Genomic DNA, 55,076 nt, shown 5'->3' on the forward strand with positions numbered 1-55,076 from the left:
GTCCCCGCCGAGCCCGTGCCGCTGCGGCCCGCCGTCCGGCGCGGCCCCCCGGTGTCCGCGCCGGCCTGCTGAGCACCAGCCCCACCTCTCTCGCTGGTCCTCGGCCGGTCGTCCCGCCGCGCCCGCACGTCACGCCACGAGCACCAGGACGACACCTCCCATGAGCAAGAACCCCCAGACCAGCCCCAAGACCGCCCGCAAGGCCGCCGCCACCGAGCGGATGCGCGAGCAGCGCGAGCGCGCCGAGCGCGCCGCCCGGATCCGCCGCCGCACCGTGGTCGGCGCCGCCTCCGCCGTGGTGCTCGCGCTCGCCGCGGGCGTGGCCTTCGCCGTCGGCGGCTCCGGCGGCTCGGGCGACGGCCAGGCCGTCGGCGGCCCCCTGGTCGTCCCGGCCAACGCGAGCGGCCCGGACGGCACCGTGATCACGTACGGCAAGGCGGACGCCGCGCACACCCTGGAGGTCTACGAGGACTTCCGCTGCCCGTACTGCGAGCAGCTGGAGACCACCACCGGCCCGACCATCCAGCAGCTCGCCGACGCCGGCACGTACAAGATCGAGTACCACCTGGCGACCTTCCTCGACCAGGGCCTCGGCGGGAAGGGCTCGCGCACCGCGCTGGCCGCCGCCGGCGCGGCGCTGAACGAGGGCGTGGACAAGTTCAAGCAGTTCCACGACGTGCTGTACGCCAACCAGCCGGACGAGCGCAACGACGGCTTCGCCGACGTCAACCGCCTGCTCGACCTGGCCGGCCAGGTCCCGGGCCTGAAGACCGACGGCTTCGTCAAGGCCGTCCAGGACGGCACCTACCTGCCCTGGGCCAACCAGGTGAACAAGGCCTTCGACAAGAGCGGCGTCACCGGCACCCCGACCGTCCGCCTGAACGGCCAGAAGCTCGACGTCTTCGCCGGCGGCGCGCCGGTCTCCCCGGAGCGCTTCACCACCATGGTCAAGCAGGTGACCGGATGACCACCCGGACCGCTTCCTCCCCCGCCCCCTCACCCGGACGGCGGTACGGCGCCAGCCGGCCGTTCGCCCTGCTGCTGGTGATCGGCGGCGCGCTGGGGCTGTTCGCCTCGGCCGTCCTCACGCTGGACAAGCTCCGGCTGCTGGAGGACCCGTCGTACGTCCCGAACTGCAACATCAACCCGATCATCAGCTGCGGCTCGATCATGCGCAGCGACCAGGCGGAGGCCTTCGGCTTCCCCAACTCCCTGCTCGGCCTGGCCGGCTTCGCCGTCGTGATCGCGATCGGCGCCGGCCTGCTGGCGGGGGCCGCCTACCGCCGCTGGTTCTGGCTCGGCCTGCAGGCCGGGACCGTCTTCGGCATCGGCTTCGTCAGCTGGCTGATGTACCAGGCGCTCTACCGCATCGGCGCGCTCTGCCCCTACTGCATGGTGGTGTGGACGGCGATGATCCCGCTGTTCTGGTACACCACCCTCCACAACCTCCGCTCCGGCATCATCCCCCTCCCCCGCGCCCTGCGCCCGGCCCTGCGCGAGGCGGCCCGCTACCACTGGGTCGTCCCGGCCCTCTGGTACGCGGTGATCGCCCTGCTGATCCTCAACCGCTTCTGGTACTACTGGTCCACGCTGCTCTGATCCCCGTCCGCCCCCGGGCCCGACCGCGGCCCGGGGGCGGGGCGACTCCGGCGAGGTGGACATGCCCAAGATCGTCCTCTTCTGTTCCGTCTCCCTGGACGGCCACTTCGAGGGGGTGGACCGCGACATCTCCTGGTCCCGGGTCGACGAGGAGGTGCACCGCCACTTCAACGCGGAGCTGGACCGGCTGGGCGGTTTCGTCTCCGGCCGGGTCACCCACGAGCTGATGGCCGACTACTGGCCCACCGCCGAGAGCGATCCGGACGCCACCCCGGCGATGCTGGAGTTCGCCCGGATCTGGCGGGACAAGCCGAAGACCGTCTTCTCCCGGACCCTGCGGCGGGCCGACTGGAACACCACCGTGGTCTCCGAGGTCACCCCGGAGACCGTCGCCGCGCTCAAGGCCGGCGCGGCCGGCGACCTCTCGCTCAGCGGCGGCGAGCTGGCCGCGGCCTTCCGCGCGCTCGACCTGATCGACGAGTACCGGATCTACGTCCACCCGGTGCTGCTCGGCCGCGGCCGCCAGCTGTTCCCGGTCACCGACACACCGGCCGACCTGGAGCTGCTCGACACCCGCCGGTTCACCAACGGCGTGGTGCTGCTGCACTACGCCCGGGCGGCGCCGTCCGGCTCGAACGCGTAGGCGGCGACCTCGGCGAGCAGCTCGGCGCGCCGCTCCTCGTCCAGGAAGGAGGCGTGGAAGGAGTTGGCGGCGAGCAGCCGCAGGGTCTCCCGGTCCAGCTGGAGCGCCGCGGCGAGGGCGTCGTAGTTGTCACCGACGTAGCCGCCGAAGTAGGCCGGGTCGTCGGAGTTGACGGTGGCCAGCAGGCCGGCGGCCAGGATGGCGGGCAGCGGGTGGTCGGCGAGGGTGTCGACGCAGCGCAGCCGGACGTTGGAGAGCGGGCACAGGGTGAGCGGGATCCGCTCCCGGACCAGCCGCTCGACCAGCGCCGGGTCCTCCAGGCAGCGCAGCCCGTGGTCGATCCGCTCGACGCCGAGCACGTCCAGCGCCTCGGTGATGTACGCGGCCGGGCCCTCCTCGCCGGCGTGCGCAACCCGGTGCAGGCCGGCCTCGGCGGCGAGCCGGTAGACCTCGCGGAACTTGGCCGGCGGGTGGCCGACCTCGGCGGAGTCCAGCCCGACGCCGGTGATCCGGGTGCCGAAGTACGGGCGGGCGGCCTCGAAGGTCTCCAGCGCGGACTCGGCGGACTCGTCCCGCAGGAAGCACATGATCAGCCTGGTGCTGATGCCGTGCCGCTCCTCGCTTCGGTCCAGCGCCCGCCCGAGGCCGTCCACCACCACGGCCAGCGGCACGCCGCGCGCGGTGTGCGCCTGCGGGTCGAAGAAGATCTCCGCGTGCCGGACGCCCTGCCCGGCGGCCCGCGCCAGGTAGGCCTCGGCGAGGTCGGCGAAGTCCTGCTCGGTGCGCAGCACGGCCATCAGCGCGTAGTACAGGTCGAGGAAGGACTGCAGGTCGCTGAACGCGTAGGCGCGGCGCAGCTCCTCGGTGTCCGCGTAGGGCAGCGCGACGCCGTTGCGGGCGGCGAGCGCGAAGGCGAGCTCGGGCTCCAGCGTGCCTTCGATGTGCAGGTGCAGTTCGGCCTTGGGGAGGGGCATCGGTGCCTGTCCGGGGATCGCGGTACGGATACGAAGTGAAACGAAGTAGTCATCCTACGATTCCCCACCCCCGACCCCCCGGCCGGGCCCGGTGGGGAGGTCGCGCAGCGACCGGAGCGGCGGGGCGAACAGCGCGCCGCCGCAGAGCACCAGCAGGACGACCATGACCCACATCGTCGACCGGAGTCCGAGCACCTCCCCGAGCACGCCGCCCGCCACCGCGCCGAGCGGGATGGTGGCGTGGTTGGCGACCATCGAGGTGGCCACCACCCGGCCGAGCAGCGCGGGCGGGGCGTGGCGCTGCCGGAAGCTGCCGAGCACCACGTTGGCGAGCACCGCGCCGGCCACCATGACCACCGAGCCGACCGCGTACAGCGCCGTCCGGGCGCCCGGCCCGGTGAGCGGCAGCAGCAGGCCGAACGGGGTCGCGGTGAGCAGGGTCAGCCGGACGCCGCGCGCGGTGCCGAACCGCCGGGTGACCCGCCCGGCGAGCGCGGCGCCGAGCAGGCCGCCGAGCGCCCCGGTGGCGGCGAGCCAGCCGACCGCGGCGGGCGGCACGCCCACCTCGTCGAGCAGGAAGAGCACGGCGACGGCCTGGTAGCCGGCCAGGGCGAAATTGGCGGCCGCGCCGTAGCGGAGCAGCGGGCGCAGGTAGGGGTCGCGCCGGACGAAGGCCAGGCCCTCGCGGAGCTGCCGGCCCATCGGGGCCCGGTCCGGCGCCGGCGCCGGCCCGCGGTCGCCCCGGATCAGCAGGAGCGCGGCGGTGGCGACCAGGAAGCTCAGCGCGTCGGCGAGCAGGCCGGCGGCGGCGCCGAGGGTCTGGACGGTGAGGCCGGCCAGTCCGGGCCCGGCCACCTGGGCGGCCGAGGCGCTGCCCTGGAGCCGGGCGTTGCCCGCGGTCAGGTCCTCCGGCGGGAGCAGTTCCGGCAGGTAGGCCTGGTGGGCGGCGCCGAACAGGACGGCGGCGGTGCCGGCCAGCAGGGCGACCAGCAGCAGTTGGGCGAGGGTGAGCAGGCCGAGCGCGGCGGTCAGCGGGACCGAGGCGTAGAGCGCGGCCGAGGCGAGGTTGCAGCCGATCATGACGGTCCGCCGGGGCCATCGGCCGGCCCAGACGCCGGCCGGGAGGCCGAACAGCAGCCAGGGCAGCCAGCCGGCGGCGCTCAGCAGGCCGGCCGCGAGCGGTCCGGCGTCGAGGGTGACCACGGCGACCAGCGGCAGGGCGACCGAGGTGATGGCGGAGCCGAGCCGGCTGACGCTCTCGCCCGCCCAGAGCAGCCGGAAGTCGCGCCCGGCCAGCGGGCCGCGGCGCGGGCGGTCCTGCGGGCCGTCCCGTAACAGCGGGGGCGCCGTCACGGCTTGGCGGGGACGCTGTGGGCGAAGGCGAAGACGGACTCGCGCTCCCGGCCGTCCGCGGGGACCGGCCGGGCGGCCCAGCGGCCCAGCAGTTCGACCAGTTCGCCCGCGAGTTCGCGGGCCTCCTCGGGGGTGAGCCGCAGCCAGGTCTCGGTGGCGACGGCGCAGCCCTCCCGCCAGGGCTCCGGGTACTCCTCGCGGGCGGCGGGCCAGGAGCGGACCAGCGCGGCCTGGCGTTCCAGCTGGAGCGAGCCGGCCGCGTCGGCGACGGCCGCGGCGACCGGGTCGGCGGCGAAGTCGGCGCGCCGCCAGCGCGGGGTGCCGGCGGTCGGCCGCCACCAGCGTTCCCGCCGGTCGCGGGCCAGTTCGGGGGCCTCCTCGACGAGGTCGGCGCCGGCCAGCACCTTGAGGTGGTGGCTGACGTTGCCGACGGCCTGGCCGGTCCGCTCGGCGAGCAGGCCGACGGTGGCGGGCCCGTCCACCGCGAGGACGTCCAGCAGGCGGCGCCGGACGGGGTGGGTGAGGGCGGCCAGCACCCGGGAGTCGGAGATCTGCCGGACGTCGCCGGGCGGGGTGTCTGCTTGCTCGGTCATGCCGCGACCATACCTACAAGAGTTCTTGTGCAATAGCCCTTGCGCAAGAGTTCTTGTGAAGGAACGCGCGGGGGTGAGGGGGTGTAGGGGTCGGGTGGGGCGGGCAACGGGTAGTGGGGGGTCTTCCGTCGAGGAGGTAGAGGACATGCGGCACCCCGACGCCCCGCACCCCAGGCCCGAGGGCATCTCCCCGCACGCGCTGGGCAACGACACGCTGCTGCACGAGCTGGAGCAGCTGCACCGGACCAGGCACGAGACCTTCCTGTACGGGTCCGAGGACGCGCTGAAGCGGCACACGCTGCGGACCGGGCAGTTGGAGGCGGAGTACCTGCACCGCTTCCCCAACCGGCTGATCACGGCCGGCCGGACCAGGGCCGGGGCCCGCGCCCGGGAGGCCGCGGCCCGGGTGGAGTCACTGCCGGAGTAGCCGGAACGGGCGGACAAGGCGGGCAAGGCGGGCAAGGCGGGCAAGGCGTAGCAAGGCGGGCGGCCGGCGGGACACGCCGGGTGGCGGGGGTGGTGCGCGCGGCCCCGGTGGTGGGCCAGGGTGGAGCACCGACACTCCACCGAACGCACCCCTGGGAGCGCCCCCGATGCCCATCGCAAGCGTGAACCCCGCGACCGGCGAGACCCTGCAGACCTTCGAAGCCCTGGACGCGGCCGGCCTCGAACAGCGGCTGGCCCGCGCCGAGGAGACCTTCCGGACCTACCGCACCACCTCCTTCGCCGCCCGCGCCGCGCTGCTCCGCCGGGCCGCCGACCTGCTCGACGAGGACCGCGAGCCGATCGCCCGGATCATGACCGAGGAGATGGGCAAGCCGCTCACCGCCGCCCGGGCCGAGGCCGCCAAGTGCGCCAAGGCGATGCGCTGGTACGCCGAGAACGCCGAGGCGCTGCTCGCCGACGAGCACCCGGACCCGGCCGACGTGGCCGACGCCGGCGCCGCCCGCGCCTACGTCCGGTACCGGCCGATCGGCGCGGTGCTGGCGGTGATGCCGTGGAACTTCCCGTTCTGGCAGGTGGTGCGGTTCGCCGCGCCGGCGCTGATGGCGGGCAACGTCGGCCTGCTCAAGCACGCGTCCAACGTGCCGCGCACGGCGGTGGCGCTGGAGGAGCTGTTCCTCCGGGCCGGCTTCCCGGAGGGCTGCTTCCAGACCCTGCTGATCGGTTCGGGCGCGGTGGAGGGGGTGATCCGCGACCCCCGGGTGGCGGCGGTCACGCTCACCGGCAGCGAGCCGGCCGGGCGGGCGGTCGCGGCCACGGCGGCGGACGTGGTGAAGAAGGCGGTGCTGGAGCTGGGCGGCAGCGACCCGTTCGTGGTCCTGCCGAGCGCGGACCTGGACGCCGCCGTCGCCACCGCCGTCAAGGCCCGGGCGCAGAACAACGGCCAGTCCTGCATCGCCGCCAAGCGGTTCATCGTGCACACCGACGTCTACGACCGGTTCACCGCCGCGTTCACCGAGGCGATGCGGGCGCTGCGGGTCGGCGACCCGATGGACGAGGCCACCGAGATCGGCCCGCTGGCCAGCTGGCAGGGGCGGGACGAGCTGGCGGAGCTGGTCGAGGACGCGCGGGCGCACGGGGCCGGGGTGGAGTGCGGCGGACGGCGGCCGAAGGGGCTGGACGACGGGTGGTTCTACGAGCCGACCGTGCTGACCGGCATCACCCCGGCGATGCGGATCCACCAGGAGGAGACCTTCGGCCCGGTCGCCACCGTCTACCGGGCGGCCGGTCTGGACGAGGCGGTGGCGCTGGCCAACGACACCCCGTTCGGGCTCAGTTCCAACGTCTGGACCGAGGACCCGGCGGAGCAGGAGCGGTTCGTCCGGGACATCCAGGCGGGCGGGGTGTTCTTCAACGGCATGACGGCCTCGCACCCGGCGCTGCCGTTCGGCGGGGTCAAGCGCTCGGGCTTCGGGCGGGAGCTGTCCGGCCACGGGATCCGGGAGTTCTGCAACGTCACGACCGTCTGGGTAGCCTGACGGTCCCTGGGTGGCCTGACGATCCGGTGCGCCCCCGGCCGGGGCCGTGCGCCCCGGCCGGATCCGGCCAAGTTCCCCATCCGGGATCCGGACACCGGATTTGGCCCTGCTGCTCTGGTTTGTCACGTTATGGAGGAATTGTCGAGCACAGCGACCGTATCGACATGGACGCGTCAGTCCAAGAAATCCGTGCACGGATAAACCGGCCGGAATCATTCCACTAGTACTCCGAAAATCTGGACCTATTAATTCCAGGTGGCCGAACTTGGGCCCATTTCGGGAAACGGGGGGACGGCGGCGGCGAATCTCCGGATATGTTCTGTGTCGACCGGCCGGGGGGTCGGTCGACACGGGAAGGAAATGCGATGAAGCCCATCAAGCGCACCGCCGCCCTCACCGCCGCCACGGCCATCCTGGCCGGCGGCATGACCGTCCTCGCCGCCGGGCCCGCGAGCGCCGCCAGCGAGATCACCCTCCGGAACGTCGCCACCGGCTTCTGCCTGGACAGCAACACCAACGGGAACGTCTACACCCTGAGCTGCAACGGCGGCAGCTTCCAGCGCTGGTACGCCGCCGACGCGGGCGGCTCCTTCACCCTGAGGAACAAGGCCACCGGCTTCTGTCTCGACTCCAACACCAGCGGGAACGTCTACACCCTGGGCTGCAACGGGGGCTCGTTCCAGAAGTGGATCCACAGCGGCAGCACCTGGCGGAACGTCGCCACCGGCCTCTGCCTGGACAGCAACACCAACGGGAACGTCTACACCCTGGGCTGCAACGGGGGCTCGTTCCAGAAGTGGCAGTGATCGACCGTCAGGACGATTGCCCGATCGGGCAACAGGCGGACTGACGAACCGTCATCAAAGGGAAGCCCTCCCCGGTGCCTGAATCGCCGGGGAGGGCTTCTCCATGCTACGGTGCCCGGCCTGGGGCCGACACTCCCGGCGGCGTTCGCTCATGGCTGAACCTGCCCGCCACTTCGAACAGCCGACGAGAATCGGCTGCAAGACCACTCGACCCGGAACGACGGGGATGTTCAGTGACAATTAGTACACTCACATCAGCACTCCACCGCAGGGCGGAGGGTGACGAACCGTCGAACACGTTAGCCCCCGCCGATCGGCGGGTGCGGTTCATCCCGTGGGTGGTCGCTCTCGCGCTTTTCCTGGTTTACGCGTTCTTTACCGTCCGCCGCCATGAACTCCTGCTGACCAGCGGCTACGACCTCGGGATCTTCGAGCAGGGCGTCCGCGGTTACGCCGAGGGCCGCGGGCCGATCGTCGAACTCAAGGGACCCGGCTTCAATCTGCTGGGCGATCACTTCTCGCCCGCCCTCGCGCTGCTCGCGCCGTTCTACTGGCTCTGGCCGTCGGCGAAGGTGTTGCTGCTCGCCCAGTCCGCGCTGGTGGCCGTCGCCGCCGTGCCGATCAGCCGCTGGGCGCTGCGCACGCTCGGCCCGGCCGCCGCGCTGGTCACCGGACTCGGCTACGGCGCCTCCTGGGGGATCGCCTCGGCGCTCGGCTTCGACTTCCACGAGATCACCTTCGCGGTGCCGCTGATCGCCTTCTCGGTGACCGCGCTCGGCGAACGGCGCTGGGTCGCGGCCTTCGCCTGGGCCGCGCCGCTGGTCCTGGTCAAGGAGGACCTCGGCGTCACCGTCGCCGCCGTCGGCGCGTACATCCTCTGGCGCGGCGACCGCCGGATCGGCGCGGCCGCGATCGTCTTCGGCGTCGGCGCCTCCCTGCTCGAACTCCTGGTGCTGCTGCCCGCGATGAGCCCCGGCGGCAGCTTCGCGTACTGGGACAACCTGAGCGGCGGTTCGGGCGGCCGCAACCTGCTCACCCTGCCGCTCGACCTGGTCACCCCCGGGGAGAAGGTCCGCACCGTCCTGCTGCTGCTCGCCCCGACCATGCTGCTGGCCGCCCGGTCCCCGCTGATGATCGTCGCGCTGCCCACCCTCGGCTGGCGGCTGCTCTCCAACAACCCCGCCTACTGGGGCACCAATTACCACTACAGCGCCGTGCTGATGCCGATCGTGTTCGCCGGCCTCGTGGACGTGCTGGTGAAGGCCGGGGCGCGGCCCCGGGTGCTGCCGCGCTGGGCGACCAGGGCGGCGCTGCCGGTCAGCGCCGTCGTGACGGTCGCGCTGCTGCCCGGCTTCGCGTTCAGCCAGTTGTTCACCCCCGACCTCTGGCGGACCCCGGCCCGGGTCGAGGCCGCCCGGTCGGTGCTGGCGGCCGTCCCGGACGACGCCCGGGTCGCCGCCTCCAACCGGCTGGTGCCGCAACTGACCAACCGCTGCGAGGTCATCGTGTTCGGCTGGCCGCAGAACTGGTCGAGCGCGGAGTGGATCGTGGTCGACGAGGACCAGCCGATGGGCTGGCCGCTGCCGCCCGAGCGCGAGCGCGAGCAGGTCGCCGCCGCCAAGCGGGGCGGCTACCAGGTGGTCCGCAGCGACCACGGCATCACGCTGCTCCGGCGCGCCCCCGGCGACCCGCCGGCCCCCGCCGAGGCCGCACCGCCGGGCGGTGCCCCGGTCGGCAGCGGCGCCTCGGCCGCCACCGGCTGAGCCGCCACCTGCGGTGGGCCGGCCGGCCCCCGGCCATCCGCCGGCCCACGGCCGACCCACCGCAGGCCCATCGCTGAGCCGCCACAGGCCCACGGCAGGCCGACCGGCCGCCGAACACCGCCCCCGTCTCCGACCAGTCCAGGGATCCCGTGCCAGTCGAAACCGGGCTCAGCCCGTCCACCCGTGCGAACCGGCCGCTGCTGCCGCGCGTCACCCGCCCGTCCACGCCCGGCACCGGTCCGCTCTCCGGGCGCCGGACCGCCGTCCTGACGCTGCTCTGCCTGGCGGTCACCGCGGCCTGCGGCTTCCAGCAGTGGTCGGCGGTCCTGCTGGGCGGCTTCGACCTCGGCATCTTCCACCAGGGCGTGGCCGGCTACGCGCACTTCGGCCTGCCGATCTCCCCGGTCAAGAGCTACCACCACGAGTTCCCGCCGGGCTTCTCCCTGCTGGGCGACCACTTCTCCCCCGTCCTGGCCCTGCTCGCCCCGCTCTACTGGATCTGGGAGGACCCGCGCAGCCTCATCCTCGGTCAGGCGCTGCTGCTCGCCGCCGGGGTGCCGCTGATCCGCCGGATCGCCGTCCACTGCTTCCCCCGCCCGGACGGGGCCGAGGACGGCGCCGGGGAGACGGACGCGGACCCCGGGCACACCCGGACCGTCCGGCTGGTCGCCGACCTGGCCGGCCTGGTGTACGGCCTCGGCTGGCCGCTGCTCGCCACCGGCCGGGGCGGCTTCCACGAGGTGGCCTTCGCCGTCCCGCTCACCCTGCTGATGCTCGAACGCGGCCTCGCCCGCCGCTACGGCACCGCCGCCCTCGCCGCCGCCCTGCTCTGCGCGACCAAGGAGGACCTCGGCCTGCTGGTCGGCGTCTACGGCCTGGTGCTGCTCTGGCGCAACCGCCCGCGCGGCGGACGGGACGCTGAGCAGCAGGGTGACCGGCGCGGCCTCGCCTACGGCGCCGCTCTGCTCGTCGGCGGCCCGCTGGCCTCGGCGCTCGCCATCGTCTGGCTGATCCCGGCGATGGGCGGCCAGCCCGACTACTACTGGGTGTACGGCCCGATCGGCCCGGACGCCAAGGGCGCGCTGGCCAACCTGCTCGGCGACCCGCTGCTGCTGGTCCAGGTCGCCACCAACGCCACGGTCAAGCCGCTGCTGGTGCTCTGGCTGTTCGGCACCCTGTTCCTGCTGCCGCTGCGCTCCGCGACCACGCTCTGCCTGCTGCCGCTGCTCGCCGAGCGCGTCCTGTCCGACAACCCCAACCACTGGTCGATCGCCCACCACTACGACGCCTTCCTGTGGCCGGTGCTGCTCACCGCCACCCTGGAGGCGCTCGGCCGGCTGTACGCCCGGGGTGGGACCCGCCGGCGCACCGCGTACGGCCTGGGCACGGCCGTGGTGGCGGTCTCGCTGGTCAGCAGCCTGCTGCTGGGCGGGATCAGCCTGCTGACGCCGGCCTTCTGGCGGCCCTCGGCCAGCAACGCGGCCCTGGTCCGGGGGGCCGAGCGGATCCCGGACGGCGCGCTGGTGGAGGCCGACAACCAGGTGGTGCCCCGGCTGGTCGGGCGGACCGACGTCGTCCTGGTGGACGGCGTGCCGCGCGGCCGGGACTACGTGCTGATCCGCTCCGACACCCGGACCTTCCCGTTCCAGTCGGCGGCCGAGCAGGCCGAGCGGATCGAGCTGCTGCTCGCCCACGGCTACCGGCAGGTCTGGGCCGAGCACGGGGTGGTGCTGCTGCACCGCGAGGGCGACGAGCCGATCCCCGGCGCGCGGGTGCCGGACGACAACAGCAAGCCGGTGAAGGAGATCGTCCCCTCGGACGTCGGCCACAACCTGTTCAAGGGCTGAGCCGGTTCGACGGCCGGGTGCCCCCTCCACAGCCGGAGGGGGCACCCGGCCGTCCGTCGTACCGAGTCAGACGACTCAGGTGGCCATCCGGTGCCGGCCCCGGCCGGGCGTCATCCAGCGGGCGATCATCCCGACCAGGGCGAGCAGGGTCGCGCCCCAGATGACGCTGAAGACGATCAGCATCGGCAACCAGACCACCTGGGAGGCGACGGCGCCGAGGCCGAGCGAGAGGCCGACCATGAAGACCACGGCCGTCGGGGTGAGGCTCAGCAGGGCGTGCCAGGCCCGCTGCGGCCAGCTCGGGTGGGCCGGCGCGTCGGGGCCGGTGTCCTGGGCCTTGTAGGTGAGCAGGTCCATCGGGAATCGCCTCCGGGGGGGTTGGGGGGAGGTCACGAGGCCTTCCGGGGAGTGGCGGAGTTCCGGGTCGTCGTCTTCTTGGCTGTGGTGGTCTTCGCGGTGGTCTTCCTGGCGGTGCTCTTGGTGGCGGTGCTGCTCTTGGTGGCGGCGGTCTTCTTGGCGGCGGCGCGCTTGCGGGGTGCGGGCTTCTCCTCGGGCTCGGCCTCGGGCTCCTCCTCGGCCCCGGCGGGCTCCTCCTCGGCCCGGGACCGGCCCGGGTGGGCGTCCTTCGCCTGCCGCAGGCTGCTGCGCAGCGCCTCCATGAGGTCGATGACGTTGTCCGGCGCCTCCCCCGCCTCCTCCTCGTGCGGCACCTCGACGCCCTGCAGCCGGGCCTCGATCACCTGCTGGAGCGCCTGCTGGTAGTCGTCGTGCAGCTGGGTGAGGTCGAAGTCCTCGGAGAGCGTCGCCATCAGCGACCGCGCCATCTTCAGCTCCTGCGGCCGGACCGTGACCTCCCCCTCGGGCGCGATGCCGGCCGCCGGGCGGACCTCGTCCGGCCAGATGCAGGTCTGCAGGACGAGGGTGCCGTCGTGCACCCGCAGCACCGCCGGGGACTCCCGGGTGCGCAGCGCGATCTTGGTGACGGCGATCTGCCCGGACTCGACGAGCGCGTCGCGCAGCAGCGCGTACGGCTTGGCGGCGGCCTGGTCGGCGACGCCGACGTAGTACGCCTTGGAGAACATCAGCGGGTCGATCTCGGTCGCGTCCACGAAGGCCAGCACGTCGATGATCTTCTTGCTGGGCAGCGGGAGGTCGGCGAGGTCCTCGTCGCTGAGGGTGACGGTCCGGCCGTCCGGCGACTCGTAGCCCTTGGCGATCTCCGCGTACGGGACCTCCTTCTCCTCCCGTTCGCAGTACCGCTTCATCCGCACCCGGCCGCCGTCCTTGGCGTGCACCTGGTGCAGCGGGACGTCGTGCTCCTGGGTGGCGGAGTACAGGTGGACGGGGATGGAGACCAGGCCGAAGCTGATCGTCCCCTTCCAGGTGGTCTGCATGGGGTCGCTCCTTCCCGGAGCCGTCCCGGCGGTCCGTCCCGCTGACCGGTTCGTCACGCTGACCGGGGCCGTCGCGCCCCGGAGATTCCCACTCTGCCCGGATTCGCCCCGATCGGCCACAGGATGCCCGGCCGGGGCGGATGCGGGCTCCCCTGGGGGCGGGCTCAGGCCTGCGGCGAGGCGAGCGTGACGATGGTGATGTCGGACGGCGCGCCCACCCGGACCGGCGGCCCCCACGCGCCGGCGCCGCGGGTCACGTAGAGCTGGGTGTCGCCGTACCGCTCCAGCCCGGCGACCGTCGGGTTGGCCAGTTCCGCCAGGTAGTTGCCCGGCCAGAGCTGGCCGCCGTGGGTGTGCCCGGAGAGCTGGAGGTCGACGCCGTGCCGGACCGCGTCGTGGATGGTGACCGGCTGGTGCGAGAGCAGGACGGCGGTGCGGGCCGGGTCGCGGTCGCCGAGCGCCTTGCCGAAGTCCGGCCCGTCGCCCTCGGTGCGCCCGGCGATGTCGTTGATCCCGGCCAGGTCGAAGCCGCCCAGCTCGACCCGGGCGTTCTGCAGCGGGTGGACGCCCAGTTCGCGGACGAAGTCCACCCAGGGCGCGGCGCCGGAGAAGTACTCGTGGTTGCCGGTGACGAAGAACGCCCCGTCGCGGGCCCGCAGCTGCGCCAACGGTTCGGCGTCCCGGCCGAGTTCGGGCACCGTGCCGTCGACCAGGTCGCCGACGATGGCGATCAGGTCGGGCCGGGCGCCGTTGATGGTGTCCACGATCCGCTGGGTGTGGGCGCGGCCCAGGATCGGGCCGAGGTGGATGTCGCTGACCACGGCGATCCGGTAGCCGTGGGCCCGGGCGGGCAGCTTGGCGAGCGGCACGGTCACCTGCTTGAGCCGGGGGCCGCGCAGCACGCCGTACGCGCCGGTGCCGACCACGGCGGCCGCCGTGCCGGAGGCGCCGAGGGCGACCGCCCGGGCGACGAACAGCCGGCGTTCGGGCGAGGGCGCGGCCCCGGCATGGGCTGACGCTCCGTCAACCTCCGGCTGGGGAGCCGAACCTCCGGAAACCGACTCCTCCGGAACCACCTCCGGCGCGCTCCGAGGCTTCGGCCGGCGCAGCAGCAGCGGTCGGACGACCTCGCCGACGGCGAGCGCGAGCAGTAGGTACAGCAGCACGGCCAGCCAGAGGAACCCCGGCCAGGCGAACCAGCGCTCGACGGCCATCGGGAACGCCCGCCCGCCGACCACCGCGCCCACGGACAGCAGCGGCAGCACGACGGCGAGCACCGTACCGGTCCGGCGCCAGCGGCCGCCCGGCGCCGAGACGTCGCGCACCAGGCGCCGCCAGAGGTACCAGTGGGCCAGGGCCAGCACGGCGAGGACCAGGAGCACGCCGAACACCACGAGGACGATCATCACGCGGACAGTATGAACGGCCCCCTGACAAACCCCGCGCGAGGGGCCCGACCCGCTGACCCTGAGTCAGATTTGAGCTTTCCACGACATCTTCACACCGGCCCTGACCTGGCCTTTTGCGTTCGCTCAGCGAACATTTGCCGAGGCCTTGTTCCGATACTCGGAGGTAGAAGTTAGGTTGCACCGCAATGCGCGGATCCGTCCCCCACCCTCAGGCGTTTCGAGCCGAGGGTCAGGCCGCGCCGGAAAGGCAAAGGGCACCCTCGATATGAGTGCGGAACCCACCACCACGGTCGTACCGCCGCAGGCCGGCACGTCCGCGAGCAACCACTCCCTCGGGCATGGCCACGGTGGCGACGGCCACCTCAAGGCCGGGCTCAAGAACCGCCACCTGTCGATGATCGCCATCGGCGGTGTGATCGGCGCGGGCCTGTTCGTCGGCTCCGGCGCGGGCATCGCCGCCACCGGCCCCGGCATCCTGCTCTCGTACGCGCTGGCCGGTGTGCTGGTCGTGCTGGTCATGCGGATGCTCGGCGAGATGGCCGCGGCCGACCCGCAGAGCGGCTCCTTCTCCGCGTACGCCGACCGGGCCCTGGGCCGCTGGGCCGGGTTCAGCATCGGCTGGCTGTACTGGTTCTTCTGGGTCGTGGTGCTGGCCGTCGAGGCCACCGCCGGCGCCAAGATCCTCAACAACTGGATGCCGGGCGTGCCCCAGTGGGCGTTCGCACTGATCGTGATGGCCGTGCTGACCGCGACCAACCTGGGCTCGGTCGCCTCCTACGGCGAGTTCGAGTTCTGGTTCGCGGGCATCAAGGTGGTGGCGATCGCCGCCTTCCTGGTGGTCGGCACGCTCGCCGTGTTCGGCGTGCTGCCCGGCACCCACGCGGTCGGCGCCACCAACCTGACCGGCCACGGCGGCTTCCTGCCGCACGGCGTGGGGGCGGTCTTCACGGGCATGCTCACCGTCGTCTTCGCCTTCATGGGCAGCGAGATCGTCACCCTGGCCGCCGGCGAGTCGGAGGACCCGGAGAAGGCGGTCAGCAAGGCGACCAACAGCGTGATCTGGCGGATCGGGGTCTTCTACCTCGGCTCGATCCTGCTCGTCGTGACCCTGCTCCCGTGGGACTCGGCCGCCGTCAAGGGCAGCCCGTACGTCGCGGTGCTGGAGCACGTGGGCATCCCGGGCGCCGGCCGGGTGATGGACGTGATCGTGCTGACCGCCGTCCTCTCCTGCCTGAACTCGGGCATGTACACCGCCTCCCGGATGGCCTTCTCCCTCGGCCAGCGCGGTGACGCGCCCAAGGCCTTCGCCACGGTGACCAAGCGCGGCGTGCCGCGGGTGGCGATCCTGTCCTCGGTGGTGTTCGGCTTCGTCGCCGTCTTCTTCAACTACACCTCGCCCGACACCGTCTTCTCCTTCCTGCTGAACTCGTCGGGCGCGGTGGCGCTCTTCGTGTGGCTCGTGATCTGCTTCTCCCAGCTCCGGATGCGCCGGATCATCGAGCGCGAGATGCCGGAGCGACTGACCGTCCGGATGTGGCTGTACCCGTACCTCACCTGGGCCGCGATCGGCATGATCGGGTTCGTGATGGCGTACATGTTCACCGACGCCGACGGTCGGAAGCAGATGTACCTGTCGCTGGTCGCCGCGGCGATCGTGCTGGCGGCGTCGGCCGTGGTGGGCCGTCGGCGGCGGGCCGCGGAGGTGGCGCCGGCATCCTGAGCCGGAGCGAACCGCCCGCGGTGCCGGGCCCGGGAGCCGTTGCGGAGGCTCCCGGGCCCGGCGCTTTCGCGTTCCGGGCCCGTTCTCACGTTCCGGGCCCGTTGTCGTCGGCGTCCGGCGTCCTTCGGTTCCGTTCCGTGACCGGGCGGACATGACCCGCCGACACCTCAGCCCCTACCCTTTCCCCTCATGCGAGATCTTGCAGCGGGGATGGGGTACCTGGCCAAGGGCCAGAAATGGGTGGGGCGGCACGGCCGCTGGTGGGCGTTCGGGATGATCCCGGCGCTGATCACCCTGGCCGGTTACGTGGTGGCGCTGTTCTTCCTCGGCGGGTGGGCCGGGGACCTCGCCGACTGGGCGACCCCGTTCGCCGACGACTGGTCCTCCCCGTGGCAGGGCCTGCTGCGCGGCACGCTCGCCGCGCTGGTCTTCGTCGGCGGGCTGCTGCTCTCCGTCCTCACCTTCACGGCGGTCACGCTGCTGGTGGGCCAGCCGTTCTACGAGGAGCTCTGCGAGAAGGTCGACGAGAGCGAGGGCGGCGCGCCGGCCCCGTCCGACGTGCCGCTCTGGCGGGAGCTGGTGGTGTCGGCCCGGGACAGCCTGTTCGTCCTGGTCCGGGCGGGCGGCTTCGGCGTGCTGCTGTTCGCGGCCGGGTTCATCCCGGTCCTCGGGCAGACCGTGGTGCCGGTGCTGGGCTTCCTGGTGTCCGGCTTCTTCCTCACCCTGGAGCTGACCTCGGTCGCCCTGCAGCGGCGCGGGGTGCCGCAGCGCGAGCGGCTGCGGCTGCTGCGCGGGCGGCTCGGGCTCTCCTTCGGCTTCGGCGTGCCGCTGGTGCTGGCGTTCCTGGTCCCGCTGGTGACGGTGCTCGCCATGCCGGGCGCGGTGGCCGGCGCCACGCTGCTGGCCCGCGACCTGGTGCCGGTCGAGGAGCGGCCGGACGGGGACGGGTCCGAGGAGGACGGGCCTGCGGAGGGCGGGCCTGCGGAGGGCGAGGGCGAGGCCGTCCCGGACCTGCCGGAGTACGGGGCGCAGCGGCCCGTCCCGGGGAACCCGTACGCCGCCGGACCGGCCGCGGACAACCCGTATGCGAGCACCCCGGTGGCCGACAACCCGTACCGGAACGGCTGACCCCGCCTTCGCGGTGACCGGGCGCTCACCCTGCGTCGAGCCCTGCCCCGGTCGGATGTGAGGCCCCACACACGGGTTTACCGATCTACTGCCGCCGATAGTGGACGGTCGCGCGCGGGTCCGCCGCCGCGGGCCCGGGAGCGGCCGCCCGGCGGACCGCGGCAGCGGCGGGGCGTCCGCGCCCGGCCGCAACAACGCAGGCGGCGGGCCGGTTCGGGCCGTTCGTTCGTCGACGATCGCCCGGATCCGCCCCGCACTTCATCAAAACGGACAAATCACCACGAAGCGCCCGGCAGTGGCCGGGCGCTTCGCCGTTCCGGCCCCCGTCGCCACTACCGGCCGTAGTACCCGGCGGCTTTGCCGCCGGTGTCGGGCTCTGCCAAGAATGGCCCGTCGCCAGGCAGCGCGGACCGGTCCCCCGCCGCGCACCCCGCCCGCCCTCGCACCCCGCAGGCCGCTCCCCGAGCAGGCCCGTGCGGCGCGCGGCGCCCGTGCCACCACCCCACCCGGGAACCGGCACGCCCCGACGGCCACCGAGGCCCTGACGGCACCCCGACCGAAAAGGATCGTCCGCTCCATGCAGCTCAGCCATGCCCGCCGCAACTCGCTGATCACCGGTATCGCCACCCTCGTGGTGGCGAGCGCGGCCACCGCCGCCCTCGCCATCCCGGAGAGCGGCACCGCCGTCGCCGAGGCCCCCGCCGCCGCGGTGGTCGCCGACGTCACGACGGACCCGGCGCAGGCGCAGGCCGATGCTGCTGCCGCTGCCGCCCAGGCTCAGGCTCAGGCTCAGGCCGACGCCGCCGTGGCCGCGCAGGCCGAGGCCGACGCGACCGCGGCCGCCCAGGCGCAGGCCCAGGCCGAGGCGCAGGCCCAGGCGGACGCCAAGGCGAAGGCCGACGCCCAGGCCGCCGCCTCCCGCTCGCAGGAGCGCTCCGCGCTGAACAGCAAGCCGGTCTACTCCGGCAGCCCGCGCGAGATCGCCGCCCAGATCGTCCCGGCCGGCCAGCTCCAGTGCTTCAACAACATCGTGTCCCGCGAGAGCAGCTGGAACGTCACCGCCACCAACCCGTCCTCCGGCGCCTACGGCCTGGTCCAGGCCCTGCCCGGCTCCAAGATGGCCTCCGCCGGCTCCGACTGGCGCACCAACCCGGTCACCCAGATCAAGTGGGGCCTCGACTACATGAACTCCCGCTACGGCAGCCCGTGCGGCGCCTGGGCGTTCTGGCAGTCCCACCACTGGTACTAAACCGGCACCCCCCGCCACGCCCCGAGCCCGCAGGCCCACGCCTGCGGGCTCGCCGCGTACGGCGGGAGTCGGCATGGCCGGTGTGGCCGGTGTGGCCGGAAATCCGGTGGTACCGGGCGGCGGTGGGACGGGAGAGTGGGGTGCATGGATCATGTGACGCTCTCGGACGGCGTCGTCACCCTCACCCCCTTCCGGGCGGGTGACGCCGACGCCCACCTCGCGGGCGAGGACGAGCAGTTGGTGCGCTGGCTGGCCGGCAAGCCGAGCACCCGGGCGTCCGTCGAGGAGTACATCCGGCGGTGCACCGCGCAGTGGGCGTACCGCGGGCCCTCGCGGGTCTTCGGGATCCGCACCGGGCCGGAGCCGGTCCTGGCCGGCACCATCGACCTGCGGTTCGTGATGCCGTGCCTCGCCCCCGGCCAGGTCAACATCGCCTACGGCCTCTACCCGGCCTGGCGCGGCCACGGCCTGGTCACCCGGGCCGTCCGGCTGGTCTGCCGGTACGCGGCGGAGGAGGGCGCGGCCCAGGGCGTGATCCGGGTCCACCCGGAGAACCTCGCCTCCGCCGCCGTCGCCCGGCGGACCGGTTTCCGCTACGCCGGGCCGCTGACCGAGCCGAGCGGCGAGCGGCTCGACTGGTACGTCCGCGACCTCGTGGCGGGCCCGGCGACCGGTCCTGACGTGGACGCGCCCGGAGCAGTCGGTGAAGGTTTGGCGCACGCCCGTACGATTTGACGGGTATTGCTCGGTTTACGGACCGTCAGGACTTTGCCACCGTCCGCAGGCGCTCCTACGCTCCGGCAACATGCCCTCACCCCTGATCAGCGTCGTAATCCCCGCCTACGACCAGCAGAAACAGCTCGCGGACTGCCTGGACTCGCTGCTCGCCCAGTCCTTCCGCGGCTTCGAGGTGCTGGTGGTCGTCGACCGTTCCCCGGACGCCCCGGTCCAGCTCGCCGAGCGGTACGCGGCCCGCCACCCCCAGGTCACCGTGCTGCACCTGGACGCGGCCGTCGGCGTCGGCGTCGCCCGCGACGCGGGCGCGGCCCGGGCCCAGGGCGCGTACCTGCTGTTCCTGGACGCCGACCACCTGCTCGCCCGCGACGCCCTGCGGACCTTCGCCGACCACCTCGACCGCACCGGGCCGGTGGACGTGCTGCTGTTCGGGCACACCCGCGAGCACGCCGGCCGGGAGTGGCCGGGCGGCGCCGAGGCGCTGCTGGCCGCGGCCGGCCCTGAGGTCTTCGGCCCGCTGGACCACCCGGAGCTGCTGGGCGCCCCCGCGCTGATCTGGGACCGGCTGCTGCGCCGCGAGCACTGGGTGCGGCAGGGCCTGGCCTTCCCCGACGGCCGGTACGAGGAGGTCCCGACCGTCCACCGGGCGATGCTGACCGCCGAGCGGATCGCCGTGCTGCCGCGCGCCTGCGTGCAGCTGCGCCGCCGGGAGACCGTCCACCCGACCGGCTCGCCGGGCAGCAGCAGCTTCGACATCTTCGACCAGTACGAGCGGAGCTTCGCTCTGCTCGACGAACTCTCGGCGACGGCGGGCCCCGCCCTGGACGCCGTCCGCGAGGCCCTCTTCACCCGGATGATCCGGCACTACCTGTTCGTCTTCGACCTGGCGGGCTGCGTCACCCGCGCCGAGCGCCCGCAGTTCTTCCACCGGGCCGCCGAACACCACCGCCGCTTCCAGCCCCCCGGCCACCGCCGCCCGGGCGGCCGCGAGGGCGTCAAGTTCTCCCTCCTGGCCGGCGGCGCCTACCCGGCCTTCGAGGTCGCCAAGCTCTCCCAGATCGCCCGCACCACCCTCACCGGCCGCCGCTGAGACCGACCACCGCTCGCCCTCGGCCGCCCGTCACCCCGACGGGTAGCCGAGGGCCTCGACGGCCGGCCGCAGCCGGTCGAGCGTCACCTCGGGGTTGAGCGCGGCCACCACCCCTGGCGTCAGCGGCCGCAGCGCGTGGATGTGGCGGACCGCGTCGAGGTCCACCGGGCGCCCGTGGTAGTCCTCGGCCCAGTCCCGGTAGGCCTCCGCCGTGCCCTCGACCAGGAGGCCGAAGAGGTGGCCCGCGCCGTCCGGATCGTCGCCGTGCCCCTCGTCGAACTCGACCTCCCCGGTCCGCCACCGGTCGTCGCCGGCCTCCCGCCACAGGCAGACGGTCACCTCCGGCACGTCGTCCCCGTCGGCGGACAGCTCCTCGACGCACGCCCGGAAAGCCTCCGGCACGGCGTCGAGCACCCCCGGCCAGACCGTGCCGTCCCCCGCGTACGGGCTCAGCGGCGACTCGTGGTCGAAGCCGTGGACGAACGCGCCCGCCGCCGAGAAGACGATCCCGTAGGAGTCGCCGGCGCCGTTGTCCATCCACGCCCGCTCCCGCCCCGGCGACGGCCGGCCGGCGAAGCCGTGGCGCCGGTAAGGATCGTCGGGCGCGAGGACCGCCTCCAGCGTGGCCAGCGCGCGGCACCGGTCACGCAGGACGGGGACGGCCGGCAGCCGGCGGGCGATGTCGTGGACGCTCATGGCGGCATTCCACCAGATCACTCCGACAGCTCCGGCGGCGCGGGTCAGGTGTGGGCGGTGCCGCCGGTGGTGGCCAGGGTGGTGGCGATGCGGTGGTTGGTTTCGGTGCGGAGGGCGTCGGGGAGGGGCGGGAGGACGTTCATCCAGAGGGAGAGGGTGGAGCCGAGCAGCTGGCGCTGGCCCTCGGGGCGGGCGATCAGCCAGAAGTGGAGGTGGGCGGCGCCGTCACCCCAGCGGTTGACGTGGACCCGGCCGATGCCGCCGAGGGCGAGGATCGCCGCCTCGACCCGCTGGAGCATCGGGCCGAGTTCGGCGGCCCGGGCGGGCGGGAGGTCGAGCAGGTCGTGGTGGGCGCGCGGCTGGAGCAGCAGGACGGCGGGCAGGCCGTTGGGCACGTCGTAGGTGCACAGCCGCCAGTGCTCGTCGGTCCAGAGGAACTCGTCGTCGGGGCGGGCGCACTGGGTGCAGTCGGCCGCTCCGGCCGCTCCGTCGCGGGGCGGCTCGGGCAGTTCGGGGGCCTCCAGGGACCGGACCCGCAGCTCGCCCTCGTACGGGAAGATCGGCCAGGAGTGCGGGCCGTCCGCGGGGAGCGGCAGGGTCTCACCGATCGGCAGGTGGGCGCGGAAGCGGTGGCCGGGGTCTTCGCGGTCGATGATCATGTCAGGCGAGGGTGCCAGACAGCCGGGCACGAGCGCCACCCCTTAACGGCACAGCGGCGGGCGCGGTGGGATGATCGGCGGAGCCGCCCCCGCCGCCCGTCACCGCCCGGGAGGACCCCGCCGTGAGCCGCCCCGACACCCCGCCCGGAACCGCCCTGGCCCGCGAACTGTCCGCCGTGCTGCGCGGCGAGGTCCGGTTCGGCGCCGCCGAGCGGACCGTCTACAGCCACGACGCCTCCAACTACCGCCACCTGCCGCTCGGCGTGGTCAAGCCCGCCGACCTGGACGACGTGCGCACCGCGCTCGCGCTCTGCCGCCGCCACCGCGTGCCGGTGGTGCCGCGCGGGGCCGGCACCAGCATCGGCGGGCAGGCGATCGGCCCGGGCGCGGTGGTCCTGGACTTCCGGCGCCACCTCGGCGCCGTCCTCGACGTCGACCCGGAGCGCCGCACCGCGCGGGTCGAACCCGGCACGGTGCTGGACGACCTGCAGCGCGCCGCCCGCCCGTTCGGGCTGCGGTTCGGGCCGGACCCGTCCACGCACAGCCGGTGCACCCTGGGCGGCATGATCGGCAACGACTCCTGCGGCCCGCACTCGGTGGCCTGGGGCCGGACCGCCGACCACGTCGAGTCGCTGGACCTGCTGCTCGCCGACGGCACCGAACTGACCGTCGGCGGCCCGCTCACCGCCGCCGAACGCGCCGCCCTCCGCACGCTCCCCGGCCGGGTCGGCCAACTCCACCACCGGCTCCAGGAGTTCACCGACCGCAACCTGGCCGTCATCCGCCGGGGCATGCCCGAACTGCCGCGCCGCACCTCCGGCTACCCGCTGGACGCCCTGCTGCCCGAACGCGGCCACCAGCTGGCCCGGGCGCTCACCGGCACCGAGGGCAGCTGCGCGCTGCTGCTCGGCGCCACCGTCCGGCTGGTCGAGGACCCGCCCGCCCGGGCCCTGGTGGTGGCCGGCTACCCGGACGAGACGGCCGCCGCCGACGCCGTGCCCGCGCTGCTGCCGCTGGGCCCGCTCACCGTCGAGGGCATGGCCGCCGACCTGATCGCCGCGCTGCTCGCCGCCGGCCCGCGTCCGCCCGCCCTCGACCGGCTCCCCGACGGCGCCTGCTGGCTCTTCCTGGAGACCGGCGGCCCGACCCCCGCCGCCGCCCTGGACGCCGCCCGCCGGCTCGCCGACGCGGTACGGCGCGAGCGCACCGCGACCGTCGCCCTGGTCACCGACCCGGCCGAGCAGCGCCAGCTCTGGGGCATCCGGGAGGCGGGCGCCGGGATCGTCACCCGCAGGCCGGACGGCGGCGAGGCCTGGCCCGGGTGGGAGGACTCGGCCGTGCCGCCCGAGCGGCTCGGCGACTACCTGCGCGACCTGCGGGCGCTGCTGCGCCGCAACGGCCTGCGCGGCGTCCCGTACGGGCACTTCGGCGAGGGCTGCGTCCACCTACGGATCGACTTCCCGCTCACCGAGCCCCAAGGGGTGCTGGTCTTCCGGGAGTTCATGGAGCAGGTGGCCGATCTGGTGGTCTCGTACGGGGGTTCGCTCTCCGGCGAGCACGGCGACGGGCAGGCCCGGGCCGAGCTGCTGCCGCGGATGTACCCGCCCGAGATCATCGACCTGTTCGGCGAGTTCAAGCGGATCTGGGACCCGGAGAACCTGCTCAACCCCGGCGCCCTGGTCGACCCGCGCCCGCTCGACGCCGACCTGCGGTTCGGCGGCCCGCAGCGCGCGCTGCCGCTCGCCCTGCCGTACGAGCGGGACGACGGCAGCCTCGCCAAGGCGGTGCACCGCTGCGTCGGCGTCGCCAAGTGCGTCGACCCCACCACCGGTGTGATGTGCCCGAGTTACATGGCCACCGGCGAGGAACGGCACTCCACCCGCGGCCGGGCCCGGCTGCTCGCCGAGATGCTGCGCGGCGAAGCGATCCCGGACGGCTGGCGGTCGGCCGAGGTCCGCGAGGCGCTCGACCTCTGCCTGGGCTGCAAGGGCTGCGCGAGCGACTGCCCCGTGCACGTCGACATGGCCACCTACCGGACCGAGTTCCTCCACCAGCACTACCGGCACCGGCCGCGGCCCGCCGCGCACTACGCGCTGGGCCGGCTGCCGCTCTGGCTGCGCGGCACGGAACTGGCCGGCGGCCTGGCCCCGGGCCTGGTCCCCGCCCTGGTCAACACGATCGCCCGGTCACCGGCCGCCGGCGCGCTCAAGCGGCTCGCCGGGGTGGACCCGCGACGGGTGCTCCCCGTCCTGCCGCCGGAGCCGTTCACCCGCTGGTACCGGCGGCACCGCGCCGCCCACCCCGCCCCGGCCGGCGCCCGGCCCGTCCTGCTCTGGCCGGACACCTTCGCCAACCACCTCCAGCCGGAGGTGCTGCGCGCCGCCGTCGAGGTGCTGGAGCACCTGGGCTTCGACCCGCGTCTGCCGGCCGGCCCGGTCTGCTGCGGCCTCACCTGGTACTCCACCGGCCAACTCCCCGCCGCCCGACGGGTGATGCGGCGCAGCCTGGCCGCGCTCGCCGCCACCGGGCTGCCGGCCGGCACGCCGGTCGTCGGGCTGGACCCGAGCTGCACCGCCACCCTGCGCGAGGACGTTCCACGGCTGCTCGGCGCCGAGGGCCGCCCGGTGGCCGAACGGACCCGCACCTTCGCCGAGTTCATCGACGAGTACGCGCCGGACGCGCCGCTGCCGCGCCTCCCGGTCAGCGCCGTCACCCAGACCCACTGCCACCAGCACGCCGTCCTCGGCAGCGCGGCGGACCGCCGGGTGGAGCGCCGGATGGTCGTCGACAACCGCGTGTTGGACTCGGGCTGCTGCGGCCTGGCGGGCAACTTCGGCTTCGAGCGCGGGCACTTCGAGGTGTCGGTGGCGATCGCCGAACGCGTCCTGCTCCCCGAGGTCCGGGCCGCCGGGCCGGACACCGTGATCCTCGCGGACGGCTTCAGCTGCCGCACCCAGATCGCCCAACTCGGCGAGGGCCGCCGGGCGCTGCACCTGGCGGAGCTGATGCAGCGGGCGCTGCACGCGCAGGGCCCGGACGGCCGCGCGGCAGACCGCGCGGCAGACCGCTCGGAAGACCACTCCGCCGACCGCGCGGACGGCTGACAGGGCGGGGTCCGGCCGCCACAATGGCGGGATGACGATCAGCACCGCCGAGGCGGACAAGATCCTGGCCGACAACTTCGCGCCCTGGGTGCAGGCGCTCGGCCTGTCGGTGGCCGACACCGGCGAACGGCACGCCGTGCTCCGGCTGCCCTGGTCGGACCAGCTGGCCCGGGAGGGCGGCGCGCTCTCCGGCCAGGCGCTGATGGCCGCCGCCGACACGGCGAGCGTGATCGCGGTGTCGGCGGCCCGGGGCGGCTTCGGGCCGATGACCACCGTCCAGCAGTCCACCAGCTTCCAGCGCGCGGTGACCGGGCGGGACGTCCTGGTCCACGCCCGGATCACCAAGCTGGGCCGGCGGATCGCCTTCCTCGACATCACCCTCACCGCCGAGGGCGAGGAGGAGCCGGCCGCCCACGCGACCACCGTCTACGCGCTCGGTTGAGCCCGCCGCCGCGCCACCGGCCCGAACCGATCAGACGCCCTGCGGCGTCTCCAGCACCTCCTTCGAGCGCGGCGGGTCCTCGGCGCAGACCGCTGTCACGAACTCCGCCAGCCGCGCCTGCGGCATGCCGCGGGCGATGTCCGCCTCGCTGATCATGCCGACCAGCTCGTGCTCCGGGTGGTTGATCACCGGCAGCCGGCGCACCCGGTACTGCTCCATCACCCGCAGCACCTGTTCGACGTCCTCGTCCGCCTCCACCGTCATCGGCCGGCCCTGGGCCAGCTCGCCCGCCGTCACCGTCTCCGGATCCAGGCCCTCGGCGACGCACTTGAGCACGATGTCGCGGTCGGTGACGATGCCCAGCAGCTTCTGCCGCTCACCGCAGATGGGCAGCGCCCCGACGCCGCGTTCCTTCATGATCCGGGCCGCGCTGGCGAGCGTCTCGTGCTCGCGCACGCACTCGGCGCCCCGGTGCATGATGTCGCCCGCACTGGTCATGATCGGCCTCCTGACCTGGCTGCCACTCCCACACGTCCATCCTGGTCCGGCCCCGGGACCCCCGCCACCGGGCCCGCTACGCCGGCCCCGCCTCCGGTCCGCCGCGCTCCGGCGGGACCGGCGGCGGGTCTCTTGGTGGATCCGCCGGCGGGTGGTCCAACAGCTCCTCCAGCGGCGGGAGTTCGAGCTGTTCCACGCCGCGCACCTGGGGCGGCTCCGGTTCCGACTCCGGCTCCGGAGCGGCCTGCTCCGGGGCGGGCCGCTTCAGCTCCTGCCGCTGGACGTCGGCCGCGCTGTCCAGGAACCGCAGCAGCTCCACCGGGAACGGCAGCACCAGCGTCGAGTTCTTCTCCGCCGCCACCTCCACCACCGTCTGCAGCAACCGCAGTTGGAGCGCCGCCGGGGTCGAGCTCATCACCGCGGCCGCCTCCGACAGCCGCGCCGACGCCTGGTACTCGCCGTCCGCCGTGATGATCCGCGCCCGCCGCTCCCGCTCGGCCTCCGCCTGCCGGGACATCGAGCGCTTCATCGACTCCGGCAGGGCGACGTCCTTGATCTCCACCCGGTCGATCTGGATGCCCCAGCCGAGCGCCGGGCTGTCGATCATCAACTCCAGGCCCTGGTTGATCGGTTCGCGGTTGGCCAGCAGGTCGTCCAGTTCGCTCTTGCCGATGATCGACCGCAGCGAGGTCTGCGCGACCTGGGAGATCGCGAAGTTGTAGTCCTGCACGTTGACGATCGCCTTCACCGGGTCCTCCACCCGGAAGTACACCACCGCGTCCACCCGGACGGTCACGTTGTCCCGGGTGATGCCCTCCTGCGCCGGGATCGGCAGCGTCACGATCTGCACGTTCACCCTGCGCAGCCGGTCCGCCACCGGCACCAGCGCCACCAGTCCGGGCTCCCGGACCTGCTCGCGCACCTTGCCGAACCGGAACACCACACCCCGCTGGAACTGCTGCACTACCCGCAGACTCAGGGCCGCCCAGGCCGCCCCGAGCGCGGCCAGCCCTCCGATGGCCCCCAGCACCGCATCGACGATCATCGCGGCCTCCTCGCGGGCTCCGCGCGGCACCGACCCGCACGCCGGTTCACGGGCGGGTTCGCACGCCGGATCGCGCACTGGTTCGCGCGCTGGTTTCATGCGCCCGGTTTCGCGCACCGGCGGGTTCCGGCCGCCGGAACGGCTGATTCCACGCTACGCCTGCCCGGCAGCCGCCGGGACGAACCCGATCCGGCCCCCGGACCGCCCTAGGATCGGCCCATGCCGTCCCCCGACGCCGACCCCGCGACCGACCCGGAGCACCCGCGCCACCCCGCCGAGGCGGCCGCCCGCGCGACCGGCCTCGCCACCCTGGACCGCGTCGTCACCGGCTGCCGCGCCTGCCCCCGCCTGGTCGACTGGCGCGAGGAGACCGCCCGCACCAAACGCCGCGCCTACCAGGACTGGGACTACTGGGCCCGCCCCATCCCCGGCTTCGGCCCACCCGACGCGCCGCTGCTGCTGGTCGGCCTCGCCCCCGCCGCGCACGGCGCCAACCGGACCGGCCGGATCTTCACCGGCGACCCCTCCGGCGACCTCCTCTACGCCGCGCTCCACCGCCTCGGCCTGGCCAACCGCGCCGAGTCCGTCCGACACGGCGACGGCCTGGAACTGCGCGGCGTCCGGATCACCGACCCGGTCCGCTGCGCCCCGCCCGACAACAAGCCCAGCACCGCCGAACGCGACACCTGCCGCCCCTGGATCACCCGCGAGCTCGAACTGCTCCGCCCCACCGTGCGCGCCGTCGTGGCCCTCGGCGGCTTCGCCTGGCAGGCCCTGCTGCCGGCGCTCGACACCGCCGGCTGGGCCCTCCCCCGGCCCCGACCGGCGTTCGGCCACGGCGCCCACGTCACGCTGCCGGCGCGGGACGGCGGCCCGCCGCTCGACCTGTTCGGCTGCTACCACGTCAGCCCGCGCAACACCAACACCGGACGGCTCACCACCGCCATGCTCCGCGACCTGCTGAGGACGGCCGCCCGCACCGCCGGCCTCGACCCGACCGAGGAGCCGGGCGAGGAGGGGACCGGGACGCCGACCGGGGCATCGGGGGCGCTCAGCTGAAGCGGGCCAGTTCCTCGCGGGCCGCCCGGGCCCACACCTCCGGCAGGGCCAGCCGGGCCCGTTCCGCCGCCGCCAGTTCCTGCCCGTACAGCACGCCGTAACCGAACGGCTCGGCCGAGGCGCCCGCCTGGTCGCGCAGCGCGGTCGCCGCCACCACCGCGTCCTGGTGTTCGCCCAGCACCTCTTGGACGGCCTTCATCCGCTCGACGTAGCGCTCCGCGGCCCGACCGGCCACCGGCACCGCCGTCTCCCCCGCGTACCGGGCCCGCTTGGCGGCCTTCCGCGCCTCGTGCAGCGCTTGATCCCGGGCCTCGGCCCGGCCCTCCCCCTCGTCGTCCGCCAGTGCCGCCCGCACCCGCTCCGCCGTCCGCCGCTGCTCCCGGGCGGCCACCCGGGCCAGCTCCGGACCGGCCGCCCGGCCCGCCCGGCCGCGCAGCGGCGGGTCCGCCAGCAGCGCCGCCAGCCCGTCGGCCAAGGCCTTCCGGCGCGGACTGTCCACGGCGGCGACCACCTCCGGCCACACCCGCCGGTACTCGGTCCGCCCCCAGCGCTCCAGCTCCGCCGCGACCCGCTCCGGCCCGCACTCCGCCGGCAGCTCCCGGGCCCGCGCCGCCAGCCGTTCGCGCAGCACCTCCCGGTCCCGGGCCCGTCCCAACGCCGCCGCCAGCCAGCGGAGTTCGGCGACCAGCTCATCGGTGGCCGCCGGTGCGAGCAGCCGCCGGTACGTGCGGAAGGCGCTGCGCAGCCGACGACAGGCGACCCGCATCCGGTGCACCGCGTCCGGCTCGTCGGCCCGCACGGCGGCGTCCAACCCGGCCAGCACCTCGGCCTGCGCCCGGACCCGCCCGAGCACCACCTCACCCACGGTGACCGTACGTCCGGCCATCCGCCCTCACCCCTTCCTGGGGGCCTCCCGGAGGGTCATGACCTCCGGACACGCCTCCCAGGCTAATCCGGCGACCCCGCCCCCGGCAGAGCGCCTTCAGGCCACCGACGGCCGTCGCGGCGGAGCGCCTCACCGCCCGGCGCAATCGACTCGCGGTCGGCTGCGAGGCCCGGTCGGGCCGGAAGGCCGGGTCAGCGCGGTACACGACCCCGCCGGGGGTGGGGATCCGGTTCCACGCCACCGACGGCGGTCGGCCGGGCGGTGGGGTGTGGTGCCCCACCGCCCGGCACGATCAACTCTCAGTCGGCTGCCGGGCCCGCGAGACCGGCTCAACGAGGCACACGGGCCCACCCCGGGCAACCCAGCCCTGCGCCGCCACCGACAGCGGCCGGCCGGGCGGTGAGGCGGAGTGCCCCACCGCCCGGCGCGATCAGCTCTCGAATGGCTGCCGGGCCCGCGAGACCGGCTCAACGAGGTAGACGGGCCCAACTCGGGCGACCCGACTCTCCGGCCGCCACCGACGGCGGTCGGCCGGGCGATGGGGGTGCCACCGCCCGGCGCGATCAGCTCGCGGTCGGCTGCGGGGTCCAGCGGGGCCGGAACCCCGGGTCGGAGGAGTACACGGGCACGCCGATGCTGGGCAGCCGGTGCTCCTGCGCGATCACGAACCCGCGGGCGTCACCGGCGGCTGTCCTCTCGACGGCCTGCTGCCGGGGTTCGGCTTCGGCTTCGGCCTCGGCGACCTCGACGGCCTCCTGGATCTCCACAAGCTCCTCGGCCACCCCGGCCGCCCCGGCCGCCGGCTCCTCCGGAGCGAGCGGCAGCAGCCGGCGCAGGCGTTGGCGCCAGCCCATGACCGGTTCCGGTATCGAGCTCATGCCTGCCTCCCTCCAGCCGCTTGTCTCCTCGTGTATAGCGGATCGAACGACCTTGCACCACAGGTTTGTTCGGCACCGCCGAAGCCGCCCCCGAGGCGAACGAACGACCACCGCGGGACAAACGCCGTCCCGATCCCGCCACAACCCCCGACGCACCCTCGTGCCCGGCATAAGCGTCATGACATACTCCGGAGCGTGACGACTTCCACCCACGCGACGAGGGCCCTGCGGGCCGCGGTGTTCACCGCGCTCGCCGTGCCGTTGTCCGCGCTGGGCCAGGTGGTCATCACGGGTCGTCCGCTGCCGTTCACGCTGGTGGCGGTGGCGACCGTGGTCGTCTTCCTGGTCGCCTCCGCGCTGTCCGGTGCGGAGCGGCGGCTGGTGCACATCGCGGCCGTGATGGTTCCGGTCGAGCTGCTGCTCAACACGACGTTCAACCTGGGCCAGTCCACCTGTGGACCGGTCCTCGGCGGCGACCTCCCCGCCCGCGGCGTGAACCTCCTGGTCTGTGGCGGCGGTTCGGTGGACGGCTCGTCGTTGCTCTACGGCCAGCTGGGGCACTCCGGGCGACTGGCGCCCGCCGCCACCCAGTTGCTGCTCCTGCTGGTGCACCTGGTGATCGCGCTGGCCGCCGCCGCCTGGCTGCGGCTCGGCGACGCCGCGCTGTCGGGCCTGCTGCGGGCGCTTCGCGCGCTGCGCCAGGCGGTCGCGGCCCCGCTGCGGGCGCTGGTCCTGCTGCTGGTCCCGGCGCCGGCCCGCCCGGTGCTGCGGATGCCGCTGCCGGTCTCGGACCGCCGCCGGCCGCGCCGCGAGGACGTGGTGCTGAGCCCGGCGCCCCGCCGCGGCCCGCCCGTGTTCGCGCCTGCCTGCTGACGAGACCCCCGACCGCCTCTCACGAGGACGGCCTCTCAGGAGACCTCCCGGGTCCTCGCGCGGGCGGCGCACGACTCCGCCGTTCCGAATCCCCGCCCCCTCCGGCCCGCCGGCAGCGCTGTCGCGCGCCCGCGCCGGGCCGAGGAGTGGCAACCCCCGCGCGCCCCGCGGCGCGCCCCCACCACGGAGTTGACCGAGCATGGCTCACCCCAACCAGAAGCCCTCCCGCAAGCAGGCCCAGAAGATCAGCGCCCGCGAGCGCATCCAGGAGGCCCAGCGCCAGGAGAAGCAGGCCGCCAAGCGCCGGCAGCGGATCGTCGTCGGTGTCTCGATCGTCGCCGTGCTCGCCCTGGCGGGCGGCACCGCGCTGGCGATCAACACGGCCGGCAACGACAAGTCCTCGTCCACCGAGGCCGTCGAGCCGACCGCGATGGTCGTCCCGGCCAACACCTCCGGCCCGGACGGCACGGTGATCACCTACGGCAAGGCGGACGCCCCGCACACCCTCCAGGTGTTCGAGGACTTCCGCTGCCCGGTCTGCAGGACCTTCGAGACCACCAACGGCGACACCGTCAAAAAGCTGGTGGACGAGGGCACGGTCAAGGTCGAGTACCACCTGGCCGCGTTCCTGGACAAGAACCTCGGCGGCAAGGGCTCGCGGACCGCGCTGGCCGCGATCGGCGCCGCCGCCAACGAGGGCCTCGACAAGTTCAAGGCCTACCACGACGTGCTGTACGCCAACCAGCCGGACGAGCGCGAGGACGGCTTCGGCGACGTCAACCAGCTGCTCTCGCTGGCCGACAAGGTGCCGGGGCTGAAGACCGACGCCTTCGTGAAGGCGGTCACCGACCGGACGTACGCGCCGTGGGCGAAGAAGGTGGCGGACGCCTTCAACGACAGCGGCGTGACGGGCACCCCGACCGTGAAGCTGGACGGCAAGACGATCACGCTGTTCAGCGGGAACAAGGCGGTCACGCCGGAGCAGTTCACCGCGCAGGTGAAGCAGGCCGCGGGCTTGCAGTGAGCACCACCGGCCCGGCCGATCTCCCGGCCGGGCCGGCCCCCTTCCTCAGCCACCGGAGTGCTCTGTCATGACCGCACCGACCGCTCTGCCCAGCTCCGCAAGCTCCGCCGGTTCCTCCCGTTCCACCAGCCCCGACCCGGCCGCCCCGGGCCCGGTACTGATCGGCGCGGGCCGGGTGTACTCCTGGTTCCTCTTCCTCGCCGGACTGATCGGGCTGGCCGCCTCGGCCGTCCTGACCTTCGACAAGCTCCGCATCCTGGAGGACCCCTCCTACATCCCCAGCTGCAACATCAACCCGGTGATCAGCTGCGGTTCGGTGATGCGCACCGAGCAGGCGGAGGTGTTCGGCTTCCCGAACCCGCTGCTCGGCCTGGCCGCGTTCGGCGCGCTCGCCGCGATCGGCGCCGGGCTGCTGGCCGGGGCCGCGTACCGGCGCTGGTTCTGGCTCGGCCTCCAGGTCGGGACGGTGTTCGGGGTCGGCTTCACGCACTGGCTGATCGACCAGGCGCTGTACGAGATCGGCGCGCTCTGCCCGTACTGCATGGTGGTGTGGGCGACGGTGGTCCCGCTGTTCTGGTACACGACGCTGCACAACCTGCGCTCCGGGGTGATCCCGGTCGGGCCGCGGGCCGCCGTGGTGGTGCGGGAGGCGGCGCGCTACCACTGGGCGCTGCCGGTGCTCTGGGCGGCGGTCATCGCCCTGCTGATCCTCAACCGGTTCTGGTCCTACTGGTCGACGCTGCTCTGACCCCCGCGCGGTCACCGGACGCCACTCGCGCGGGCCAACACCCCGCGCGGGCGGGCGCCGCGGCTCGGAGGATGAAGGCGGCCACGGCCGTCCCCGGCGGTGGCCGGACCTCCCGAGGAGTTGAGGACCATGGGCACGCAAGGCCCCACGTTCAACATCAGCAGTGACGATCTCGCCCTGGACGAAGAGGGCAAGGTCAGCATCGCGAACCCGGAGCTCGCCCAGTCGGTCGCGAGCATCCTGGCCTTCACACCGAACCCGACGCACACCTCCGGGACCGTCAACAACTGCGCCGGCGGCAACTGCGCGGCCGGCTGCGGCAAGCCGAAGTGACCGCGACCACCGCCGAGCCGTCGCCGTTCGACCAGGAGTTCGCCGACTCCGTCCGGCCCGACCGGCTCCAGCTCATCCTGCTGCCGACCGAGCAGTGCAACTTCCGCTGCACGTACTGCTACGAGGACTTCGAGATCGGACGGATGGCCCCCGAGGTCGTCGCCGGCGTGAAGAACCTCATCGACCGGCGCGCCGCCGGACTGCGGCACCTCCAGGTGTCGTGGTTCGGCGGGGAGCCGATGCTGGCCCGCGCGATCGTCGAGGAGGTGGCCGAGCACGTCCGGCAAGCGCAGCGGCGCCACCCGGAGCTCGCCTACGGCAGCGACATGACGACCAACGGCTATCTGCTGGACGGCCGGACCGCCGAGCGCCTCTCCGGCCTGGGCGTCCGGTCCTACCAGGTGTCGCTGGACGGCCCGGACGCCTTCCACGACCGGACCCGGGTGCGGGCCGACGGCCGGGGCACCTTCGAGCAGATCTGGCGCAACCTGGTCGAGATCCGCGAGGGCTCGGCGGACCTGCGGATGATGCTGCGGGTGCACCTCACCCCGGAGAACCTGCCGGCGATGCCCGGGTTCCTGACCCGGGTCCGGGACACCTTCCTCGACGACCCCCGGTTCCGGGTCTTCCTGAAGCGGGTGGTGCGGCTCGGCGGGCCCAACGACGCGACGATGGAGGTCATCGGCCGCGACGAGCGGCAGATCGACGAGCTGCGGGCGCTGCTGACCGAAGGCGGTGGCCCGGAGCGGCTGTTCACCGCCGAGCAGGTCTGCTACGCCGCCAAGGCGAACTCGCTGCTGGTGCGCGCGGACGGCCGGCTCGGCAAGTGCACGGTGGCGCTGTCGGACGCGGCCAACGACATCGGCCGGCTGCGGCCGGACGGTTCGCTGGAGGTCGACAACCCGAAGCTGCGGCCCTGGCTCCAGGGCTGGGCGGAGCGCGATCCGGAGCTGAACGGCTGCCCGTACTCGGCGTTCACCAGCACCCGGGCGCCGGGGCGTACGCAGGCCGCCGCGCTGCCGCTGCTGCAGATCGCCGCCCGCCCGCCGGTGCCGGCGCCCGCGGGCTGAGCCACCGCCGCTCCCGCCGCCCTCCCACCGCCGCTCCCCCGCCCCTCCCGCCGGGCCGTCAGCCGAAGACGGCCCGGCGGAAGGCGTTGCGCAGGTCGGTGAGCGGTTGGAAGTCCCGGTCGTAGTGGACCTTGTTGGTGAGCAGCAGCGCCCAGCGGCCCTGCCGGCGGGAGACCCAGACGCCCGTCCCGGTGAAGCCGTAGTGGACGAAGGTGCCCTCGGCCGGGTCGGTGCCGGCGGCGCAGAGCCAGGAGAGGCCACGGGCCGGCTCCAGCCCGCCGGTCTGCTCCCGCAGCGACTCGGTGAGCCAGGGGTCGTCCCAGGGCGCTCCGGGCGGCGGGGCGAGCAGCGCGGTGAGGAAGCGTTCCAGGTCGTGGGCGGTGGAGAAGGCGCCGGCGTTGCCGGAGACCCCGCCGAGCAGCCGGGCGGACGGGTCGTGCACGACGCCGCGGAGTATGACGCCGAGGCCCTCCTCGTACTCGGTGGGGGCGGTGCGGTCGGCGAGTTCCGGGCCGAGCGGCCCGTAGCGGGTGTCGGTCATGCCGAGCGGCCGCCAGGTCTGCCGGGCGGCGAGTTCGTCGAGCGGCGCGCCGGCCAGCGACTCGACCAGGAGGCCGAGCAGGACGGCGGCCCGGTCGGTGTACTCGACCGCGCTGCCGGGCGGGCGGTGCAGCGGGGCGGCGAGCAGTCCGGCCCGGATCGCCGCCGGGTCGCGGCCGTAGAGCTCGGCGAACCGGGTGCGCAGCGGCAGGCCGGCGGTGTGGGTGAGGAGTTGACGGGCCGTGACGGCGCCGACCGGGTGTCCGGCGGCGGGCGGCCAGTACGCGCCGAGCGGCCGGTCGAGCGGCAGCCGGCCGTCCCGCCGGAGCACGCCGACGCACGGCCAGAGCGCGATGACCTTGGTGACGCTGGCCAGGTCGAAGACCGTGTCGTGGTCGGCCTCCCGCGCGGCGTGGGCGCCTCGGCCGAGCACCCCGGTCCGGCCCCGGCCGCGGACGCCGCCCGCGTCGCCGACCGACCAGACGCCGCCGGTCCCCACGGTGCGCAGGCCGGTGGCCACCAGCCGTTCCAGGGGCCCGCCGGGGGCGGCGAGTTCGGGCAGCGGGGCGACCCGCGTCGGTCCGGTCATGAACCCTGCCCCCGTCCGTCCGCCGACGACCCCGCCGGCGCTCCCCGTCGAACCCCCGGGGAGCCTACCCGGCGGGGCGGCGGTCAGACGGCGGACGCGCCGCCGAACTCAGCGCCGCCGAACTCGGCGCCGCCGAACTCCTTGCCGAGGCAGATGCTCTGCTCGTGCTCGCGGTAGAGGCCGAACTTCTCGACCGCCGAGTAGCCCTCGGAGGCGTACAGCGCGATCGCCTCGGGCTGCTCGGTGCCGGTCTCCAGGATGAACCGGGTGCGGCCGGCCTCGGCGGCGGTCCGCTCCAGGCGGCGCAGCACCGCGCGGGCCAGGCCGCGGCCGCGCGCCTCGGGGCGGACGAACATCCGCTTCAGCTCGGCGTCGCCGTCGCGCAGCCCGAACGGGCCGGCCTGCTTGGCGCGCCAGCCGCCGCAGGCGACCGGCGCGCCGTCGAGGTAGGCGATCAGGAAGAGGCCGGCCGGCGGCTCGAAGTGGTCGGGGTGCAGCTCGGTGAGGTCGGCCTCGCCGTAGCGGCGGACGTACTCCTGCTGCACCTCGGCCGTGAGGAGCCGGGCGTCGGGGTGGCCGAAGCCGGTGATCCGGAACTCGACGCGGTCTTCCGAGGTGCGGTCGCCCGGGGCGTCCTGCCGGACGCCGCCGCCGGTCGTGGTGCTCTCCATGGTCGTCAAGCCTACGGCCCCCGCTCAGCCGGCCGTCGGGCGGGCCTCGAACCGGGTGACCAGCGCGTCCTTGCCGAACATCCGGGCGGTGTCGACGGCCGACGGCGTCCCGGCGGCCGGGTCGGCGCCGCCGGCGAGCAGGGCGTCGATGACGTCCTCGCTGCCCTTGAAGACGGCGCCGGCCAGCGGGGTCTGGCCGCGGTCGTTGGCCCGGTTCGGGTCGGCGCCGCGCTCCAGCAGGGCGGTGACGGCGGCGGCGTGGCCGTGGTAGGCGGCGAGCATCAGCAGGGTGTCGCCGCGGTCGTTGGTGAGCTCGGCCGGGGCGCCGGCGTCGACGGCGCCGGCGAGGGTGACGGTGTCACCGGCCCGGGCGGCGTCGAACAGGGCGCCGGCCAGGGCGATCAGCTCGGCGTCGGGGGTGTCGGTCATCTGTCGGCCTTCCTCTGGGTCTCACGACACGCGAACGGGATGGTTGCGCGTCCATTCGAGCGAACTTCCCGGCACCCCCGGAAACTTCCCGATCGGCGGACGGGAATGGCTCGCACGCCGAATCCAGGCGGCCCACCGCCGTCGGCGGGACGGTTCGCCCACCGCCGTCCGGGTCACGGCCCGGGTCCGGCCGGGAAAACCACCCATTTGCGCCGTTCCATCATCTATTACTTTTTGTCACGATGATGGCACTTTCTGTGACACTGTCCCCGCCCCCTCCCCGAGGAGCAGAACGTGATCCTCTCGATTTCCGGCATCGTCCTGTTCGGCACCATCGCATTCCTCTTCTTCCGCAGGGACGGGCTCAAGGTCTCCCATGCCATCGTCTGCGCCCTGCTCGGTTTCTACATCGCCGGTTCCTCGATCGCACCGAGCATCACCGCGGGCGGCGCCAGCCTCGCCAGCCTGCTCGGCGGCCTCAGGTTCTAGCGCCTGCTCCTCCCCCGTCACGGGCCCGGGCGCGGATCCCACCGCCCCGGGCCCCCGTCGTTCCCGCAGACCCCCGACCGTCCCACTCGCCCGGGAGCCAGGAATGCCGCTCAACCGCCACCACCTCAGCAAGGGCCGCGAGCTCGCCCGCACGGCCGGCGACCACGCCTCCGACATGTTCGCGCCGCTCACCGTCATCGGCCGCGGGCTGCGCCACCACGTCGGCTGGGCCAAGGGCCGCTGGCAGGCCACCCCCAAGGAGCGGCGCGGGCCGACGCTCTTCCTGGGCGCCGCGATGCTGCTCGGGATCTACCTGCTGCCGCACGGCCTGCTGTTCGCCCTGATCGCCCTGATGGCCAGCGCCGCCTGGGCCGGCCGGGCCCCCAAGGCCCCGCCCGCCCCGCCCGAGCCGGACGTCGCCGAGGTCAAGCTGCCCGCCCTGTACGCGGCGCTCACCCCGTACCTGGCCGGACCGGAGGACCTCAACCCGCTCTACCACCACGAGGGCAGCTACAAGAACGTCTTCGGCGGCTGGGAGTTCGACGCCGAGGGCCGGCTCGCCCGGCTGGAGCTGGCCTACCCGGCCTACTTCACCGACACCGAGCCGGCCGCCCGGGCCCGGGTCGAGCAGGTCGTCCAGGGCAAGGCCGGCCGCTCCCGGGAGTACCGCTTCGACTGGGACGAGGAGTCCAACAAGCTGCGGATCGCCGCCCTGGCGCCGCTGCCCACCGACATCGCCGCCCAGCGCTTCGTGACCGCGCCCGGCGAGATCGTGCTCGGCTTCACCGACGAGGACGGCAGCAACCGCACCATCCCGGTGCAGCAGGGCGGCGCCGTCACCCAGCAGCCGCCGGTGGTCTGGCGCACCGGGCCGCGCTCGGCCGAGCCGCACCTGCTGGCGCTGGGCACCGCCGGCTACGGCACCTCCAGCCTGATCCGCTCGATCGCGCTCCAGGCGCTGCCCTTCGCCGACCTGGTGGTGGTCGACGGCGCCGGCACCGGCGAGCACGCCTGCCTGGTGAACCGGCCCGGCGTGCACACCGTCGAGACCAGCCTGCACGGCGCGCTGGCCGCGCTGCAGTGGGCCGCCCAGGAGACCGAGCGCCGGCTCACCGCGCTGAACGCCGCCCGGCACGCCGGCGTCGCCCCACCGGAGGACGTCACCCGGCCGCTGTGGCTGCTGCTCGACCACCCGACCGAGCTGAGCGAGCTGGCCCACGCCGAAGGCCGGCCGGACCCGCAGGACCTGCTGGAGCTGCCGCTGCGGCACGGCCGGGCCGCCCGGGTCACCGTGGTCGTCGCCGACGACATCGAGGCCCGCGACCGGATCACCCCGAGCGTCCGGGCCACCACCCGGGCCCGGGTGGTGCTCGGCCCGACCGGCCCGGAGGAGGGCCACGCCGCGCTCGGCACGCCGCTGGACATCGTGCCCGCCGCTCTCGCCCCGACCGGCCGCGGCTACGCCCGGATCGGCACCGGCACCCCGGTCCGGCTCCAGGTGCCGGCCACCGTCGACCCGCTCGACGAGGAGGCGCCGGCCGCGCTGCGGGACGCGGTGATCGCCCTGCTGCCGCACCGCGACACCCGGACCGAGGCGGCCGCGCCCGCCGCCGTCCCGCCGCGTCCGGACCTCCCGCCGGCCGTCCCGGTGGAGCTCGACCCCGACCCGCGCGCCGGGGTGGACCTCGCGAAGGGTCCGGGCGCGCTACGCTTCCGCCCGCTCGCCTGAGCCGGCGGGCAGCGGGTTCGGGAGGGGCGGCGCGGGCCGTCGAATCCCGTCCGGGTACGCTCGTCCGGGAAAGGCCGACCGATCACCAGATGTGAAATAGGTGACACCTGGGGTGATATCACCGGCCAGATGTGACAAATCGGGCGCTGGTGGGTACAAACAGGGGCGGCACGACAGACGACGCATGTCCCGGGACGGGAATCTTCGTCGGAAGCCGAGCGTTGACCGAACGACGAAGAACAGCGACCACTAGTCCTGTGGGCCATAAGCCCGGGAGGCACGATTCATGAGCGAGCGAGCTCTCCGCGGCACGCGACTCGGGGCCACTAGCTACGAGACCGACCGTGGTATCGATCTGGCCCCGCGCCAGACCGTCGAGTACGCATGTCAGAACGGACACCGATTCGAGGTTCCTTTCTCGGTCGAGGCCGAGATTCCCTCTGCTTGGGAATGCCGCTTCTGCGGCCAGGAAGCGATGCTCCTCGACGGTGACGAGCCGGAGGAGAAGAAGACCAAGCCGACGCGTACCCATTGGGACATGCTGATGGAGCGCCGGACGCGCGAGGAGTTGGAGGAGGTGCTGGCCGAGCGGCTGGCCGTGCTCCGCTCCGGTGGGATGAACCTCGCGGTGCACCCGCGGGACACCCGCAAGAGCGCCTGACCCACCCCGCTCCCGCCACCCGGCGGGGGCACGCGAAAAGGGACCCTGGTCACCAGGGTCCCTTTCGCGTTGCCCGGATCGAGCCGGATCGAGTGGGGCCCGGGCGCGCGAGGCGCCCGAGCCGGGGGGCTCAGCCGTTCAGCGGCGGGCGGTAGCGGGTGTCCGGGCCCTGCGGTCCGGCCGGACCGGCGCCCGGCTCGACCACCTCGCCCTGGATCACCTTGCCGTCCGGGCGGTGGATGCGCAGCTGCTCCTGGAGCCGCATCGCGTCCGCGAACGGGTCGGCGCCGACGGGGGTGGCGGAGCGCAGCGCCTTGTCGGCGACCTTGCGCCCGGCCGCCCGCCAGAGCGCCCGGGTCGGCGGGAACAGCAGGGTCAGCGCCAGGACGTCCGACAGGAAGCCGGGCACGATCAGCAGCAGGCCGGCCAGCACGGTGAGGCTGGTGCCGGTCTGCGGCTGCTGGGACTGCGGGTCCCGGCTCTGCTCGATCGCCGCCGACAGGGCCTTCAGGCCCGCCCGCTTGATCAGCGAGCCGCCGATCACCGCGCCGGCGATCAGCAGCAGCACCACGGTCAGGCCGCCCAGCCACGAGCCCACCTGGACCAGCAGCCAGATCTCCAGCACCAGCCAGGCGGTGATCAGCAACGGCAACACGCGCCGGAGCCTCGAACGCGGCGCCGGACGGGCAGGGGTAGCTTGCTGGGTCACGGTACGAATCCACTCCACGCGGTGCTCTGCGCGCCGCACGGGAGGTCCGGGCCGGCTACGGCACCACCTGGTCCAACGATCCGCCCCCGGCCGGTGTTCCGAACAGGGGCGACCCGCTGGCAAGGGACACGACCTAGGCGGCCCGGCGGCGCCGCACGGTGAGGGCGATCGCTCCCGCGCAGGCGAGCAGGCCGGCCAGGGCGAGCGTCCACTCGGGGACGGCGCCCAGGCGGTCGGCGACGGTGGTGCCGTCGCGCAGCGGGACGGTGGCCGACAGCTCGGCGGCGGTCAGCTCCTCGGTGCGCTGCACCACCGAACCGTCCGGGGCGATCACCGCGCTGATGCCGCTGGTCGCGGCGATCAGCACCGCGCGGCCGTGCTCGACGGCGCGCAGCCGGCTCATCGCGAGCTGCTGCTCGGGCTGGCCGGTCTTGGCGTAGGTGGCGTTGTTGGTCTGCACGACGAGGATCCGGGCGCCCTGGTCGACGGTGTCGCGGACGATCTCGTCGTAGGCGACCTCGAAGCAGATGACGTCCCCGATCCGGGCCGGGCCGAGCTGCATGACGCCGTTGTGGTCGCCGGGGTAGAAGTCGCGGGCGACCCGCTGGAGCCGGGTGATCACCTTGGACAGCTGGTCGCGGAAGGGCACGTACTCGCCGAACGGCACCGGGTGCTGCTTGGTGTAGGAGGCGCCGGGACCGGTCTTCGGGTCCCAGACGATGCCCTCGTTCTGGACGTGCTGCTCGTCCGGGCCGTCGACCAGGGTGCCGACCAGGGTGGGCACGCCGATCGTCCGGACCGCCTGGTCGATCCGCTGGAAGGCGAGCGGGTCGCTGAACGGGTCGAGGTCGGAGGAGTTCTCCGGCCAGATCACGATGTCCGGCTTCTCGGCCCGGCCGGCCTTGATGTCGGCGGCGAGCTTCTCGGTGGCGGCGGCGTGGTTGTTGAGGACCATCATCGGGCGGCCGAGGAAGTCCATGCCGGGGTTGGGCACGTTGCCCTGGATGATCGCGACCTTGACGGTGTCGGCGGGCGCGGTCGGCACCGGCACCAGGTAGCCGGCGAGCAGCGCGGCGACCGCGCCGAGCCCGGCCGCGGCGGCCTGCGCCGGGCGGCGGGCGGCGCCGCGGCCGGTGGCCCGGACGGCGGCCCAGGCCAGCAGGGTGCCGGAGAGCGCGACGGCGAAGGTCACCAGCGGGGCGCCGCCGAGCGCGGCCAGCGGGGTGTACGGGGTGGCGGTGTTGGCGAAGGCGAGCCGGCCCCAGGGGAAGCCGCCGAGCGGCAGCCGGTCGCGGGCCCACTCCTGGGTGATCCACAGGCAGGCGCCCCAGAGCGGCCAGCCGGGCAGCCGGGAGGTGAGGGCGAGGCCGGCGCCGAGGGCGGCCAGGAAGAGCGCCTCGACGATCGACAGGCCGATCGTGGCGTCCCAGCCGATCACCCGCAGCCAGCTGAGCAGCATCAGGAAGAACGGCAGGCCGAAGGCGAAGCCGGTCCAGGCGCCCTGCCGGACGGTGCGGCCGCGGGTGAGCAGCGACAGCGCGGCGACGCCGAGCAGCGAGAGCGGCCACAGGTCGAAGGGCGGGAAGGCCAGGGCGAGCAGCAGTCCGGCGAGGGCGGCCAGCCCGGTGCGCGGCAGACCGGCCCGGACCCTGGCGAGGGCCCGGGCGGTCCGGCCCGGGCCCGCTGCCTCGTCGGGGGTCTGGGGCGCGGTCCCGGACCGCTCCTGGGTGACGGGCATGGCCACCGTCGCACCATCTCTCTCGACGCCGTCTCGCGGGGGTAGCTGGACGGCTGTTCGGACGCTGTCCGAAGAAGGTACCCCGTCCGGACACCGAACCGTGAGGTGAGGGTCGTTTCGGGCAGCGGTCCGGCAGCGGTTCAGCGCGGAGCGTAGCGGACCTCGCGCAGCGGCCAGTCGGCGAGCCAGGCGGAGACGGCGCGGTGCAGCGGGGCGTCCAGGCCGGCGCGGTCGGCGCGGACCCAGGAGCTGACCTTGGCGACGGCCTGCTCGGTGCGGTCGGGACAGACATAGACGCAGCCGATGACGGCGTCGCCGGGGAGCTCGCGGACGGTGTAGGTGAAGCCGCGGCGGGCCTCGAAGTCGGCGGCGTGCCGGCGCAGGTCGGCGAGGTTGCGGTCGAGGGTCATGCCGTCGACCGGGGGCCAGTGGCCGTGCTCGAAGCCGGGGGTGGCGCGGATGTGCTCGATGCTGCCGCTCCAGGCGGCGTGGTCGGCCTCGTTGTGCTGCTCGCCGAGGGGCTCCAGGCGGAACCCCTCGGCGGTCAGCGTGCGGGGGACGGTGAAGTCGGCGGGGACGAACGGCTGATCGGTCATGGGACCAACCTAGGACGCGCCCGCCGCCCCGATCATCCGGATTAGCCGGCGTCCGCCCGGTACACGGTGCGGCCGCGGACCACGGTGCGCAGGCAGGCGGGCAGCGGGTGGCCGGGGGTGAGGTCGGGCAGGCCGGGGGTGCCGGAGCGCGGGTCGGTGGACCAGCCGGCCACCCGGGAGTCCGGGGCCTGGACGACCAGCTCGTCGGCGGCCCAGATCGCGTAGCTGGCGATCGCGCCGGGGACCAGCACGCCGTCCTGGTCGCGGCCGATCGCGCGCCAGCCGCCCCGGGTGTGGGCGGTGAAGGCGGCGCGGACCGAGATCCGGTGCTCCGGGGTCCGGTGGAAGGCGGCGGCCCGGACGGTGCCCCAGGGGTCGAGCGGGGTGACCGGGACGTCCGAGCCGAAGGCCAGCGGGACGCCGGCCCGCAGCAGCGCGGCGAACGGGTTGAGCGCGGCGGCCCGCTCGGCGCCGAGCCGCTGGACGTACATGCCGTCCGGGCCGCCCCAGGTGGCGTCGAAGGCGGGCTGCACGGAGGCGGTCAGGCCGAGCTCGGCGAAGGCGGCGACGGTCTTGTCGTCGAGTGCCTCGGCGTGCTCGATCCGGTGGCGCAGCGCCCGCACCCGGTCGGCGCCGAGCCGCTCGCCGGCCGCCCGGACGCCGTCGATCACGGCGGCGATCGCGGCGTCGCCGATGGCGTGGAAGCCGGCCTGGAGCCCGGCCTCGGTGCAGGCGGCGACGTGGTCGGCGACCTGCTCGGCGCTCAGGTAGGAGGTGCCGGTGTGGTCGGCGTCGGCGTAGTCGGCGTGCAGGCAGGCGGTGTGCGAGCCGATCGCGCCGTCCACGAAGAGGTCGCCGCCGGCGCCGACCGCGCCGAGCCGGCGGGCGGTCTCGACGCCGCCGCGCTCGGCGAGCTCGCCCCAGTAGCCGAACACCTCGGGGCCGGTGCCCTCGGCGGCGAGCTCCAGCAGGGCGGCGAGGTCCTGCTCGGAGGAGATCTCCGGGCCGGCGCACTCGTGCAGGGCGCCGATGCCGAGTTCGGCGGCGCGGGCCAGGGCGGCGCGCTGGGCGGCGCGGCGCTGGTCGGCGGTGAGGTGGGCGAGCGCGGCCTTCCGGACGGCGTGGTGGGCGTCGCGGGTGAGCGGGCCGTCGGCGTGGTGGCCGGGCCGGTCGGCGAGGCCGTCGGTGAGCTCGCGCAGCGCGCTGGTGGCGAGCGCGGAGTGCACGTCGGTGCGGGAGAGGTAGACGGCGGCGCCCCCGGCGGCGGCGTCCAGCTCGGCGAGGGTGGGCGGGCGGCCCTCGGGCCAGCGGGTCTCGTCCCAGCCGTGGCCGATGAGCACGCCGTCGGGCCGCGGCCGGGCGGCGACGAAGGCGGTGAGCGCGTCGAGGGCGGCGGCCAGCGAGGGGCTGCCGGTGAGGTCGAGCCCGGTGAGCGCGAGGCCGGCGGAGGTGGCGTGCACATGGGCGTCGACGAAGGCGGGGGTGACCAGGGCGCCGTCCAGCTCGACGATCTCGTCGGCGGTCTGCGCGTACGCCTCGGCGGCCCCGTCGCTGCCCACCCAGGCGACGTGCTCGCCCTCGACGAGCATGGCGGTGGCGAAGGGGTCGGCGGGGCTGTAGACGGCGCCGCCGCGCAGCAGGACGGTCCGGGGGGTGCGTTCGGTCATGCGACCTAGTCTGCACCCCCCGGCGGGCCGTCCTGCCGACGGCCCCGGCGGCCCGTTCAGAGCTTGGGGGGCCGGGCCTCGTACGGGGTGGAGAGGACGACGGTGGTGCGGGTGGAGACGCCGGCGGCGCTGCGGATGCGGGCCAGCAGGTCCTCCAGGTCGCCGGGGGCGCCGACGCGGACCTTGAGGATGTAGTTCTCCTCGCCGGCGACGCTGTGGCAGGCCTCGATCTCGGGCAGGCCGGCCAGTCTCTCGGGTGTGTCGTCCGGCGCGCTGGGGTCGAAGGGTTTGACCGAGATGAACGCGGTGAGCGCCAGGTCGACGGCGTCCGGGTCGACGATCGCGGTGTAGCCGCGGATCACTCCGCGCTGTTCGAGCCGGCGCACCCGCTGGTGCACCGCCGAGGTGGACAGGCCGGTGGCCTTGCCCAGGTCCGTGTAGCTCATCCGGCCGTCCTTGAGGAGCAGCTGGACGATGCGTTGATCGAGATCCTCCACAAGGCGCAAACCTACCCCCCTCGGGGGCGCGCGGACCGCAGGGGTGGGCGCGCACGGTGCGCACGGGGCGCGTGGGGTCAGGGTGCACCGGGTGGCGACCCCGGGGGGCGTGCGGAGTGCGAGAGCGGCGCACACGGTGTCACCCGGGGCACGACGGGGTGCCGTACGGGCACATGCCGGACGAATGTGGCGAAGACCACACCCGGTGCATCACAGTGCGACGACCCGCAGGGTTATGAGTCCGCATCGGCGGGAAGTGCTGGTTGTGGCCCCGGGCGACCACGCCGGGCCCGATCCGAGGGGGATCACCAATGCGCGTTACCGACGAGCGCCCGACGGGCGCGGACGACGCCCACGATACGACCGACCGCGAGGACCTCGCGGTCCCCTACGACGCCGCACCGGGGGTCGATCCGGGCGAGGCCGACACCTGGGAGATCTTCCGGGTGCACTGCCCGGCCTGCCGGCGCCCGATCGCCCTGGTGGGCGACGAGGAGCGGCTGCCGCAGCACGCCGTCCTGCCGAAGGCCTGGCACCCCTTCTCCCCCGCGCTCTGCCCGGGTTCGGGTGCGGCGACGGACGACCTGGCCGAGGTGGAGAGCGCCGAGGACGCCGAGCCGACCGGGCTGGCGGCCCTGCTCGCGCTGCCGTCCGAGCTGGACTGGCGCACCCAGCCGTTCTCGCACGCGCTGGTGCACCGCCCGGTCCGCCGGACATCCGCGCCGGCCATCCCGGAGCAGCGCAGCCGGTTCTTCCGGCGCTGAACTCCCACTCCTCGCACGGGCGCTGACGAGCCGTCATGAGACATGAACGCCCCCGGGCGTCACTCCGCACCCTGGAGTGACGCCCGGGGGCCGTTTGCCGGGGCGCCCCGGGGCGCCCGCGGGGATCAGCCCTTGGTGAGATGGCGGCCGATCACCAGGCGCTGGATCTGGTTGGTGCCCTCGACGATCTGCAGCACCTTGGCCTCGCGCATGTAGCGCTCGGCCGGGAAGTCCTGGGTGTAGCCGTAGCCGCCGAGCACCTGGACCGCGTCGGTGGTCACCTTCATCACCGTGTCGGTGCAGAACAGCTTGGCCATCGCCGCCTCCTTGGAGAACGGCAGGCCGGCGTCGCGCTTGCGGGCCGCGGCCAGGTAGAGCGCCCGGCCGGCCTCGATCTGGGTGGCCATGTCGGCGAGCATGAACGACAGGCCCTGGAAGTCGGCGATCGGGCGGCCGAACTGGCGGCGGGTGCGCGCGTAGTCGACGGCGAGGTCGAGCGCGGCCTGGGCGACGCCGACGGCGCAGGCCGCGATGCCGAGCCGGCCGGAGTCCAGCGCGGCGAGCGCGATCTGGAAGCCCTGGCCCTCGACGCCGACCAGCCGGTCGCGGGAGACCCGGGCGCCGTCGAAGTGCAGCTGGGCGGTCGGCGAGGACTTCATGCCCATCTTGTGCTCCGGCGGGGCGGCCGACAGCCCGGGCTGGGTACCGGGGACCAGCAGGCAGCTGATGCCGCGCGAGCCCTCCTCGCCGGTGCGCACCAGCGCGCTGTAGAAGTCGGCCTGGCCGCCGTGGGTGATCCACGCCTTCGTGCCGCTGACCACGTACTCCTCGCCGTCCAGGTCGGCGCGGGTGCGCAGGGCGGCGGCGTCGGAGCCGGACTGCGGCTCGGAGAGGCAGTAGGCGCCGAGCTGCTCGCCGGAGAGCATGCCGGGCAGCCAGCGCTCGCGCTGCTCGTCGGTGCCGAAGGTGGCGAGGGCGTGGCAGGAGAGGGTGTGCACGCTGACCCCGAGGCCGACGGCCAGCCAGCCGGCCGCCAGCTCCTCCAGGACCTGCAGGTAGACCTCGTAGGGCTGGTCGCCGCCGCCGTAGCGCTCGTCGTACGGGAGCGAGAGCAGGCCGGCCTCGCCGAGGGTGCGGAAGACCTCACGCGGGAAGCGGCCGGCCGCCTCGTCCTCCGCGGCGCGCGGCTGCAGCTCGCGCTGGACGAGGTCGCGGGTGAGGTTCAGCAGCTCACGGGCCTCCTCGCTGGGCAGCTGGCGGTCCACGGCTTTCGCAGGGGAGGGGGTCATAGCGGCGGTTCGCCTCCTCGGTCGTGCGCCGGCCCCGGGGTGTGGTCGGGCCCGCGCGGGGTGTGGCAGCCCTGCCCGACCGGCACCGGATTGCGGTGAACGGTCGTTCACAGGCGTGGCGAAGTGAGTATGCCCGATCCCGGCGCCGCCGTCACGACCTGCACGGCATCACTGTCCGTATCGGCGCACGGCCCCCCGTAGGGTTGACGTTGTGGCTTATTCCGAGACTCCCGCGGCCCCTGTAGTGGACCCCCGCACCCGCCCGGACCCGACCGGCGGCCTGGTCGGCGGCCCGGCCGGTGACGCGGCCGGTGACCTGGCCGGGCTCGCGGCCGGGCTGCGGGCGCTACCTCCGGCCTGCGGTCCGGTCCGGCTGGTGGCGGTGGACGGCCACGCGGGCTCGGGCAAGACCACCTTCGCCGGCCGGCTGGCGGCCGCGCTGGGCGGCGCACCGGTGGTGCACCTGGACGACCTGGCGACGCACGCCGAGCCGTTCGGCTGGACCGAACGCCTGCGCGCCCAGGTGTTCGAGCCGCTGGCGGCGGGGCGGGACGCCGAGTACGCGGTCTACGACTGGACGCTGCGCCGGTTCGCCGGCACCGCCCGGGTGCCGCTCGCGCCGGTGGTCCTGGTCGAGGGGGTCGGCGCCGGCCGCCGCGCGGTGCGCCCCTGGCTGAGCCGGCTGATCTGGATGGAGCTGGACGCCGCGGCGGCCCGGCGGCGCGGCGAGGAGCGGGACGGGCCGGAGCTGGCGGAGTTCTGGGCGGGCTGGGCGCGGGCCGAATCGGCACATTTCGCCGCCGATCCGAGCCGGGCGTCGGCCGCCACCCGGGTCGACGGAGTGACCGGGCGAATCATCCCGAGCACCGTCGGTGAACCTTCAACCAAGCCCTTGACCTGCGGCGTCACCAGGAAATAGGTTTCCCTCCGTTGACGGAATAGTTGATTCCGCAACCTCGGACCCGGCATCCCCGGCTTGTTCCCCCGTGAGCCGGGGGTGCCGTCCGACACCTCCCCACCGGTTCCGGCCACCGCTCAACGGCCGCCCGCCCGATCGGTTTTGACATCGCTCGGCACCCTTCCGGATCAGCGCCGCGCCGGTACGATTCCTCGCAGGCGCATATGCGCCTTGGGGGCATGACGACCACCGGCCGGCTCCGCACACCGCCGCCGGCCGAGCCCCGAGCCACACCGCGGGGGGCGTGAGTGACGACGGTGGAGAGTTCCGACGGCAACAACGCGGGCGGCCCGGCACCGAACCGGCTCGCCGACCGCGCCTGGCTGCGTGCCATGGACGCCTACACGGCCGGGGCGTACTCCCGGGCCGAGGAGGAGTTCCGGGCCGCGGTGCGGCTCGACCCGGGCATGGCCGACGCCTGGCTCGGCCTGCACGCGCTGCGCAGCGACACCTCCGGCGCGCTGCTCGCGATGTACCGGCACCAGAAACGTTTCGGCGAACAGCGCCGACGGCACGGCCGGCCGCTCAGCTCCTGGTACTGGCTCGGCTGGTGGGTGCAGCCGGTGCTGGAGGACACCCGGGACCTCGCCCTCGCGCACGCCTCGCACTGGCTGGACGGGCGTCATCTCACCGAGCTGGACCAGGCGTTGGAGCAGTGCCCGGCCCCCGGCGAGGACCCGTCGGCGCGCTTCCTGCACGCCTGCCGCTCCTACCTGCTCAAGGACTGGGAGCAGCTGATCCGGGACACCGACCGGCTGCTCGACGACCCGCTGCTCGGCATCGAGGCCGGGCTGTTCGCCGGCATGGCGCGGGTCCGGCTGGACATGTGCGCCCAGGCCCAGGCGCCGCTGGCCGCCTCGCTCGCGCGCTGCCGCTCCGAGCAGCCGCAGCGCAAGGAGCTGCGGTACTGGCTGGCCCGCGCGTACGAGGGCGCCGGACGCACCGCAGCCGCCTTGCCGCTCTACCGGGCGGTGCACCGGGCCGACCCCGCGTTCATGGACACCGCGGCCCGGCTGGCGGCGATCTCGGCGGAGGACGGCCTGGCCGACTCGCTGCTGGAGGCCGCCGGGGGCGGCCGCGAGACGGGACGCGGCACCGGGCCGGAGGAGGCGCCGGACCAGGGCGGGCTCGACCCGGCGGGCTTCGACCCGCTCGACCCGCTCGGCCCTCTCGACCTGGACGGGTCGGGGCCCGATGTCCCGCTCGGGGCGGACGGGCCGCTCGGGGCGGACGCCTCCTGGGGCGTCGACGCGCTCGACGCCGGGCCGGAACCGCAGCCCGACCCGGGATCGGGACCGGCACCGGGCGACGAGGCCCACCCGGCCGTGCCGACCGCGGCCGGTGCCGACAACAGACCGGGCGGCGGAGCCGGCACTCCCCCGCTGACCGCCGGCCAGCGCTCCGGTTCGACCGCCCCGCAGCCCGCCCAGGCCTCCTCCGCCACCCCGGCGGCGGCCCGCGGCGAGGCCCTGCCGCGGCTCGCGAACGCCTACACCGCACTCGAACGCGAGGGCGACCAGGCCGAGTTGGACGCCGCACTGGCCGAACTCTCCCGGATGGTCGGCCTGGAGCCGGTCAAGCGCCAGGTCCGGGCGCTCTCCGCCCAGCTGCGGATGGCCAGGCTGCGCGCCGAACAGGGCCTGCCGGTCCAGCCCCCCAAGCGGCACTTCGTCTTCTCCGGCCCCTCCGGCACCGGCAAGACCACCGTCGCCCGGATCCTCGGCCGGGTCTTCCACGCCCTCGGCCTACTCTCCGGCGACCACCTGGTGGAGGCCCAACGAGCCGATCTGGTCGGCGAGTTCCTCGGCCAGACGGCCGTCAAGGCGAACGAGCTGATCGACTCGGCACTGGACGGCGTGCTCTTCATCGACGAGGCGTACAGCCTCTCCAACTCCGGCTACAGCAAGGGCGACGCGTACGGCGACGAGGCGCTCCAGGTGCTGCTCAAGCGCGCCGAGGACAACCGGGACCGGCTGGTGGTGATCCTGGCCGGCTACCCCGAGGGCATGAACCGGCTGCTCGCCACCAACCCCGGCCTCAACTCCCGTTTCACCACCCGGGTCGACTTCCCCAGCTACCGCCCGGGCGAGCTGACCGCGATCGGCGCCGCGCTGGCCGGCCAGGACGGCGACGACTGGGACGAGGACGCCGCCGAGGAGCTGGCCTCGATCTGCACCCACGTGGTGCGCGAGGGCTGGATCGACGAGCTGGGCAACGGCCGGTTCATCCGCACCCTGTACGAGAAGTCCTGCGCCTACCGGGACCTGCGGCTCACCCTGCTGCGCGAGCCCCCCGGCCGGGAGGACCTCGCCACCCTGCGGCTGCCGGACCTGGTGCAGGCGTACGGCGAACTGATCGACGGCCGGGGCTGACCCGGGGGCCCCGGCCGTCGGGCGGATCGGTGGGGCTCAGTCCAGGACCTTCGCCTCCAGCTCCGGGTCCAGGCCGACCTTCGGCCGGTCCGGGCGCTGCGGCGCGGTGCCGCCGATGGCGGTCAGCCAGGCCCAGGTGTCGGCGGCCGTCCCGGCCACCGGCCGGCAGCGCAGCCCGGCGGCCAGCGCCTTGCGGACGTCCGCGCCGTGCATGGTGTCGTACAGCTCGCCCGGCGGGATCCAGACCGGCAGGTGGCTCCAGGGCTCGACGCCGGCCGCCAGGATCCGCTCCGGGTCGGTCCAGCGCAGCTCGGCGGTCGAGCCGGTGGCGGCCACGCAGGCCTCCAGCAGCTCGCCCATGGTGCTGTGGCCCACCGGGGAAACCAGGTCGTACGGGCCGCCGAGGCCGGCCGCGAGGGCGTCCAGGGTCCAGGCGGCCAGGTCGCGGACGTCGATGAACTGCACGGCGGCCTCGCGCGGTCCCGGGGCGAGCACCGGGCCGCCCCGGGCGATCCGGTTCAGCCACCAGGGCAGCCGGCCGATGTTCTCGTACGGGCCGAGGATCAGTCCGGCCCGGACCAGCAGCGCGCGGTCCCCGAAGGCGTCCAGCACGGCCAGTTCGCCGCCCCGCTTGGCCTCCGGGTACGGCACCTCACCGTCGTCCGGCGAGCCCTCGACCACCGGCGCGCCCTCGTCGGCCCCGGCCGGGGCCGGGTAGGCGTACACCGAGCGGCTGGACACGTACGCATAGCCGCCGGTGACCCGGCCGGCCAGCAGCCGGGCGCTGTCGCGCACCGCCGACGGGGCGCCGGACCAGGTGTCCACGACCGCGTCCCACTCCCCCTCGGCCAGGGCCGCCAGCCCGCCCTCGGCCGTCCGGTCCCCGTGCCGGACCCGCGCCCCCGGCGGGGCGGGGTGCGTCCCCCGGTGGAAGACCGTCACCTCCCAGCCCCGTTCCGATGCCGCCTCGGCGACGGCCCGCCCCACGAACTCCGTACCACCCAGCAGGAGAAGTCTCATGCCGACCACCCTGCACAGCGGGTGGTCGGCATGGGAACAGCCGAACGCTCACAGCGGAATCGCCCACAGCGAAAGGGAACCGCCCGGCCGGAGCGAACCGGCCGGGCGGATGGTGCCGAGGCGAATCGGGCAGGGCGAATCAGGCAGGGCGGATCAGGCGGGGCGGATCAGCCGGAGGGCGTCAGGCCGCCGAGCGGTGGTCCGGGTCGTGCACCTCGCCGACCAGCTCCTCCAGCACGTCCTCCAGCATCACCACGCCGAGCGTCCGCCCGTCCTGGTCGAGGACGGCCGCCAGGTGGCAGGCGGCCCGGCGCATCGCGCCGAGCGCGTCGTCCAGCGGGAGGGTGCCGCGCAGCACGGTGATCGGCCGCCAGAGGCGGGCCGGGACGGGCGCCGTCGGGTCGTCGACGTCCAGGATGTCCTTGAGGTGCAGGTACCCCAGGTAGCCGTGGCCGGCCGGGTCGCCGTCGGTGACCGGGAAGCGTGAGAAACCGGTGCGCAGCGCCAGCTCCTCGACCTGCCCGGCGGTCACCTTGGTGTCCACGGTGACCAGCTGCTCGGGGGTGAGCAGGACGTCGGTGACCGGGCGGCGGCCCAGCTCCAGGGCGTCCTCCAGGCGTTCCTGGCGGTCCTTCTCCAGCAGACCGGCGTCCCGGGAGTCGGCGAGCAGGTACATCAGCTGCTCGGTGGTGAAGACCGACTCCACCTCGTCCTTGCCCTCCACCTTGAACAGCTTCAACACGCCGTTGGCGAAGGAGTTGAGGAAGGAGATCACCGGGGCGAGCCAGCGGGCCAGCCGGTCCAGCGGCGGGCCGAGCCAGAGCGCGGCCTTCTCCGGGCCGGCCAGCGCCATGTTCTTCGGCACCATCTCGCCCAGCACCATGTGCAGGTAGACCACGACCGCCAGCGAGATGCCGTACGACAGCGGGTGCATCAGGCCGGACGGGATGCCGATCGCGTGGAACGGGCCCTCCAGCAGGTGGGCGATGGTCGGCTCGGCGAGCGCGCCCAGGCCCAGCGAGCAGACCGTGATGCCGAGCTGGGCCGCGGCCAGCATCGCGGAGACGTTGGAGAGCGCGTGCAACACGGTGCGGGCGCGCTTGTTGCCGGCCTCGGCGAGCGGTTCGATCTGGCTGCGCCGGACCGAGACCACCGCGAACTCGGCGCCGACGAAGAAGGCGTTGCCGAGCAGCAGCAGGACGGCGACGGCCAGTTGGAGCGCGGTCATCGGGTCCCGTCCTCGTCGTCGTCACGGCCGAACAGGTGGTGTCCGCCGGTGCGTTCCACCCGGACCCGGCTGGTCCGGTGCCGGTCCACGGCCTCCACGGTGAACCGCCAGCCGGGCAGCTCGACCTGCTCGCCGGGGGCGGGGAGCTTGCCGAGCAGGTCGGTGACCAGGCCGGCGAGCGTCTCGTACGGGCCGTCGGGGGCGTTCAGGCCGAGCGCCTCCAGCTGGTCCAGCCGGGCGCGGCCGTCGGCCAGCCAGGCGGGCTGCCCGTCGACCGGCGGCAGCTTCTGCAGCTCGGCGGTGTCGGCCGGGTCGTGCTCGTCCTGCACCTCGCCGACGATCTCCTCGACGATGTCCTCCACGGTGACCACGCCGGCGGTGCCGCCGTACTCGTCGACCACGATGGCCATCGGCTGGAGCCGGCGCAGCTGGTCCAGCAGCCGCTCGGCGGGCAGCGTCTCGGGCACCAGCAGCGGCGGGACGGCGAGCTCGCCGACCCGGACGGTGGCGCGCTGCGCGGCCGGCACGGCCAGCGCGTCCTTGAGCGTGACGGTGCCGGTGACCTCGTCCAGGCTGTCGGCGTAGACCGGGAAGCGGGACAGGCCGGTGGCCCGGGTCAGGTTGAGGACGTCGGCGGCGCTGGCGTCGCTCTGCAGGGCGGACACGTCGACGCGCGGGGTCATCACGGACTCCGCGGTGAGGTCGCCGAGGCCGAGGGTCCGCACGAACAGGGTGGCCGACTCCTCGTCTATCGCGCCGGCCTTGGCCGAGTGCCGGGCCAGCGAGACCAGCTCGGCGGGGGTGCGGGCGTGGTCCAGCTCCTCCTGCGGCTCGATGCCGAAGGCGCGCACGGCGCGGTCGGCCGAGCCGTTCAGGACCCGGATCAGCGGGCGGCAGACCCGGGAGAACCCCATGTGCGGCGCGGCGACCGCGCGGGCCACCTGGAGCGGCCGGGAGATCGCCCAGTTCTTCGGGACCAGCTCGCCGATCACCATCTGGACGACGGTGGCGAGCAGCATGCCGATGATCACGGCGGCCCCGCGGGCCGCCCCGTCGGGCAGGCCGACACCGGTGAACACGGGCTTGAGGAGGACGGACAGCGCCGGTTCGGCGAGCATGCCGACCACCAGCGAGGTGACGGTGATGCCGAGCTGGGCGCCGGAGAGTTCGAAGGAGAGGTGCCGCAGGGCCTTGGAGACCCGGCCGGACTTGGCGTCGCCGGCTTCGGCGGAGCGCTCCACCGCGCCGCGCTCGACGGTCACGAAGGCGAACTCGGCGGCCACGAAGAGGCCGTTGGCGAGGATGAGCAGGAGGGCCGCGAGCAGCAGCAGCCAGGCGGTGATCACAGTGCCGCCTGCCTTCCGGCGGTCGGAAGTGGGGCGGCGTTGGTACTACCGGACGGATCGTCCATGGACGGGGGGTGTCACTCCTCAGGTCGATTGCGGGCGGGGCGGTGGTGTCTTTGCCCCGCTTTTACCAGCGTAGACCATACCCGTGCGACCGTCGGATCCACGTTCGGACCCGCCCGGGACGGTGCCGGGCGGGTCCCGGTCGGGCGCGGGCGGGTGCGGTGGGGGTTCCGGGAGGCGGGCTCAGCCGCCGTGGCGCTCGACCAGGTCGCGCAGCGCGCGGGCGTCCGCGATGGCCTGGTTCTTGCCGACCCCCGGCTGGATGCCGACGGCGGCCAGCGAGGTGCCGTCGGCGAGGTCGAGCGAGGCCCACGGGTCGCCCTGGCGGAAGTTGACCCCGACGATCTCGGCCCAGGCCAGCCGACGGCTGCGGACGAAGTTGACCACCGTGACGCCCTCGGCGTCGGCGCTCACCCGGGGCCGGGCCAGCATCAGGCCGACCGAGGCGAAGAACACCCCGCTGAGCGCCATCAGGACGCGGTCGTTGAACTGCCAGGTCGCCGGGAGGGCGAAGGCCAGCACGGCGAACAGCACCACCAGCAGCGCGCAGACCGGGAGCAGCACGGCCCGGGTGCGGCGCGGGGCCCAGGTGACGGGGAACTCGGCGGGGGTGGACACGGGGCGCTCCGGGGTGGTTCGACGGGTCGGACGGCGAAAAGGGTGGGGACGGACCGAATCGGCGTCCCCACCCTATTCAAGCGGTGCTTACCCCGGCGGCCGGGGGCGGAGGGTGGTTCAGAGGCGGCAGGCGTGGATGTTGGTCACCAGGATCGCCCGGGCGCCGATGCCCCACAGGTCGTCCATGATCCGCTGGGCCTCCTTGCGGAGCACCATGGCGCGGACCGCCACCCAGCCCTCGGTGTGCAGCGGCGAGACGGTCGGCGACTCAAGGCCCGGGGTGAGCCCGACGGCGGCGCCGACGTGCTCGGCGCGGATGTCGTAGTCCATCAGCACGTAGCGGCGGGCCACCAGCACGCCCTGCAGACGGCGCAGGAACTGGTCGACGGCCGGGTCCTCGCCGGCGCCCTTCGGGCGGATCACCACGGCGTCGGAGACCAGGATCGGCTCGCCGAACACCTCCAGGCCCGCGTTGCGCAGGCTGGTGCCGGTCTCCACCACGTCGGCGATCACGTCGGCGACGCCCAGCTGCACCGCGGTCTCCACCGCGCCGTCCAGCTTGGTGACGGTGGCCTTCACGCCCTGGTCGGCGAGGTGCTGCTCGACCAGGCCGGTGTAGGAGGTGGCGATCCGCAGCCCCTCCAGTCCCTGCACGTCCTGGACGTCCACGCCCACCGGGCGGGCGAAGCGGAAGGTCGAGCCGCCGAAGCCGAGCGCGAGGACCTCCTCCGCGTTGGAGTGCGAGTCCAGCAGCAGGTCCCGGCCGGTGATGCCGACGTCCAGGCGGCCGGAGCCGACGTAGACGGCGATGTCACGCGGACGCAGGAAGAAGAACTCGACCTGGTTGCCCGGGTCGACCAGGACCAGCTCCTTGGCGTCCTTGCGCTGCCGGTAGCCGGCCTCATGGAGCATCTCCGCCGCGGGACCCGAGAGCGAACCCTTGTTGGGGACGGCGATGCGCAGCATGGAGGTCAGTTCCTTACCTGTTCGGTGGGGAGGGAGTGCGGTTTCTTCTGGGCCGGGACTAGAGGTACTTGTAGACGTCGTCGAGCGTCAGCCCACGGGCGACCATCATCACCTGAAGGTGGTAGAGGAGCTGGGAGATCTCCTCGGCGGTCTGCTCGTCCGACTGGAACTCGGCGGCCATCCAGACCTCGGCGGCCTCCTCGACGACCTTCTTGCCGATCGCATGGACGCCCTGCTGGACGAGCTGCGCGGTACGGGAGGACGAGGGGTCGCCGGTGGCGGCCTTCTGCTGGAGCTCGGTGAAGAGCTCCTCGAATGTCTTCGAAGCCATGATGGGGCCACCTTACGGCGTGCGGGCACACGGGCGGTAAACGATCCCGGACCGTGGACAGTCCGGTGGACGTCCACGGTCCGGGACCGTGCGAACCGCGAGGGGTGTCAGAGCGCGCGCAGCGTGGCGGCGGTGGCGACGGCCGCGGTGACCGCCTCGTGGCCCTTGTCCTCGGCGGAGCCCGGCAGGCCCGCGCGGTCCAGTGC

Annotated in this window: 55 protein-coding genes (1 of these 55 running past the window's edge); 27 read left to right on the forward strand and 28 right to left on the reverse strand. The window is 74.3% G+C overall.

The window, feature by feature from the left end; genetic code table 11:
• Window positions 1–160: 160 nt before the first annotated feature.
• From AB0N76_RS20305 to AB0N76_RS20315, 3 genes are all read left to right on the forward strand, one after another.
• The gene (locus tag AB0N76_RS20305) at window positions 161–967 is read left to right on the forward strand and encodes a thioredoxin domain-containing protein (RefSeq protein WP_363558873.1); all 807 of its coding nucleotides are present in this window, start codon (window positions 161–163) and stop codon (window positions 965–967) included.
• Window positions 964–1,599, forward strand: a complete 636-nt coding sequence (locus AB0N76_RS20310) for a vitamin K epoxide reductase family protein (RefSeq protein ID WP_363558874.1) — start codon at window positions 964–966, stop codon at window positions 1,597–1,599. Before AB0N76_RS20305 ends, AB0N76_RS20310 begins: the two co-directional genes overlap by 4 nt.
• Window positions 1,600–1,660: 61 nt before the next feature.
• Window positions 1,661–2,242, forward strand: coding sequence for a dihydrofolate reductase family protein (locus AB0N76_RS20315; RefSeq protein ID WP_363558875.1), 582 nt, complete (start codon window positions 1,661–1,663; stop codon window positions 2,240–2,242).
• On the opposite strand, the gene AB0N76_RS20320 is transcribed toward AB0N76_RS20315, so the two are convergent.
• From AB0N76_RS20320 to AB0N76_RS20330, 3 genes are read right to left on the reverse strand one after another with little or no spacing between them, the layout of a single operon-like run.
• A complete protein-coding gene (locus AB0N76_RS20320; RefSeq protein ID WP_363558876.1) occupies window positions 2,206–3,216 on the reverse strand; it encodes an adenosine deaminase in 1,011 nt (336 codons plus the stop codon). The genes AB0N76_RS20315 and AB0N76_RS20320 overlap by 37 nt on opposite strands.
• Before the next feature lie 54 nt (window positions 3,217–3,270).
• A complete protein-coding gene (locus AB0N76_RS20325) occupies window positions 3,271–4,569 on the reverse strand; it encodes an MFS transporter (protein WP_363558877.1) in 1,299 nt (432 codons plus the stop codon).
• Entirely contained in the window at window positions 4,566–5,162 is a 597-nt protein-coding gene (locus tag AB0N76_RS20330; RefSeq protein ID WP_363558878.1) for a helix-turn-helix domain-containing protein, read from the reverse strand. The genes AB0N76_RS20325 and AB0N76_RS20330 overlap by 4 nt, the downstream gene beginning before the upstream one ends.
• A 145-nt stretch (window positions 5,163–5,307) precedes the next feature.
• Between AB0N76_RS20330 and AB0N76_RS20335 the strand changes: the two genes are divergently transcribed.
• From AB0N76_RS20335 to AB0N76_RS20355, 5 genes are all read left to right on the forward strand, one after another.
• Window positions 5,308–5,589 carry a DUF6158 family protein gene (locus tag AB0N76_RS20335; RefSeq protein ID WP_363558879.1) on the forward strand — a complete coding sequence of 94 codons (282 nt, stop codon included), beginning with the start codon at window positions 5,308–5,310 and terminating at the stop codon, window positions 5,587–5,589.
• A gap of 166 nt (window positions 5,590–5,755) precedes the next feature.
• Window positions 5,756–7,144, forward strand: a complete 1,389-nt coding sequence (locus AB0N76_RS20340; RefSeq protein ID WP_363558880.1) for an NADP-dependent succinic semialdehyde dehydrogenase — start codon at window positions 5,756–5,758, stop codon at window positions 7,142–7,144.
• 365 nt (window positions 7,145–7,509) lie between these two features.
• Window positions 7,510–7,950, forward strand: coding sequence for an RICIN domain-containing protein (locus AB0N76_RS20345; RefSeq protein ID WP_363558881.1), 441 nt, complete (start codon window positions 7,510–7,512; stop codon window positions 7,948–7,950).
• 338 nt (window positions 7,951–8,288) lie between these two features.
• Window positions 8,289–9,713, forward strand: a complete 1,425-nt coding sequence (locus tag AB0N76_RS20350; protein WP_363558882.1) for a DUF2079 domain-containing protein — start codon at window positions 8,289–8,291, stop codon at window positions 9,711–9,713.
• Window positions 9,714–9,862: 149 nt separating this feature from the next.
• Complete coding sequence (locus tag AB0N76_RS20355) at window positions 9,863–11,560, forward strand: DUF2079 domain-containing protein (RefSeq protein ID WP_363558883.1); 1,698 nt, start codon at window positions 9,863–9,865, stop codon at window positions 11,558–11,560.
• A 75-nt stretch (window positions 11,561–11,635) separates the two neighbouring features.
• Here AB0N76_RS20355 and AB0N76_RS20360 read toward each other — a convergent pair whose 3' ends face one another.
• The 3 genes from AB0N76_RS20360 to AB0N76_RS20370 form a co-directional block, all read right to left on the reverse strand.
• On the reverse strand, window positions 11,636–11,917 hold the full coding sequence (locus tag AB0N76_RS20360; RefSeq protein WP_363558884.1) for a hypothetical protein: 282 nt from the start codon (window positions 11,915–11,917) through the stop codon (window positions 11,636–11,638).
• 32 nt (window positions 11,918–11,949) lie between these two features.
• The gene (locus tag AB0N76_RS20365; RefSeq protein WP_363558885.1) at window positions 11,950–12,954 is read right to left on the reverse strand and encodes a Ku protein; all 1,005 of its coding nucleotides are present in this window, start codon (window positions 12,952–12,954) and stop codon (window positions 11,950–11,952) included.
• 164 nt (window positions 12,955–13,118) lie between these two features.
• The gene (locus AB0N76_RS20370) at window positions 13,119–14,360 is read right to left on the reverse strand and encodes a metallophosphoesterase (RefSeq protein WP_363558928.1); all 1,242 of its coding nucleotides are present in this window, start codon (window positions 14,358–14,360) and stop codon (window positions 13,119–13,121) included.
• Window positions 14,361–14,628: 268 nt separating this feature from the next.
• Here AB0N76_RS20370 and AB0N76_RS20375 point away from each other — a divergent pair, with 268 nt between their 5' ends.
• The 5 genes from AB0N76_RS20375 (at window position 14,629) to AB0N76_RS20395 (ending at window position 20,285) form a co-directional block, all read left to right on the forward strand.
• Window positions 14,629–16,083 (forward strand): amino acid permease, encoded by a 1,455-nt coding sequence (locus AB0N76_RS20375; protein WP_363558886.1) that lies wholly within the window; start codon window positions 14,629–14,631, stop codon window positions 16,081–16,083.
• A 189-nt stretch (window positions 16,084–16,272) separates the two neighbouring features.
• On the forward strand, window positions 16,273–17,211 hold the full coding sequence (locus tag AB0N76_RS20380; RefSeq protein ID WP_363558887.1) for an EI24 domain-containing protein: 939 nt from the start codon (window positions 16,273–16,275) through the stop codon (window positions 17,209–17,211).
• A gap of 577 nt (window positions 17,212–17,788) precedes the next feature.
• Complete coding sequence (locus tag AB0N76_RS20385; protein WP_363558888.1) at window positions 17,789–18,460, forward strand: transglycosylase SLT domain-containing protein; 672 nt, start codon at window positions 17,789–17,791, stop codon at window positions 18,458–18,460.
• A gap of 144 nt (window positions 18,461–18,604) precedes the next feature.
• Window positions 18,605–19,195: a GNAT family N-acetyltransferase gene (locus AB0N76_RS20390; protein WP_363558889.1), complete on the forward strand. Its 591-nt coding sequence runs from the start codon at window positions 18,605–18,607 to the stop codon at window positions 19,193–19,195.
• A gap of 70 nt (window positions 19,196–19,265) precedes the next feature.
• Complete coding sequence (locus AB0N76_RS20395; protein ID WP_363558890.1) at window positions 19,266–20,285, forward strand: glycosyltransferase family 2 protein; 1,020 nt, start codon at window positions 19,266–19,268, stop codon at window positions 20,283–20,285.
• Window positions 20,286–20,315: 30 nt separating this feature from the next.
• Here the strand turns inward: AB0N76_RS20395 and AB0N76_RS20400 are convergent, their stop codons facing one another.
• Complete coding sequence (locus tag AB0N76_RS20400; protein WP_363558891.1) at window positions 20,316–20,981, reverse strand: hypothetical protein; 666 nt, start codon at window positions 20,979–20,981, stop codon at window positions 20,316–20,318.
• 44 nt (window positions 20,982–21,025) lie between these two features.
• Window positions 21,026–21,640 carry a hypothetical protein gene (locus AB0N76_RS20405; protein WP_363558892.1) on the reverse strand — a complete coding sequence of 205 codons (615 nt, stop codon included), beginning with the start codon at window positions 21,638–21,640 and terminating at the stop codon, window positions 21,026–21,028.
• Between the two features lie 122 nt (window positions 21,641–21,762).
• Between AB0N76_RS20405 and AB0N76_RS20410 the strand changes: the two genes are divergently transcribed.
• Together AB0N76_RS20410 and AB0N76_RS20415 are read left to right on the forward strand one after the other, a co-directional pair.
• Window positions 21,763–24,744 (forward strand): FAD-binding and (Fe-S)-binding domain-containing protein, encoded by a 2,982-nt coding sequence (locus AB0N76_RS20410; protein WP_363558893.1) that lies wholly within the window; start codon window positions 21,763–21,765, stop codon window positions 24,742–24,744.
• 31 nt (window positions 24,745–24,775) lie between these two features.
• Window positions 24,776–25,186, forward strand: a complete 411-nt coding sequence (locus AB0N76_RS20415; RefSeq protein WP_363558894.1) for a PaaI family thioesterase — start codon at window positions 24,776–24,778, stop codon at window positions 25,184–25,186.
• A gap of 30 nt (window positions 25,187–25,216) precedes the next feature.
• Here AB0N76_RS20415 and AB0N76_RS20420 read toward each other — a convergent pair whose 3' ends face one another.
• Together AB0N76_RS20420 and AB0N76_RS20425 are read right to left on the reverse strand one after the other, a co-directional pair.
• Entirely contained in the window at window positions 25,217–25,684 is a 468-nt protein-coding gene (locus AB0N76_RS20420; protein ID WP_363558895.1) for a CBS domain-containing protein, read from the reverse strand.
• A gap of 76 nt (window positions 25,685–25,760) precedes the next feature.
• Complete coding sequence (locus tag AB0N76_RS20425; RefSeq protein ID WP_363558896.1) at window positions 25,761–26,729, reverse strand: slipin family protein; 969 nt, start codon at window positions 26,727–26,729, stop codon at window positions 25,761–25,763.
• 219 nt (window positions 26,730–26,948) lie between these two features.
• Between AB0N76_RS20425 and AB0N76_RS20430 the strand changes: the two genes are divergently transcribed.
• Window positions 26,949–27,788 carry a uracil-DNA glycosylase gene (locus tag AB0N76_RS20430; RefSeq protein WP_363558897.1) on the forward strand — a complete coding sequence of 280 codons (840 nt, stop codon included), beginning with the start codon at window positions 26,949–26,951 and terminating at the stop codon, window positions 27,786–27,788.
• Here AB0N76_RS20430 and AB0N76_RS20435 read toward each other — a convergent pair.
• Both AB0N76_RS20435 and AB0N76_RS20440 read right to left on the reverse strand, forming a co-directional pair.
• A complete protein-coding gene (locus AB0N76_RS20435) occupies window positions 27,781–28,674 on the reverse strand; it encodes a CHAD domain-containing protein (protein WP_363558898.1) in 894 nt (297 codons plus the stop codon). The genes AB0N76_RS20430 and AB0N76_RS20435 overlap by 8 nt on opposite strands.
• Window positions 28,675–29,237: 563 nt before the next feature.
• Window positions 29,238–29,552 (reverse strand): hypothetical protein, encoded by a 315-nt coding sequence (locus AB0N76_RS20440; RefSeq protein ID WP_363558899.1) that lies wholly within the window; start codon window positions 29,550–29,552, stop codon window positions 29,238–29,240.
• Between the two features lie 195 nt (window positions 29,553–29,747).
• On the opposite strand from AB0N76_RS20440, the gene AB0N76_RS20445 reads away from it, so the two are divergent.
• The 5 genes from AB0N76_RS20445 (at window position 29,748) to AB0N76_RS20465 (ending at window position 33,600) form a co-directional block, all read left to right on the forward strand.
• Entirely contained in the window at window positions 29,748–30,425 is a 678-nt protein-coding gene (locus tag AB0N76_RS20445) for a hypothetical protein (protein WP_363558900.1), read from the forward strand.
• Window positions 30,426–30,624: 199 nt separating this feature from the next.
• Window positions 30,625–31,449, forward strand: coding sequence for a thioredoxin domain-containing protein (locus tag AB0N76_RS20450; protein WP_363558901.1), 825 nt, complete (start codon window positions 30,625–30,627; stop codon window positions 31,447–31,449).
• Window positions 31,450–31,516: 67 nt separating this feature from the next.
• A complete protein-coding gene (locus AB0N76_RS20455) occupies window positions 31,517–32,197 on the forward strand; it encodes a vitamin K epoxide reductase family protein (protein ID WP_363558902.1) in 681 nt (226 codons plus the stop codon).
• Between the two features lie 129 nt (window positions 32,198–32,326).
• Complete coding sequence (locus AB0N76_RS20460; RefSeq protein WP_363558903.1) at window positions 32,327–32,530, forward strand: hypothetical protein; 204 nt, start codon at window positions 32,327–32,329, stop codon at window positions 32,528–32,530.
• On the forward strand, window positions 32,527–33,600 hold the full coding sequence (locus tag AB0N76_RS20465; RefSeq protein ID WP_363558904.1) for a radical SAM protein: 1,074 nt from the start codon (window positions 32,527–32,529) through the stop codon (window positions 33,598–33,600). Before AB0N76_RS20460 ends, AB0N76_RS20465 begins: the two co-directional genes overlap by 4 nt.
• 58 nt (window positions 33,601–33,658) lie before the next feature.
• Here the strand turns inward: AB0N76_RS20465 and AB0N76_RS20470 are convergent, their stop codons facing one another.
• The 3 genes from AB0N76_RS20470 to AB0N76_RS20480 all read right to left on the reverse strand — a co-directional run bounded on the left by AB0N76_RS20470 (window position 33,659) and on the right by AB0N76_RS20480 (window position 35,829).
• Window positions 33,659–34,729 carry a serine hydrolase domain-containing protein gene (locus AB0N76_RS20470; protein WP_363558905.1) on the reverse strand — a complete coding sequence of 357 codons (1,071 nt, stop codon included), beginning with the start codon at window positions 34,727–34,729 and terminating at the stop codon, window positions 33,659–33,661.
• An 83-nt stretch (window positions 34,730–34,812) separates the two neighbouring features.
• Complete coding sequence (locus AB0N76_RS20475; RefSeq protein WP_363558906.1) at window positions 34,813–35,400, reverse strand: GNAT family N-acetyltransferase; 588 nt, start codon at window positions 35,398–35,400, stop codon at window positions 34,813–34,815.
• A gap of 24 nt (window positions 35,401–35,424) precedes the next feature.
• Window positions 35,425–35,829 carry an ankyrin repeat domain-containing protein gene (locus tag AB0N76_RS20480; RefSeq protein ID WP_363558907.1) on the reverse strand — a complete coding sequence of 135 codons (405 nt, stop codon included), beginning with the start codon at window positions 35,827–35,829 and terminating at the stop codon, window positions 35,425–35,427.
• A gap of 294 nt (window positions 35,830–36,123) precedes the next feature.
• Between AB0N76_RS20480 and AB0N76_RS20485 the strand changes: the two genes are divergently transcribed.
• The 3 genes from AB0N76_RS20485 (at window position 36,124) to AB0N76_RS20495 (ending at window position 38,708) form a co-directional block, all read left to right on the forward strand.
• A complete protein-coding gene (locus AB0N76_RS20485) occupies window positions 36,124–36,318 on the forward strand; it encodes a hypothetical protein (RefSeq protein ID WP_360208039.1) in 195 nt (64 codons plus the stop codon).
• A gap of 103 nt (window positions 36,319–36,421) precedes the next feature.
• On the forward strand, window positions 36,422–38,047 hold the full coding sequence (locus AB0N76_RS20490; RefSeq protein WP_363558908.1) for a hypothetical protein: 1,626 nt from the start codon (window positions 36,422–36,424) through the stop codon (window positions 38,045–38,047).
• Window positions 38,048–38,333: 286 nt separating this feature from the next.
• Window positions 38,334–38,708, forward strand: a complete 375-nt coding sequence (locus AB0N76_RS20495) for an RNA polymerase-binding protein RbpA (protein WP_345286024.1) — start codon at window positions 38,334–38,336, stop codon at window positions 38,706–38,708.
• Between the two features lie 130 nt (window positions 38,709–38,838).
• Here AB0N76_RS20495 and fxsA read toward each other — a convergent pair whose 3' ends face one another.
• From fxsA to AB0N76_RS20520, 5 genes are all read right to left on the reverse strand, one after another.
• A complete protein-coding gene (gene fxsA / locus AB0N76_RS20500; protein WP_363558909.1) occupies window positions 38,839–39,456 on the reverse strand; it encodes an FxsA family membrane protein in 618 nt (205 codons plus the stop codon).
• Between the two features lie 94 nt (window positions 39,457–39,550).
• Window positions 39,551–41,155 carry an apolipoprotein N-acyltransferase gene (gene lnt / locus AB0N76_RS20505; RefSeq protein ID WP_363558910.1) on the reverse strand — a complete coding sequence of 535 codons (1,605 nt, stop codon included), beginning with the start codon at window positions 41,153–41,155 and terminating at the stop codon, window positions 39,551–39,553.
• Between the two features lie 140 nt (window positions 41,156–41,295).
• Window positions 41,296–41,751: an N-acetyltransferase gene (locus AB0N76_RS20510; RefSeq protein WP_363558911.1), complete on the reverse strand. Its 456-nt coding sequence runs from the start codon at window positions 41,749–41,751 to the stop codon at window positions 41,296–41,298.
• 41 nt (window positions 41,752–41,792) lie between these two features.
• Window positions 41,793–43,418 (reverse strand): amidohydrolase, encoded by a 1,626-nt coding sequence (locus AB0N76_RS20515; protein ID WP_363558912.1) that lies wholly within the window; start codon window positions 43,416–43,418, stop codon window positions 41,793–41,795.
• Window positions 43,419–43,474: 56 nt separating this feature from the next.
• A complete protein-coding gene (locus AB0N76_RS20520) occupies window positions 43,475–43,915 on the reverse strand; it encodes an Lrp/AsnC family transcriptional regulator (RefSeq protein WP_363558913.1) in 441 nt (146 codons plus the stop codon).
• 311 nt (window positions 43,916–44,226) lie between these two features.
• Here AB0N76_RS20520 and AB0N76_RS20525 point away from each other — a divergent pair, with 311 nt between their 5' ends.
• A complete protein-coding gene (locus AB0N76_RS20525) occupies window positions 44,227–44,679 on the forward strand; it encodes a hypothetical protein (RefSeq protein ID WP_363558914.1) in 453 nt (150 codons plus the stop codon).
• 125 nt (window positions 44,680–44,804) lie between these two features.
• On the opposite strand, the gene AB0N76_RS20530 is transcribed toward AB0N76_RS20525, so the two are convergent.
• Window positions 44,805–45,968 (reverse strand): acyl-CoA dehydrogenase family protein, encoded by a 1,164-nt coding sequence (locus AB0N76_RS20530; protein ID WP_363558915.1) that lies wholly within the window; start codon window positions 45,966–45,968, stop codon window positions 44,805–44,807.
• A 316-nt stretch (window positions 45,969–46,284) separates the two neighbouring features.
• On the opposite strand from AB0N76_RS20530, the gene AB0N76_RS20535 reads away from it, so the two are divergent.
• Complete coding sequence (locus AB0N76_RS20535) at window positions 46,285–46,887, forward strand: hypothetical protein (RefSeq protein WP_363558929.1); 603 nt, start codon at window positions 46,285–46,287, stop codon at window positions 46,885–46,887.
• 371 nt (window positions 46,888–47,258) lie between these two features.
• Window positions 47,259–49,298 (forward strand): AAA family ATPase, encoded by a 2,040-nt coding sequence (locus AB0N76_RS20540; RefSeq protein WP_363558930.1) that lies wholly within the window; start codon window positions 47,259–47,261, stop codon window positions 49,296–49,298.
• A 36-nt stretch (window positions 49,299–49,334) separates the two neighbouring features.
• On the opposite strand, the gene AB0N76_RS20545 is transcribed toward AB0N76_RS20540, so the two are convergent.
• The 7 genes from AB0N76_RS20545 to ribH all read right to left on the reverse strand — a co-directional run.
• Window positions 49,335–50,318 carry an NAD-dependent epimerase/dehydratase family protein gene (locus AB0N76_RS20545; RefSeq protein WP_363558916.1) on the reverse strand — a complete coding sequence of 328 codons (984 nt, stop codon included), beginning with the start codon at window positions 50,316–50,318 and terminating at the stop codon, window positions 49,335–49,337.
• A 181-nt stretch (window positions 50,319–50,499) separates the two neighbouring features.
• Window positions 50,500–51,546: a hemolysin family protein gene (locus AB0N76_RS20550; protein ID WP_363558917.1), complete on the reverse strand. Its 1,047-nt coding sequence runs from the start codon at window positions 51,544–51,546 to the stop codon at window positions 50,500–50,502.
• Window positions 51,543–52,892 carry a hemolysin family protein gene (locus AB0N76_RS20555; protein ID WP_363558918.1) on the reverse strand — a complete coding sequence of 450 codons (1,350 nt, stop codon included), beginning with the start codon at window positions 52,890–52,892 and terminating at the stop codon, window positions 51,543–51,545. Before AB0N76_RS20555 ends, AB0N76_RS20550 begins: the two co-directional genes overlap by 4 nt.
• Window positions 52,893–53,138: 246 nt before the next feature.
• Window positions 53,139–53,573, reverse strand: coding sequence for a PH domain-containing protein (locus AB0N76_RS20560; protein WP_363558919.1), 435 nt, complete (start codon window positions 53,571–53,573; stop codon window positions 53,139–53,141).
• Between the two features lie 117 nt (window positions 53,574–53,690).
• Window positions 53,691–54,539, reverse strand: a complete 849-nt coding sequence (hisG, locus tag AB0N76_RS20565) for an ATP phosphoribosyltransferase (RefSeq protein WP_363558920.1) — start codon at window positions 54,537–54,539, stop codon at window positions 53,691–53,693.
• Window positions 54,540–54,597: 58 nt separating this feature from the next.
• Window positions 54,598–54,870: a phosphoribosyl-ATP diphosphatase gene (locus tag AB0N76_RS20570; protein ID WP_030306151.1), complete on the reverse strand. Its 273-nt coding sequence runs from the start codon at window positions 54,868–54,870 to the stop codon at window positions 54,598–54,600.
• A gap of 107 nt (window positions 54,871–54,977) precedes the next feature.
• A protein-coding gene (ribH, locus tag AB0N76_RS20575) for a 6,7-dimethyl-8-ribityllumazine synthase (protein WP_363558921.1) crosses the window boundary here: on the reverse strand, window positions 54,978–55,076 show its 3' portion. It continues 372 nt past the right edge of the window; only the last 99 of its 471 coding nucleotides appear in the window; its start codon lies off the right edge, out of view; its stop codon occupies window positions 54,978–54,980.

The sequence above is a fragment of the Kitasatospora sp. NPDC093806 genome, assembly GCF_040683335.1.
In the GTDB taxonomy this organism is placed as follows: domain Bacteria; phylum Actinomycetota; class Actinomycetes; order Streptomycetales; family Streptomycetaceae; genus Kitasatospora.

Coding starts and splice junctions, on each gene's coding strand:
- AB0N76_RS20490 (WP_363558908.1), top strand. CDS start 36,422: ATGCCGCTCAACCGCCACCACCTCAGCAAGGGCCGCGAGCTCGCCCGC.
- AB0N76_RS20320 (WP_363558876.1), bottom strand. CDS start 3,216: ATGCCCCTCCCCAAGGCCGAACTGCACCTGCACATCGAAGGCACGCTG.
- AB0N76_RS20375 (WP_363558886.1), top strand. CDS start 14,629: ATGAGTGCGGAACCCACCACCACGGTCGTACCGCCGCAGGCCGGCACG.
- AB0N76_RS20365 (WP_363558885.1), bottom strand. CDS start 12,954: ATGCAGACCACCTGGAAGGGGACGATCAGCTTCGGCCTGGTCTCCATC.
- AB0N76_RS20440 (WP_363558899.1), bottom strand. CDS start 29,552: ATGAGCTCGATACCGGAACCGGTCATGGGCTGGCGCCAACGCCTGCGC.
- AB0N76_RS20455 (WP_363558902.1), top strand. CDS start 31,517: ATGACCGCACCGACCGCTCTGCCCAGCTCCGCAAGCTCCGCCGGTTCC.
- AB0N76_RS20570 (WP_030306151.1), bottom strand. CDS start 54,870: ATGGCTTCGAAGACATTCGAGGAGCTCTTCACCGAGCTCCAGCAGAAG.
- AB0N76_RS20335 (WP_363558879.1), top strand. CDS start 5,308: ATGCGGCACCCCGACGCCCCGCACCCCAGGCCCGAGGGCATCTCCCCG.
- AB0N76_RS20510 (WP_363558911.1), bottom strand. CDS start 41,751: ATGACCGATCAGCCGTTCGTCCCCGCCGACTTCACCGTCCCCCGCACG.
- AB0N76_RS20415 (WP_363558894.1), top strand. CDS start 24,776: ATGACGATCAGCACCGCCGAGGCGGACAAGATCCTGGCCGACAACTTC.
- AB0N76_RS20360 (WP_363558884.1), bottom strand. CDS start 11,917: ATGGACCTGCTCACCTACAAGGCCCAGGACACCGGCCCCGACGCGCCG.
- AB0N76_RS20405 (WP_363558892.1), bottom strand. CDS start 21,640: ATGATCATCGACCGCGAAGACCCCGGCCACCGCTTCCGCGCCCACCTG.
- AB0N76_RS20380 (WP_363558887.1), top strand. CDS start 16,273: ATGCGAGATCTTGCAGCGGGGATGGGGTACCTGGCCAAGGGCCAGAAA.
- AB0N76_RS20515 (WP_363558912.1), bottom strand. CDS start 43,418: ATGACCGAACGCACCCCCCGGACCGTCCTGCTGCGCGGCGGCGCCGTC.
- lnt (WP_363558910.1), bottom strand. CDS start 41,155: ATGCCCGTCACCCAGGAGCGGTCCGGGACCGCGCCCCAGACCCCCGAC.
- AB0N76_RS20310 (WP_363558874.1), top strand. CDS start 964: ATGACCACCCGGACCGCTTCCTCCCCCGCCCCCTCACCCGGACGGCGG.
- AB0N76_RS20545 (WP_363558916.1), bottom strand. CDS start 50,318: ATGAGACTTCTCCTGCTGGGTGGTACGGAGTTCGTGGGGCGGGCCGTC.
- AB0N76_RS20550 (WP_363558917.1), bottom strand. CDS start 51,546: ATGACCGCGCTCCAACTGGCCGTCGCCGTCCTGCTGCTGCTCGGCAAC.
- AB0N76_RS20345 (WP_363558881.1), top strand. CDS start 7,510: ATGAAGCCCATCAAGCGCACCGCCGCCCTCACCGCCGCCACGGCCATC.
- AB0N76_RS20480 (WP_363558907.1), bottom strand. CDS start 35,829: ATGACCGACACCCCCGACGCCGAGCTGATCGCCCTGGCCGGCGCCCTG.
- AB0N76_RS20420 (WP_363558895.1), bottom strand. CDS start 25,684: ATGACCAGTGCGGGCGACATCATGCACCGGGGCGCCGAGTGCGTGCGC.
- AB0N76_RS20495 (WP_345286024.1), top strand. CDS start 38,334: ATGAGCGAGCGAGCTCTCCGCGGCACGCGACTCGGGGCCACTAGCTAC.
- AB0N76_RS20400 (WP_363558891.1), bottom strand. CDS start 20,981: ATGAGCGTCCACGACATCGCCCGCCGGCTGCCGGCCGTCCCCGTCCTG.
- AB0N76_RS20385 (WP_363558888.1), top strand. CDS start 17,789: ATGCAGCTCAGCCATGCCCGCCGCAACTCGCTGATCACCGGTATCGCC.
- AB0N76_RS20330 (WP_363558878.1), bottom strand. CDS start 5,162: ATGACCGAGCAAGCAGACACCCCGCCCGGCGACGTCCGGCAGATCTCC.
- hisG (WP_363558920.1), bottom strand. CDS start 54,539: ATGCTGCGCATCGCCGTCCCCAACAAGGGTTCGCTCTCGGGTCCCGCG.
- AB0N76_RS20425 (WP_363558896.1), bottom strand. CDS start 26,729: ATGATCGTCGATGCGGTGCTGGGGGCCATCGGAGGGCTGGCCGCGCTC.
- AB0N76_RS20370 (WP_363558928.1), bottom strand. CDS start 14,360: ATGATCGTCCTCGTGGTGTTCGGCGTGCTCCTGGTCCTCGCCGTGCTG.
- AB0N76_RS20430 (WP_363558897.1), top strand. CDS start 26,949: ATGCCGTCCCCCGACGCCGACCCCGCGACCGACCCGGAGCACCCGCGC.
- AB0N76_RS20470 (WP_363558905.1), bottom strand. CDS start 34,729: ATGACCGGACCGACGCGGGTCGCCCCGCTGCCCGAACTCGCCGCCCCC.
- AB0N76_RS20450 (WP_363558901.1), top strand. CDS start 30,625: ATGGCTCACCCCAACCAGAAGCCCTCCCGCAAGCAGGCCCAGAAGATC.
- AB0N76_RS20315 (WP_363558875.1), top strand. CDS start 1,661: ATGCCCAAGATCGTCCTCTTCTGTTCCGTCTCCCTGGACGGCCACTTC.
- AB0N76_RS20475 (WP_363558906.1), bottom strand. CDS start 35,400: ATGGAGAGCACCACGACCGGCGGCGGCGTCCGGCAGGACGCCCCGGGC.
- AB0N76_RS20460 (WP_363558903.1), top strand. CDS start 32,327: ATGGGCACGCAAGGCCCCACGTTCAACATCAGCAGTGACGATCTCGCC.
- AB0N76_RS20435 (WP_363558898.1), bottom strand. CDS start 28,674: ATGGCCGGACGTACGGTCACCGTGGGTGAGGTGGTGCTCGGGCGGGTC.
- AB0N76_RS20530 (WP_363558915.1), bottom strand. CDS start 45,968: ATGACCCCCTCCCCTGCGAAAGCCGTGGACCGCCAGCTGCCCAGCGAG.
- AB0N76_RS20540 (WP_363558930.1), top strand. CDS start 47,259: ATGGACGCCTACACGGCCGGGGCGTACTCCCGGGCCGAGGAGGAGTTC.
- AB0N76_RS20340 (WP_363558880.1), top strand. CDS start 5,756: ATGCCCATCGCAAGCGTGAACCCCGCGACCGGCGAGACCCTGCAGACC.
- AB0N76_RS20395 (WP_363558890.1), top strand. CDS start 19,266: ATGCCCTCACCCCTGATCAGCGTCGTAATCCCCGCCTACGACCAGCAG.
- AB0N76_RS20305 (WP_363558873.1), top strand. CDS start 161: ATGAGCAAGAACCCCCAGACCAGCCCCAAGACCGCCCGCAAGGCCGCC.
- AB0N76_RS20525 (WP_363558914.1), top strand. CDS start 44,227: ATGCGCGTTACCGACGAGCGCCCGACGGGCGCGGACGACGCCCACGAT.
- AB0N76_RS20390 (WP_363558889.1), top strand. CDS start 18,605: ATGGATCATGTGACGCTCTCGGACGGCGTCGTCACCCTCACCCCCTTC.